54 protein-coding genes and 1 pseudogene (1 of these 55 cut by a window edge) are annotated in these 57379 nt (G+C 58.0%); 13 read left to right on the forward strand and 42 right to left on the reverse strand.

Annotated features, from left to right (window positions below):
* Nucleotides 1-141 precede the first annotated feature (141 nt).
* On the reverse strand, nucleotides 142-1221 hold the full coding sequence (locus DWX75_RS05815) for an AAA family ATPase (RefSeq protein ID WP_118015396.1): 1080 nt from the start codon (nucleotides 1219-1221) through the stop codon (nucleotides 142-144).
* Between the two features lie 20 nt (nucleotides 1222-1241).
* Nucleotides 1242-1652 (reverse strand): hypothetical protein, encoded by a 411-nt coding sequence (locus tag DWX75_RS05820; protein WP_118015397.1) that lies wholly within the window; start codon nucleotides 1650-1652, stop codon nucleotides 1242-1244.
* 149 nt (nucleotides 1653-1801) lie between these two features.
* Between DWX75_RS05820 and DWX75_RS05825 the strand changes: the two are divergent.
* Nucleotides 1802-2782: pseudogene (locus DWX75_RS05825) on the forward strand (transposase).
* Between the two features lie 123 nt (nucleotides 2783-2905).
* Nucleotides 2906-3145, forward strand: a complete 240-nt coding sequence (locus tag DWX75_RS05830; RefSeq protein WP_147671536.1) for a hypothetical protein — start codon at nucleotides 2906-2908, stop codon at nucleotides 3143-3145.
* A gap of 49 nt (nucleotides 3146-3194) precedes the next feature.
* Here the strand turns inward: DWX75_RS05830 and DWX75_RS12285 are convergent, their stop codons facing one another.
* Nucleotides 3195-3329, reverse strand: coding sequence for a hypothetical protein (locus DWX75_RS12285; protein WP_255424260.1), 135 nt, complete (start codon nucleotides 3327-3329; stop codon nucleotides 3195-3197).
* 286 nt (nucleotides 3330-3615) lie between these two features.
* Between DWX75_RS12285 and DWX75_RS12190 the strand changes: the two genes are divergently transcribed.
* Nucleotides 3616-4533, forward strand: a complete 918-nt coding sequence (locus tag DWX75_RS12190; protein WP_118015399.1) for a DUF134 domain-containing protein — start codon at nucleotides 3616-3618, stop codon at nucleotides 4531-4533.
* A 14-nt stretch (nucleotides 4534-4547) separates the two neighbouring features.
* On the forward strand, nucleotides 4548-5153 hold the full coding sequence (locus DWX75_RS05840; RefSeq protein ID WP_118015400.1) for a DUF1847 domain-containing protein: 606 nt from the start codon (nucleotides 4548-4550) through the stop codon (nucleotides 5151-5153).
* Nucleotides 5154-5238: 85 nt separating this feature from the next.
* Here DWX75_RS05840 and DWX75_RS05845 read toward each other — a convergent pair whose 3' ends face one another.
* From DWX75_RS05845 to DWX75_RS05895, 11 genes are all read right to left on the reverse strand, one after another.
* Nucleotides 5239-5934, reverse strand: coding sequence for a DUF542 domain-containing protein (locus DWX75_RS05845; protein ID WP_118015401.1), 696 nt, complete (start codon nucleotides 5932-5934; stop codon nucleotides 5239-5241).
* A 123-nt stretch (nucleotides 5935-6057) separates the two neighbouring features.
* Nucleotides 6058-6822 carry an HAD-IIB family hydrolase gene (locus DWX75_RS05850; RefSeq protein ID WP_118015455.1) on the reverse strand — a complete coding sequence of 255 codons (765 nt, stop codon included), beginning with the start codon at nucleotides 6820-6822 and terminating at the stop codon, nucleotides 6058-6060.
* A gap of 89 nt (nucleotides 6823-6911) precedes the next feature.
* Nucleotides 6912-8717, reverse strand: coding sequence for a B12-binding domain-containing radical SAM protein (locus DWX75_RS05855; RefSeq protein WP_118015402.1), 1806 nt, complete (start codon nucleotides 8715-8717; stop codon nucleotides 6912-6914).
* 80 nt (nucleotides 8718-8797) lie between these two features.
* Nucleotides 8798-9895, reverse strand: coding sequence for a UDP-galactopyranose mutase (gene glf / locus DWX75_RS05860; protein ID WP_118015403.1), 1098 nt, complete (start codon nucleotides 9893-9895; stop codon nucleotides 8798-8800).
* A gap of 152 nt (nucleotides 9896-10047) precedes the next feature.
* Complete coding sequence (locus DWX75_RS05865) at nucleotides 10048-11043, reverse strand: polysaccharide deacetylase family protein (protein ID WP_233519488.1); 996 nt, start codon at nucleotides 11041-11043, stop codon at nucleotides 10048-10050.
* 67 nt (nucleotides 11044-11110) lie between these two features.
* Nucleotides 11111-12043, reverse strand: a complete 933-nt coding sequence (locus tag DWX75_RS05870) for a hypothetical protein (protein ID WP_118015404.1) — start codon at nucleotides 12041-12043, stop codon at nucleotides 11111-11113.
* 22 nt (nucleotides 12044-12065) lie between these two features.
* Complete coding sequence (nudC, locus tag DWX75_RS05875; protein ID WP_118015405.1) at nucleotides 12066-12902, reverse strand: NAD(+) diphosphatase; 837 nt, start codon at nucleotides 12900-12902, stop codon at nucleotides 12066-12068.
* A gap of 28 nt (nucleotides 12903-12930) precedes the next feature.
* Complete coding sequence (locus DWX75_RS05880; protein WP_118015406.1) at nucleotides 12931-13563, reverse strand: MBL fold metallo-hydrolase; 633 nt, start codon at nucleotides 13561-13563, stop codon at nucleotides 12931-12933.
* A gap of 1 nt (nucleotide 13564) precedes the next feature.
* The gene (locus DWX75_RS05885) at nucleotides 13565-14122 is read right to left on the reverse strand and encodes an HD domain-containing protein (protein ID WP_369974335.1); all 558 of its coding nucleotides are present in this window, start codon (nucleotides 14120-14122) and stop codon (nucleotides 13565-13567) included.
* A gap of 50 nt (nucleotides 14123-14172) precedes the next feature.
* The gene (locus DWX75_RS05890) at nucleotides 14173-15018 is read right to left on the reverse strand and encodes an aminotransferase class IV (RefSeq protein WP_118015407.1); all 846 of its coding nucleotides are present in this window, start codon (nucleotides 15016-15018) and stop codon (nucleotides 14173-14175) included.
* A gap of 152 nt (nucleotides 15019-15170) precedes the next feature.
* On the reverse strand, nucleotides 15171-16028 hold the full coding sequence (locus DWX75_RS05895) for a D-alanyl-D-alanine carboxypeptidase family protein (protein ID WP_118015408.1): 858 nt from the start codon (nucleotides 16026-16028) through the stop codon (nucleotides 15171-15173).
* A 282-nt stretch (nucleotides 16029-16310) separates the two neighbouring features.
* Between DWX75_RS05895 and lexA the strand changes: the two genes are divergently transcribed.
* On the forward strand, nucleotides 16311-16922 hold the full coding sequence (gene lexA, locus DWX75_RS05900) for a transcriptional repressor LexA (protein ID WP_118015409.1): 612 nt from the start codon (nucleotides 16311-16313) through the stop codon (nucleotides 16920-16922).
* Between the two features lie 233 nt (nucleotides 16923-17155).
* Here the strand turns inward: lexA and DWX75_RS05905 are convergent, their stop codons facing one another.
* The 4 genes from DWX75_RS05905 to DWX75_RS05920 form a co-directional block, all read right to left on the reverse strand.
* Complete coding sequence (locus tag DWX75_RS05905; RefSeq protein WP_118015410.1) at nucleotides 17156-18409, reverse strand: methionine gamma-lyase family protein; 1254 nt, start codon at nucleotides 18407-18409, stop codon at nucleotides 17156-17158.
* Nucleotides 18410-18471: 62 nt separating this feature from the next.
* A complete protein-coding gene (gene hflX / locus DWX75_RS05910) occupies nucleotides 18472-20280 on the reverse strand; it encodes a GTPase HflX (protein WP_118015411.1) in 1809 nt (602 codons plus the stop codon).
* 67 nt (nucleotides 20281-20347) lie between these two features.
* Nucleotides 20348-21349: a nucleoid-associated protein gene (locus tag DWX75_RS05915; RefSeq protein ID WP_118015412.1), complete on the reverse strand. Its 1002-nt coding sequence runs from the start codon at nucleotides 21347-21349 to the stop codon at nucleotides 20348-20350.
* Nucleotides 21346-22095 carry a hypothetical protein gene (locus DWX75_RS05920; RefSeq protein ID WP_118015413.1) on the reverse strand — a complete coding sequence of 250 codons (750 nt, stop codon included), beginning with the start codon at nucleotides 22093-22095 and terminating at the stop codon, nucleotides 21346-21348. Before DWX75_RS05920 ends, DWX75_RS05915 begins: the two co-directional genes overlap by 4 nt.
* A gap of 284 nt (nucleotides 22096-22379) precedes the next feature.
* Between DWX75_RS05920 and DWX75_RS05925 the strand changes: the two genes are divergently transcribed.
* Nucleotides 22380-23780: an anion permease gene (locus tag DWX75_RS05925; RefSeq protein ID WP_118015414.1), complete on the forward strand. Its 1401-nt coding sequence runs from the start codon at nucleotides 22380-22382 to the stop codon at nucleotides 23778-23780.
* Between the two features lie 97 nt (nucleotides 23781-23877).
* Here the strand turns inward: DWX75_RS05925 and DWX75_RS05930 are convergent, their stop codons facing one another.
* Entirely contained in the window at nucleotides 23878-25242 is a 1365-nt protein-coding gene (locus tag DWX75_RS05930; RefSeq protein WP_233519489.1) for a metallophosphoesterase, read from the reverse strand.
* Nucleotides 25243-25508: 266 nt separating this feature from the next.
* On the opposite strand from DWX75_RS05930, the gene dcuC reads away from it, so the two are divergent.
* Complete coding sequence (dcuC, locus tag DWX75_RS05935) at nucleotides 25509-26891, forward strand: C4-dicarboxylate transporter DcuC (protein WP_118015415.1); 1383 nt, start codon at nucleotides 25509-25511, stop codon at nucleotides 26889-26891.
* 138 nt (nucleotides 26892-27029) lie between these two features.
* Here the strand turns inward: dcuC and DWX75_RS11985 are convergent, their stop codons facing one another.
* Nucleotides 27030-27407 (reverse strand): hypothetical protein, encoded by a 378-nt coding sequence (locus tag DWX75_RS11985; protein ID WP_147671538.1) that lies wholly within the window; start codon nucleotides 27405-27407, stop codon nucleotides 27030-27032.
* Nucleotides 27408-27606: 199 nt separating this feature from the next.
* Nucleotides 27607-27960, reverse strand: a complete 354-nt coding sequence (locus tag DWX75_RS05945; RefSeq protein ID WP_199497530.1) for an ASCH domain-containing protein — start codon at nucleotides 27958-27960, stop codon at nucleotides 27607-27609.
* Between the two features lie 270 nt (nucleotides 27961-28230).
* On the opposite strand from DWX75_RS05945, the gene DWX75_RS05950 reads away from it, so the two are divergent.
* Nucleotides 28231-28950 carry an SIMPL domain-containing protein gene (locus tag DWX75_RS05950; protein ID WP_118015418.1) on the forward strand — a complete coding sequence of 240 codons (720 nt, stop codon included), beginning with the start codon at nucleotides 28231-28233 and terminating at the stop codon, nucleotides 28948-28950.
* A gap of 77 nt (nucleotides 28951-29027) precedes the next feature.
* Nucleotides 29028-30194: an acyltransferase gene (locus DWX75_RS05955; protein ID WP_118015419.1), complete on the forward strand. Its 1167-nt coding sequence runs from the start codon at nucleotides 29028-29030 to the stop codon at nucleotides 30192-30194.
* Nucleotides 30195-30376: 182 nt separating this feature from the next.
* Here the strand turns inward: DWX75_RS05955 and DWX75_RS05960 are convergent, their stop codons facing one another.
* The 4 genes from DWX75_RS05960 to DWX75_RS05975 form a co-directional block, all read right to left on the reverse strand.
* Complete coding sequence (locus tag DWX75_RS05960) at nucleotides 30377-30937, reverse strand: hypothetical protein (protein WP_118015420.1); 561 nt, start codon at nucleotides 30935-30937, stop codon at nucleotides 30377-30379.
* 26 nt (nucleotides 30938-30963) lie between these two features.
* A complete protein-coding gene (gene ftsY / locus DWX75_RS05965; protein ID WP_233519490.1) occupies nucleotides 30964-31884 on the reverse strand; it encodes a signal recognition particle-docking protein FtsY in 921 nt (306 codons plus the stop codon).
* Between the two features lie 124 nt (nucleotides 31885-32008).
* Nucleotides 32009-35569, reverse strand: coding sequence for a chromosome segregation protein SMC (gene smc, locus DWX75_RS05970; RefSeq protein WP_233519491.1), 3561 nt, complete (start codon nucleotides 35567-35569; stop codon nucleotides 32009-32011).
* Nucleotides 35570-35621: 52 nt separating this feature from the next.
* Entirely contained in the window at nucleotides 35622-36524 is a 903-nt protein-coding gene (locus tag DWX75_RS05975; protein WP_118015423.1) for a LysR family transcriptional regulator, read from the reverse strand.
* Between the two features lie 427 nt (nucleotides 36525-36951).
* Here DWX75_RS05975 and DWX75_RS05980 point away from each other — a divergent pair, with 427 nt between their 5' ends.
* On the forward strand, nucleotides 36952-37416 hold the full coding sequence (locus tag DWX75_RS05980; RefSeq protein WP_233519492.1) for a DUF441 domain-containing protein: 465 nt from the start codon (nucleotides 36952-36954) through the stop codon (nucleotides 37414-37416).
* Between the two features lie 69 nt (nucleotides 37417-37485).
* Here DWX75_RS05980 and DWX75_RS05985 read toward each other — a convergent pair whose 3' ends face one another.
* From DWX75_RS05985 to DWX75_RS06045, 13 genes are all read right to left on the reverse strand, one after another.
* Nucleotides 37486-37689: a protein kinase gene (locus tag DWX75_RS05985; protein WP_118015424.1), complete on the reverse strand. Its 204-nt coding sequence runs from the start codon at nucleotides 37687-37689 to the stop codon at nucleotides 37486-37488.
* An 87-nt stretch (nucleotides 37690-37776) separates the two neighbouring features.
* A complete protein-coding gene (locus DWX75_RS05990) occupies nucleotides 37777-38412 on the reverse strand; it encodes a DUF2284 domain-containing protein (protein WP_158558767.1) in 636 nt (211 codons plus the stop codon).
* Between the two features lie 81 nt (nucleotides 38413-38493).
* Nucleotides 38494-39585: an ABC transporter substrate-binding protein gene (locus tag DWX75_RS05995; protein ID WP_233519493.1), complete on the reverse strand. Its 1092-nt coding sequence runs from the start codon at nucleotides 39583-39585 to the stop codon at nucleotides 38494-38496.
* A complete protein-coding gene (locus tag DWX75_RS06000) occupies nucleotides 39582-40373 on the reverse strand; it encodes an ABC transporter permease (protein WP_233519494.1) in 792 nt (263 codons plus the stop codon). The genes DWX75_RS05995 and DWX75_RS06000 overlap by 4 nt, the downstream gene beginning before the upstream one ends.
* Nucleotides 40370-41215, reverse strand: coding sequence for an ABC transporter permease (locus DWX75_RS06005; protein ID WP_199497531.1), 846 nt, complete (start codon nucleotides 41213-41215; stop codon nucleotides 40370-40372). Before DWX75_RS06005 ends, DWX75_RS06000 begins: the two co-directional genes overlap by 4 nt.
* Complete coding sequence (locus tag DWX75_RS06010) at nucleotides 41205-42275, reverse strand: ABC transporter ATP-binding protein (RefSeq protein WP_118015426.1); 1071 nt, start codon at nucleotides 42273-42275, stop codon at nucleotides 41205-41207. Before DWX75_RS06010 ends, DWX75_RS06005 begins: the two co-directional genes overlap by 11 nt.
* A gap of 174 nt (nucleotides 42276-42449) precedes the next feature.
* Complete coding sequence (locus DWX75_RS06015; protein WP_118015427.1) at nucleotides 42450-42851, reverse strand: methylglyoxal synthase; 402 nt, start codon at nucleotides 42849-42851, stop codon at nucleotides 42450-42452.
* 205 nt (nucleotides 42852-43056) lie between these two features.
* Nucleotides 43057-44265 carry an OFA family MFS transporter gene (locus DWX75_RS06020; RefSeq protein WP_118015428.1) on the reverse strand — a complete coding sequence of 403 codons (1209 nt, stop codon included), beginning with the start codon at nucleotides 44263-44265 and terminating at the stop codon, nucleotides 43057-43059.
* 251 nt (nucleotides 44266-44516) lie between these two features.
* A complete protein-coding gene (locus DWX75_RS06025; protein WP_369974336.1) occupies nucleotides 44517-46199 on the reverse strand; it encodes a nucleoside kinase in 1683 nt (560 codons plus the stop codon).
* A 194-nt stretch (nucleotides 46200-46393) separates the two neighbouring features.
* Complete coding sequence (locus DWX75_RS06030) at nucleotides 46394-47392, reverse strand: inorganic phosphate transporter (protein ID WP_118015430.1); 999 nt, start codon at nucleotides 47390-47392, stop codon at nucleotides 46394-46396.
* Nucleotides 47385-48011 (reverse strand): DUF47 domain-containing protein, encoded by a 627-nt coding sequence (locus tag DWX75_RS06035; protein ID WP_118015431.1) that lies wholly within the window; start codon nucleotides 48009-48011, stop codon nucleotides 47385-47387. The genes DWX75_RS06030 and DWX75_RS06035 overlap by 8 nt, the downstream gene beginning before the upstream one ends.
* A 183-nt stretch (nucleotides 48012-48194) precedes the next feature.
* Nucleotides 48195-49439: a pyridoxal phosphate-dependent aminotransferase gene (locus tag DWX75_RS06040; protein ID WP_118015432.1), complete on the reverse strand. Its 1245-nt coding sequence runs from the start codon at nucleotides 49437-49439 to the stop codon at nucleotides 48195-48197.
* A 261-nt stretch (nucleotides 49440-49700) separates the two neighbouring features.
* A complete protein-coding gene (locus DWX75_RS06045) occupies nucleotides 49701-50930 on the reverse strand; it encodes an aspartate kinase (RefSeq protein WP_118015433.1) in 1230 nt (409 codons plus the stop codon).
* A gap of 347 nt (nucleotides 50931-51277) precedes the next feature.
* Here DWX75_RS06045 and uraA point away from each other — a divergent pair, with 347 nt between their 5' ends.
* From uraA to fba, 3 genes are all read left to right on the forward strand, one after another.
* Nucleotides 51278-52582, forward strand: coding sequence for a uracil permease (uraA, locus tag DWX75_RS06050; RefSeq protein ID WP_118015434.1), 1305 nt, complete (start codon nucleotides 51278-51280; stop codon nucleotides 52580-52582).
* The gene (locus DWX75_RS06055) at nucleotides 52579-53466 is read left to right on the forward strand and encodes an RluA family pseudouridine synthase (protein ID WP_118015435.1); all 888 of its coding nucleotides are present in this window, start codon (nucleotides 52579-52581) and stop codon (nucleotides 53464-53466) included. The genes uraA and DWX75_RS06055 overlap by 4 nt, the downstream gene beginning before the upstream one ends.
* A gap of 155 nt (nucleotides 53467-53621) precedes the next feature.
* Nucleotides 53622-54620 (forward strand): class II fructose-1,6-bisphosphate aldolase, encoded by a 999-nt coding sequence (gene fba / locus DWX75_RS06060; RefSeq protein WP_118015436.1) that lies wholly within the window; start codon nucleotides 53622-53624, stop codon nucleotides 54618-54620.
* A 161-nt stretch (nucleotides 54621-54781) separates the two neighbouring features.
* Here the strand turns inward: fba and pyrE are convergent, their stop codons facing one another.
* The 4 genes in view from pyrE to DWX75_RS06080 are tightly spaced (at most 2 nt apart) and all read right to left on the reverse strand, a layout consistent with a single transcriptional unit that may run on beyond the window.
* Complete coding sequence (pyrE, locus tag DWX75_RS06065) at nucleotides 54782-55360, reverse strand: orotate phosphoribosyltransferase (RefSeq protein ID WP_118015463.1); 579 nt, start codon at nucleotides 55358-55360, stop codon at nucleotides 54782-54784.
* Nucleotides 55361-55362: 2 nt separating this feature from the next.
* A complete protein-coding gene (pyrF, locus tag DWX75_RS06070; protein ID WP_118015437.1) occupies nucleotides 55363-56088 on the reverse strand; it encodes an orotidine-5'-phosphate decarboxylase in 726 nt (241 codons plus the stop codon).
* The gene (locus DWX75_RS06075) at nucleotides 56089-57021 is read right to left on the reverse strand and encodes a dihydroorotate dehydrogenase (RefSeq protein ID WP_118015438.1); all 933 of its coding nucleotides are present in this window, start codon (nucleotides 57019-57021) and stop codon (nucleotides 56089-56091) included.
* Nucleotides 57021-57379, reverse strand: the final stretch of a protein-coding gene (locus tag DWX75_RS06080) for a dihydroorotate dehydrogenase electron transfer subunit (protein ID WP_118015439.1). Its footprint extends 409 nt past the window's final position; the window shows 359 of its 768 coding nt (coding positions 410-768); its start codon lies beyond the right edge, outside the window — the gene reads right to left on this strand; its stop codon occupies nucleotides 57021-57023. The genes DWX75_RS06075 and DWX75_RS06080 overlap by 1 nt, the downstream gene beginning before the upstream one ends.

The raw sequence follows: 57379 nt of genomic DNA on the forward strand, positions 1-57379 counted from the left end.
TGCGATTTTATTGTGCTTCAAAAAGCTGTAAACTGCTGTAACAGAACATACAACAACAGACAAAAAATAAGCTATCGCACAAAAATTTCTTAATACGACAGCTTATTTTTCGAGAAGATAACGGTATAAAGATTGTCGAATTCAATGAGCTTGAAAACACCTTTTCATATCTACTTCCGTAAGCGTAGACAAATCCTGTGGAAGTGTTTCTAATCCCATCAAGCGGTTGGCCTGCAAAGCCACTGCTTTTTCAAAAATATTGCGGATAGTTCGGGCATTACCAAATGTATCATCTTTATTTTCTATCAGTTTAGCAATGTGCTCCTTCAACAAGGTTTTGCCTTTATCCGTAATATGATAAGCATATTGTTTGCAAATGAATTCAAAAATATCAATGAGTTCATCGACAGAATAGTCTTTAAAGGGGATATATTTACTAAATCGAGAAGACAACCCCGGGTTCGTATCAATGAACTGTTTCATCAATTCAGGATATCCTGCCACGATGACAACTAGATTCCCGCGATTATCTTCCATTAATTTGAGCAACGTATCAATGGCTTCTTGTCCATAGCTATCGTCAGTCGCCAATGAATAAGCTTCATCGACAAAAAGGACGCCGCCAATAGCCTGTTTGACAACTTTTTCCGTTTTCAATGCCGTTTGCCCGACATATCCGGCCACTAATCCCGCCCGATTGGTTTCGACAAGATGCCCTTTTGACAAAAAGCCAAGCTCAAACAAAATCTTTCCCATCAATCGGGCTACCGTCGTTTTCCCTGTTCCGGGATTCCCTGTAAATACCATGTGCAATGAAATATTAGGAACTTCCAATCCTTGCCGGCTTCGTAAGCCTTGAATTTTCACAAAATTAATCAAACTATTCAGTTCTTTTTTGACATCCAGCAATCCGATTAACGAATTCAATTCATCCATGTATTGCCGCAGTTTAGGCGATTCTGATTCAGTCGTATAAGAAGTTTTAAAAACGGCTTTTTCTGGTTTGCCATTAGCCCATCGGCCTTTATAAATTTCCCGTCCAGCTTCGTCGTATAAAACGCCTTCCCCGTCGTATAATCCATTCACCCAGTATCCATCGTACTGTAAATTGCCATTTTCATAATAGGATTTGCCACGGCCGTTTAATTTTCCATCTGTAAAAAAACCTTCATACTTAGGATATCCATTAGGATACAAAACTTCTTTGTATTTTGAAAACATAGGAGCCCCTTACATATTAATTAGTCTTCTGATTCTTCTGAGTCAGAAAAGAAAGAATCTTTTACATCTTCTACAAAGCGTCGGACTTTTTCCGTAAAATAACCTGCATATCCAGCATGGATAGTAAATCTCTTACAATCATCCAAAATCCAATCAATACTAGATTTCCCCCTTTTCGTAGCAATATAATGAACCCTGGCGACCTCAAATTTTTCGTTATCAGATATGGCCCGAGATATAAGCTGTTCAATGAAATCTAAGTTCATTTCATATATGACTAAATCGCGCAACCACATTAAATCTCTTTTGATTAGTACCATTTTATGCCAATCATTAATATCATCCAAATCATCATCATCACTCAATTTAAGTACTAAATTGTTCGCTTCATCCACCAATGCATTCCATTCGTCAAAAAAATCTCTGGCCATAAATTACACCTCTCAACATCACTCATTCTGTAAACTTGCTTTTTCCCACTCTTTATGTATTTTCTTGTCTAAAGCAGATGAAAACCGTACAAAAGCTGGCTTTTTATTATTTGTCTTCCACTTTTCATTTTTTCTAAATTATATCATATATGTCCCCTCCCCTACAATACATTCATAAAACTCCACCAACTACCCCAGGCGAACAGATTGCTCAGCAGATTCTCGACAACTACGACATCAAGAGCGCGGAAGACGTCCAGGACGTCCTGAAGCAGATCTTTGCCACAATCTTTGAGTCCATGCTCAAAGGTGAGATGGAAAATCATCTCGGCCATAAGAATCATGAGCGGTCTGAAGATGGCGGCAATGTACGGAATGGCTACTCATCCAAGAGGCTCAAGACATCTCTGGGCGAAGTCCCTATCCGTGTCCCCAGAGACCGCCAGAGCACGTTTGAGCCGCAGATCATCAAGAAGCACCAACGCGATGTCTCGTCCATCGAGGGCAAGGTGCTGGCGATGTATGCCCGTGGCATGAGCCAGCGTGACATTGCAGCGACCATCGAAGATATCTACGGTTTCCAGATGTCGCATGAGCAGATCTCTACCATCACGGACTGCGTCACAGAAGAGGTCGAAGCGTAGCGGAACCGGCCGCTCCAGCGCTGCATCGTACACCTCATCCGCAATTCCATCCGCTACATCCCACGCAAGCAGTGGAGTGCCTTCACGAAGCAGCTGAAGCTCATCTACGGCGCAATCAATGTCAAGCAGGCCCGTCAGGAGTTCGAGAAATTCAAGACTGACTGGCAGGCTTATCCAGGCGCAGTCAGCGTATGGGAGAACAATTTCTCACACGTCGAGCAGCTCTACAACTACGGCAGTGCCGTACGCAAGATCATGTACACGACCAATGCCATTGAGAGCGTCAACTCGAGCTTCCGTAAGGTGACGAAGAAAGGTGCATTCCCCAATGAGGATGCCGCCTTCAAGATTTTCTACCTGCGCATCCTGGAACTCTATAAAAAATGGGAGGGGCGTCACGTTGCGAACTGGGCGATGGTCCGGAACCAGTTGCTCATGGATGATAGGATGTCACAGCTCATGCAACAATATGATGTTGCTTATTAAATCGATTTACACAAAACTCTTGACACACCCGCATTCCTCGACTACATCGAGGGCAAGGCCCCGCAGGGAAAGTTTGCAGAAAGCATTGCAGAAGCCGTGGAAACGGCCAAGGAAAACAAGGAAATGAAGGTGGAATACATGACGTATTATATGGAATTGCGCCGCCGCGAAGAAAAGGGCCGTGAGGAAGGCCGTGCTGAAGGTCGTGCCGAAGGACTTGCGGAAGGGGAAGCAAAAGGTACGGTAAAGGGCCGCTGGATGATACTGATGGAACTCGTTCATGACGGTGTCATCACGATGAAAGAAGCCGCCAAGCGGGCCGGCATGACGGAAGAAGCATTCCGCAAGCTGACCACACACTGATGAAGAATAAAAATGCAGCCATTCATTCGGGTGGCTGCATTTTTTGATGTCACGCGATGCCCGGCCAGTGCTCGACGAACTGGATCTTGATGTCGGGGAAGCTGTCGACGTACTGGATCGTGAAATCCTCGCCGTAGTCCACAAACTGCCATTCGCCGATGTCGTCGGGGGATACAGTCGTCAAAATCCTGCCGCGGCATCCCCGGAGAAGGTGCCCCGAAGGGGCGAAAGAGGTCTTTGAGCTGGCGGGCACGCGGTACGGGCTCGATTTTCATGGAGCAGCGAAGCGAATACATGCAGTTTCCCCTATCGGCCCTGCGGGCCACTTCCCCCAAAGGGGGAAGCTTCGATTCAGGCAAGACTTCCCAATAAAATCGTATCAGGAAATAATTGTTGACATATGCCATAAAAGGGATTATGATGCTTATAGATGACATATGTCAGTAATTTGTGAAGTTGAGGTGATATGAATGGGGAGATTGGCCAAGGCGCGGCGCGTTTGCGGACTGCCGGTGTATGCGCAGTTTACGCCGCAGCCGGATGACGCGAAGGCGCCCGTGCGCATGGAGGTCGAGGATTTTGAATGCATCCGCCTCATGGATTACCTCGGCATGACGCAGGAGGAATGTGCCGTGCAGATGGGCGTGGCCCGCACGACGGTACAGGCCATCTATACGCGGGCGCGACGGCGCCTGGCGGGGGCGCTCGTCGAAGGCCGGCCGCTGGTGATTGCGGGCGGGAATTTCGAAATCTGCCCGCAGGCGGAATCCGCAGGCTGCAGGTCCTGCTGCGCACCGCTCCCCTACACCTCGGCAAATTCAGCAGCAGAGTCGGCAGTTTTTCCAGCCAGGGCGGAGGCAAATCCGGCGGATGCCCCGATGGATTCGGATGCGACAGACTCCCATATAAGGAAAGGAAGGATTTTCATGCGAGTAGCGATCCCTTACGATGAAGGACAGGTTTTCCAGCATTTTGGCAGAAGCGAGCGGTTCAAGCTCTATGAGGTGACGGACGGGGCCATCACGGGCTCTGAAATCCTGGAAGCCAACGGGGCCGGCCACGGCGCGCTCGTCACGCTTCTCAAGCAGGAGGACGTCGAGGTGCTGATCTGCGGCGGCATCGGCGCTGGCGCACAGAACGCATTGAAGGAAGCGGGCATCCGTTTTTACGGCGGCGTGCAGGGAAGCGCAGACGAAGCAGCCGCCGATTTCCTCGCGGACCGTCTCGCCTATGACCCGGCCGTTCACTGCGAACATCATCATGGCGCGGACGAAGGACATGGCCATGGCTGCCACCACCATCACGGCGAAGGCGAGGGTCACGGCTGCCATCATCATCATGACGGCGCAGGCCATGGTCACAGCCACGGCAGTCATCACGAAGCTTGAAAGGAGTGGCGGTCATGAAAGCGGATTGTACCAATTGCCCGACGCATGCCTGCTACACCAGGGGCGTCAACTGCACGGGCGTCGATAAAGATACCATCCTCGCGGCGTATTCGGAGGAAGAGCGCCGGATCATGAAAGCGGCGGCTTACGTCGAGGGCACGTTTTACAGCAACATCACGCGGCTCGAGGAAACGGCGGAGTTCGCCAAGGCGATGGGCTACCACAAACTCGGCATGGCGTTCTGCATCGGGCTGAACGCCGAGGCCCGCTACATCGCCCGGTTCTATGAAAAACAGGGCTTTGCCTTTTACAGCGTCTGCTGCAAGAACTGCAGCTTTGCCAAGAAGGAACTCGGCCTCAAGCAGGTCAAGCCGGAACTTGAACACGAGGCCATGTGCAACCCGAAGTTCCAGGCGCGTTTCCTCGCCGAAGCCGGCACGGAGCTCTTCATCTCGTGCGGGCTCTGCGTCGGCCACGACGCGCTCTTCAACGCCGCCTGCCCCGGTCCCGTCACGACGCTCGTCGTCAAGGACCGCCTGCTCGCCCACAACCCGCTCGGTGCCATCTATTCGCGCTATTGGAAGCGCAAACTCGGCATCATGGACGAAGGCGAAGTTTGACCAATCTCAGGCAAATACGTCAAAACGCCCGCCCCTGTGTCTTTGAAACACGGGGCGGGCGTTTTTCTATGCTTGTCCGGCCTTCTTATGCCTGTTCGGCGTACTCGGGGAAGGCGATGGAGTTTTCCTTGAAGATGTGGATGAAGACATCATCAAAGAGCTGTTCCATAGTGGCGTACGTATGACGGAACGTCGGGCAGGCGTCTGCGGGCGGCGTGAAGTTGTCCGTGAGTTCCTGGATTTCCTTGATGATGTCGCCGGCGCCGCTGTGCTCCTGCTCCAGCTCCTCGACGAGTGCGAGCGTCTTGGCGTCGGGATGCGGATGCTGACGCATCAGCGGGAAAACGAGCTGCTCTTCCTTGGCAAAATGCTCTTCGAGCTCGGCTTTGAGGCCGGCATAGAGGTGATGGAGGCGCGTGAGCATCTCGCCGTGATGCGGGTAATGGACGATGAGGATCTTGTTGAGATATGCTTCCGTCTCGGCCATGAGTTTGCGGTCCGTGACGTGGTGCGTGGCTTCGAGATCGTCGAGCATGTCCGTGACCTTGAGTTCCTTGAAGGATTCGATGTCTTCGTGTACGTCGCGCTGCTGCGTCTTGCGCGCCGCCACTTCATTGAGCTCCGCAAGGAATTTGTCCACGTCGAGCCCTTTCTCGCGGACCGCGATGGAAATGGCTTCGTGCCCGCCGCAGCAGTAGTCAAGATGCAGGCCGTTGAGGAACCCGATCGTGTTCGGGTGCTCTTTGACGACATCGGCAAGTGTCATATCTTTCGTGATCATAGTATCGCTTCCTTTACAGATAGTACCAGTGTTGATGCTTCTTGTTGTTTTGCTGTTGTTCTTTAAGCATCTTCAGTATATCGGATGGAAGCGATGGGTTCTGTAACATTTGCTACGGAGTCCTTACAGATTGGCGAGGAGCATATCGCCGACCGTCGGATAGACGGCGCTGGCGGCCTCTTTCATGAAATCAGCGGCTGTTGCGACGGTGCAGCCCTTGAAATATTCGACGGCCGGCAGATCGTTGCGGTCGTCGCCGATGAAGAGGACCTGTTCCGGCTGCCAGCCCGTCGCCTGCAGCAGATGGCGCACGCCGTCACGCTTGTTGGCCTCGCGGCGGTTGAAGTCGATGTAATTGCGGTTGATGTTGCCGACGATGCCGGGAAAGGCTTTTTTGACCTCGTGCGTCGTCGCCAGAGCTTCCTCGATTGAATCACAGCGCAGGCTGATCTGCACGACATCGGGGAGTTTCTGCGCTTCCTCAAACGAGATCAGCGGCATCTCAATAGGCAGGCCGAACGGGATATCGGCGCCCGTGTCGAGCGTGAACATGCCGCGCTCCGTCAGGATGCGCAGCGGATGATGCGTCTCGCGGAGCACGGGCATGGCGAGCATGCCGTCGCGCACGTCCGCGGGCACGACGAAACTCTGGAGGATCCTGCCAGCGCCGTCGACGATCACGCCGCCGTTGTTGCAGACGAGGTAATCGGGCCTGAGCTCCGGGTACGGCGCGAGCGCATGACGGATGAGCCCGATCCCGCGTCCCGTGCAGATGCCGAATTTATGGCCGGCTTTCTGCCAGCGCTGCACGGCCTCTATATTTTCTGCGGGAATCGGCTCCCCGTGCGGGCAAAACGTCCCGTCAAAATCCGTTGCTGCTAATTTCATCTGTTCCGCGGGCAGCGCCAATGCGCGACGCCCCCGCACACCACCTTTCTTTTCCTAGCGATTCCTTATAGTATAGCACAATCTCTCTCTCAGAACACGACCTCCCGGCAGGTCACGTCGAGCCCCGTGAAGTCAAAGAGCAGTGCTGTCTGACGCCTTGGCAGCTCACCTTCGCCCTTCATCAGGGCGCACATATCGTATGGAAAAAACTCGATATGGTACTTGCCGCGCAGGTCGCGCCAGTTCCGGAACACGAACCCCGGCACATACGCCTGCGGCCGCTCACTGCGCCAGAACGGCGCCGTCACGTCCTGATGTTTCTCCATATCCCAGTGCAGGTACGCCGGCCGGATGCGCCCGCCATCGGCGAGCAGCGCGTCGAAGCGCAGAAGGCTGTCCATAAGCTCCGCCTCCGCGCCGTATGCCTCCTCACAGAAATCGCGCAGATACGCGTAAAGATTCTTCGTCGCATGGCCGACGCGGTGGAAGCCGCGTGCCTCCCACCAGTCCGTGAATTTCTGCCAGAACGCGAAGGCGTCGCCGTGCTCGCCTGTCTGCACGAAATACGCGGCCGTATGGCGGCAGCGCCCCGCGTTGTAGTAGTACTCAAAAACCTGTTCGAAGCTGTGGAACCAGCGAATCTCGCCGTATGTCAGGGCGTCGGACGCCAGGACCTCGTACGGTGCCATCGGCATATACCGGTAGCGGTAGGGCTCGACGAGCTCCATCATCGCGGCCCCCTTGAGGAATTTGAGGAAGCCCAGCTGCAGCATGTCGGCGCCGAGCGCATAAACGTCGTTGAACGACCGGTGGAACGACGCCATCCCCTCGCCCGGCAGCCCGATGATGAGGTCGACGTGCAAATGCATATTGTGGAACGAAAGGATGCGCCGGATGTGTGCGGCGATCTCCTGCCAGTGGTTGACGCGCGAAACTGCCGCAAGCGTCGCCTCATTCGTCGACTGGATGCCGATCTCGAGCTGCACGCGACCACGCGGCATCTGCGCGAGTGTCTGCAGCACCTCCTCGTCGAGGTAATCGATGGCCACCTCGAAATGGAAATTCGTCCGCACCGAGGCAGGCAGCGCGAGGATGTACTGCAGGATGGGCAGGAAATGCGACTTTTTCGCGTTGAACGTGCGGTCGACGAACTTCACCTGACGCACGTCATGGCGCACGAAAACCTCGAGCTCGCGGAACACGCGCGCAAGCGGCAGGAAGCGCACGCCTGCCGTCGCACACGACAGGCAGTACGCGCACGCAAACGGGCAGCCGCGCGACGTCTCATAGTAGAGGATGCGTTCCCTGAGGTCCGCGAGCTCCTGCTCCTCGTAGGCAAACGGCACCTGCGCAAAATCCGCGACCGTCACGGCCCGGCTCTCGTCAATCGAGCCGTCTGCGCGCCGCATCGCCACGCCCGGCAGCGGTCCCTTGAGGCTGACCTCCCGCACCCGCGCTTTGGCAAAATCCACGGCCCGCAGCCTGTCGATAAGCGCCGGCACGGCCTCCTCGCCCTCGCCGCGCACGACAAAATCCACCATCGGGAACTCGCGCAAAAACGATGCCGTCTCATACGAAACCTCCGGCCCGCCGCAGATCACGACCGTATCCGGCAGCGCCGCCGGCAGGAGCCGCAGGAGTTTCTTCACCATCTCGATGTTCCAGATATAGCATGAAATTCCCAGCACGCGCGGCTGCCGCTCATAGATCTCCCCGAGCGCGTCAAGCAGCAGATGGTTGATCGTGAGCTCCATCACCTCGGACCCCGGCACGCAGGCCCGCAAATACCGCACCGCCAGCGATGTATGCGAATACTTCGCATTGACCGCCAGCCAGAGGATGTTCTGCCGCGATTGGCCCTGTTCCCGTCTCTCAAATTCCTGTCGTCCCTGCAATGCTCCGCTCCTTCCTCAAAAAAAGCCCGGGCATCCCCGGGCCACTTCTTTTTATCAAACGCCTCGCACACACGGCTGCATCAGCCATGGAGGTGTGCTTTCGCGCACTCCAGCGCACTCTTGATGACATCGTCCATATCGTAATACTTGTACTCCGCCAGACGACCGCCGAAAACAACATGGTTCTCCGCTTGCGCAAGAGCTGCATACTGCGCATAAAGCTCCTGGTTGCGCGCATTATTGACCGGATAGTACGCCTCCTCGCCGCGTTTCCAGTCTGCCGGATACTCGCGCGTGATGTACGTGACCGGCTGCGTGCCGAATTCAAAATGCTTATGTTCGATGATGCGCGTATACGGCACCTCACGTTCCGTATAATTGACCACGGCCACGCCCTGATGGTTCTCCTCCTCAAGTCGCTCCGTCTCAAAACGCAGGCCACGGTACTCGAGCTGCCCGAGCTTGTAATCAAAATACTTGTCAATCGAGCCCGTATACACCACCGTCTTCGCAGTGTCCCGGTAAGCCGCACGCTCCCTGAGATAATCCACGCCCGTGCGCACCTCAATCCCTTCAAGCAGCGCCTCAATGAGCTTGTTGTAGCCGCCGACCGGGATGCCCTGATACCGGTCATTGAAATAATTGTTGTCAAACGTATAGCGGACCGGCAGCCGTTTGATGATGAACGACGGCAGTTCCGTGCAGCTCCGGCCCCACTGCTTTTCCGTGTACCCCTTGATGAGCTTCGTATAAATATCCGTGCCGACGAGCGAAATCGCCTGCTCCTCCAGATTCCGCGGCTCTCCCGTAATGACCTTGCGCTGCTCCGCAATGATTGCCTTGGCCTGCGCCGGCGTCACGATGTCCCAGAGTTCGCGGAAGGTGTTCATATTGAACGGCAGATTGTAGAGATGTCCCTGATAATTCGCGACCGGCGAATTGATGAAATTATTGAATGTCACAAACTGATTCACATACTGCCAGACATCCTCATAGCTCGTGTGGAAAATATGCGCACCGTATTTATGGATGTTGATGCCATCCTTCTGCTCACAATACACATTGCCGCCTGCATGCGCCCGGCGCTCCAGCACCAGCACCGACTTTCCCGCCTGCTTTGCCTCATGTGCAAAAACCGCCCCAAAAAGACCGCTGCCAACCACCAGATAATCGTACATCGTCCTGCCTCCTCGACACAAAACACATTCTTGCCAAACTCCGAACATTATTTTTTCATTATACCATACTTCTCCGGAAAATTGGCCGCCTGCTTTCTCTGCATGTTCACAGCCCTCATCGCTGCGGTGCGAATTCCCGTTCCGGGACTTTGTCACCAGGGCTGCGGGGTCATCGGGGTGATGACGCCAAAGGTATATCCCTTGGCTTTGAGGATGCGGATGATTTCCGGCAGGGCCTTGACGGTTTCCTCGTGGCCCTCGGAGGAGTGCATGAGGATGATGGCCGTGTGCTGTACGGCTGCGCCGTTCGTCTGGTTATCGATGTTGTCGATGAAATCCTGAGCGACCGGGTGATTCGGGGCGGCGTCGGCTGAGCTGATATTCCAATCGTGCTCGACGTAGCCATTGGCCTTGAGCGCCGGGGCGTAGGCGGATGTGAAATTGCCGATGACGCCGCCCGGTGCGCGCAGGATGAGCGGGCGCACGCCGAGGATGCCGTAGATGATGTCGTCGGTCTTTTCCATCTCGGCGAGGAAGCCCTGCACCGAGGGGTAAAGCTTCTCGTATTTGTGGTCGTAGCTGTGATTGCCGATGGCATGGTGCTCGGCGAAGATGCGCTTGAGCACGTCGGGGTGAAGCTCGGCATGCTGGCCCGTCACATAGAAGGTCGCGGTCACGCCGTTTTCCTTGAGGATGTCGAGGATGGCCGGCGTGTTCTTGTCGTCCGGGCCATCGTCAAAGGTCAGGTAGGCCACGCGTCCCTCACGGTACGGCTTGAGCTCGGGCAGCGTGGTCGGCAGGCCCTGCTGACGCCGCATGGCGAGCGTCTTGTTGTCGTAGATTGGCGTGCGGGGATCCGATTGCTGCAGGTTGGAGAAATTGTCACTGGCCAGCGCACAGGAGAAAGCCGGCTCCTCTTCTGCCGCCCCGGAAGAACTGGAAGAACTGGAGGAAGCCGCCTGGTCTCCGCCGTTTGACGCGCAGCCGCCAAACAGCAGGAGGCCCATAAGAGCCAGGCCACCGAGCAGGGCACGCAGCCCGCCGGCCGTCTGCCTCAGCGGCAGTTTTTTGCCGCCCTGTCCGGTCCGCTCGTTTCGCGCGCTCTCTTCCGGAAATGATGCTTCTTCTGTCCTGTCCAAATGCTTCATGCTTTTCCTTCCTTTTTCTGTCTTTTCCTGTCGATTCCTATCGTGTGCCGGCTGCACGGCCGCAGCTTCACAGCTCGGCCTTGGCCTCCGCCTCTTTGCTGCCTGCCGTCTGATTATCGGGAGCCTGTGTGGCAGGCAGGTGCATCGCCCCGTAGACGCGGGCGAGCTCGGCTGCGTACTGCTGATGCATCGCGTCGAGCTTCTGCACGAGTTCTTCGCGGGCCTGCAAAAGCGCCGACTGTTTCTCATTCTCGGCCCGAGCTCTCAGGAGAGCCAGCTCCTGTTCCTGCTGGGCTGACTGCGCTGCGAGGCGCTTCTCCATGGCCTGCCGGTCTTCTTCTGCACGCTGCAGCTGCTGTTTCGTCTCATGGTGTGCGGCCTTTTCCTGCTGCAGGGAGCTTGCGAGCTCCTGCAGCTGCGTCCGCGCGGCCTCCTCTTCTTTGGCGTGCTGCCGGCTGGCCGCGAGTTCCTGCTGCAGGCTCTCGACCCGCGCGGAGAGGAGCGCCTGCAGCTGTTCCTTATCGGCGAGGACGGCTTCGTGCTCCTGCCGTTCCTGCTGCAAAGCAGTCTGCAGCGCCGTCAGCTTTGCCTGAATTACATCATTCGCTTTTTGAAGCTTCTCCTGGGCAGATACGGCTTCCTGCCGGCTCTCTTCGGCCTGCCTGGCCTGCTCGCCGGCTTCCTTTGCCTTTTCCTGCGCCTGCTCGAGTGCGGCTTCCTGCGCGGCGAGGCGGCGCGCATACTCCTGGCGCACGCGCTCCTCGGTGTTCGCGTTGAGCTGCAGCGCATGCGTGAACGATGCCGACAGCTGATTGAGGAGTCCCTGGAATTCCTTGATCTCCGCACCGCGTTCGGGCAGCGTGCCGATGGCCTTCTGCTGCGCATAGAGGTTCGCCAGCGTCGTGAACGTCCCGTCCCAGGTCAGCTCAAGCTCCTCGCAAATCTTCTGGAGGTTCTGGATGGTTTCCGGCTCCAGCTTGTACGTCTTGACTACGGTCATGATTGCGATTCCCCTTCCGTGCTCAGCAGGGCTTGCCCTCCTTGAAGCGCTGCATCATCTCATTCGTCAGGCTCCAGTCGTCCGGCTGCAGGATGACCTCCTCGGGGCTGGCCCAGAGGGCGCGGCTGAGTTCCTGCTTGTCCATGTGGATCTCGGGCGAACCGTCGAGGTCGCAGTAGAAGCCGGCGAGGATGTCGGCCGCACTGCCCCAGGGCTGCGATTTATAGTAGCGGATGTTCTTGACGTGCAGGCCCGTTTCCTCCATGACCTCGCGCTCGACCGTCTCCTCAAGCGTCTCACCAATCTCGGTGAAGCCGGCGATCAGCGCGAAAAACGGCACGTCGTAGCTGCGCGCGTATTTCGTCACGAGAATCTTGCCGTCATGCAGCACGCCGACGATGACAGCCGGATTGATGCGCGGGTAGATGATGTTCCCGCAGTGCGGGCAGCGCAGGGCGCGTTCCTTCGTGTCGAGCTCGGTCGGCTGGCCGCAGGCCCCGCAGAAGCGGTTGGCACGGTACCAGCCCGAGAGATGCAGGGCCGTGTAGAAGGCGTAGAAGCTCGGCAACTTGGCTTCCTTGCTGCTGCGGATCGAGCGCACGGGCTCAAAGGCAAAGCCTGCCGGGATGAGCGGCTCTTCGTGGCCAAGCAGCAGGAAGAAGCTCTTCTTGCCGATGGTGAAGAGGTAGACGCAGTCGTGCGGGTGGCCGAGCTGCGCAAACGTCGGGAAGAGCTTGCCCTCGTCCTGGCGCACGAGCACGTCCTTGCCGCGGAAACAGAACATGACGCTGTCGTCTTTCGGGACCGCGTCCGGCTTGTACTGGTTATCGAGTTTTTTCGGTGCAATATCCTGGATCATGAAGAAGTTCCTTTCGTCAATTCCGTTGTCATGCCTGATAGAACGGGCGCGTTTTTTCCTCCCGCACGGTGGTCGGGCCCGAGTGGCCCGAGAGCAGGATTGTCTCATCCGGCAGCGTGAGGATCTTGTCGCGAATATTTTGGAGCAGCGTCGCTTCGTCGCCGCCGTACATGTCCGTGCGGCCATAGCTGCCCTCAAAGATGGAGTCGCCGACAAACGCGACGCCGTCCTTTGCCGTGTAGTACATGGCGCCGTCGGTCGTATGGCCCGGCACGGGGATGATTTTGAGGTCGCAGGCGGAAGAATCTGCGAGCGAGACGGTGCTGTAATCGGCAAGATACGTCACATCCGAGAGGGTAATGGGTGCTTCCGTCTGCACCGAAAGGTTCCAGACGGGATTTTCCGCATAGGCGCGGCCGTTTGCCTGCATGCAGACGGGGATATTCAAGGCCTTCCGGAGCTCCTCGACGGCGCCGATGTGGTCAAAATGGCCGTGCGTCAGAAGGATGCGCTCGATGATGAAGCCCTTTTCACGGATCATCTCGAGCAGCTTGCCCGCCTGCGCGCCCGGGTCGATGAGGAAGCCGTGCTTCGTTTCGTTATCGATGTAGAAGTAGGCATTCGTCGGAATGTACTTCATGACCGTTGCCTGTAAAATCATGTCACACCTCCCCTTCTTCCGGCGTCAAGCCGTAGATGACATCAAGCAGCTGTCTGCCGCTTTTCGTGCGGAAGACCTTCTCGCGGAAGGCGCGGATACCCTTTTCGGAAAGCTGGTCCTCGTAGGCATTGACGAGGAAGTCGGCTTCGAGCAGGATCTGGTAATCCGGGCCATCGACGCCCTGATACGTGTGATGGTGGCCGATGAGGAAGCAGACGCGGTCGATGAACGCAGGCGCAAAGCCGAGCTTTTGCAGGAGCTCGCGTGCCGGGGCCGGCCCTTCCTTTTCCTGATAGATGCCGGCCGAGCTGCCGTACTTTTCCTCGGCGGCATGGATGCCGATGTCGTGCAGGATGGCGGCAATCTCAAGCAGGCGCTGCGTATCATCAGGCAGCCCTTCCCGTTTGCCCAGCAGCGAGGCATAGGCGTATACCTTCAGGAAATGCTGGATTCTCCTGGCATCGCCATGGTCAAAGGCAATCATCGCCGCAAGAACATCCTCGACGGCCGCCCCCTGCGGCTTCTCGTTATCGATTTTATTTGATTCGTGTTCCATCATCTGTGGCCACTTCCTTTCCTGGCTTCCTGGCGTCCCCTCCCTGGGGGCAGTCAATTGTCACTGGTTGCGTGCAAGAATTCCGCTACGAGCGACTGGCGCAGACGCTCATAGAGCTCCGGGGCACGGCCGCCGACAGCCTGGCCGTCGATATGCGCGACGCGCAGGCAGAAATTGCTCGAGCTCGTCACGAGGACCTCGTCGGCCGTAAAGAGCGCTTCTTTATAATACGGTGTCTCGCTGACGCCGATGCCGAGTTCCTTGCATTTACGAATGAGATGCGCGCGCGCGATGCCCGGCAGGATCAGCTCGTCGGCCGGCGCCGTGATGAGCTTGCCGTCCTTGAGAATGTGGCAGTTGCTGTGCGCACACTCGGTAACGCGGCCATCATGGCGGTAGAAAATCGTCTCCTCGCAGCCCTGCCGCTTCGCATGCTCGGCAGCGAGCACCGACGGAATGAGGTTCAGCGTCTTGATGTTGCAGAAATAGAAGCGCTTGTCCTCCTCCGTGATCACGTCGATGGGCTTCTCACCTTCGTTCCAGCTGCTCGGGAACAGCATGACCCAGAGATTGCCGGGACCTGGTGTGAACGCATGGTTGCGCAGGCCCGTGCCGCGCGTCACCTGGAAGTAGACGAAGAGATCACCCGTATCGAGCTTGTGCACGAGCTTGTCGAGGAGCTGGCGGAGTTCCTCTTTCGTCACGGGCATCACGATGTCCAGGAGTGCCGCGCTGTTGAAGAAGCGGTCGATGTGCTCATCGAGGGCAAAGACATGGTAATTGCGGCTCGGCGCGGCATCGTAGACGCCATCGCCAAACCAGTGTGAACGGTCATTCATCGGGATCGACATCGCGTCGAGTTCCCCGATCTTGCCATTGTAATAGCCTAAGGTTTTCAAGAGACTCCCTCCTCAATCCCTGCATCAGCGGGAACCCCTCCTGATGCAAAACTTACTCAACATAATATAAATACGCGCCACAAGGCAATTTTCCTGCCTGCGGCGCGATTCTTTCTCATCATGCGTGCATGATAGGCCCATCCTGCCGAGGCTCAGGCGGCCTTTGATGCTGCCGGTGCCTGCTGTTTCTGCTGGAGCTCGGCAAAGCCGTAGTCGAGCAGGGCAGCCGCCTCGCTGAAGCGCGTGTCGTCGCTGTCGGAATGCATAACGACAACGAGAAGCTCCGTATCGCCGCGCTTTGCCGCCGCCGTCAGGCAGCCGCGTGCGGCCCGCGTCCAGCCCGTCTTGACGCCCGTGCAGCCGGGGTACGTATCGAGCAGCTCGTTGGTGTTCTCGCAGTAAGCCGTGTGGCCGGCCGGGCGGATGTAGTAAATGTTTTTCGCCTCAGTGCCGACGATCTTGCGGAAGGCCGGCATCTTCATGCCGTAGCTCGCGATTTTGGCCATGTCGCGCGCTGTCGAATAGTGATTGCTGTCCGGCATGCCATTGGCGTTCACGAAATGCGTGTCCGTGGCGCCGAGCGCAGCCGCCTTCTCATTCATGAGCGCGGCAAAGGAGTCGATATCGCCGGCAACAGCCTCACCGACGGCCGTGGCCGCGCCGTTGTCGGAAATCATCATCATCTGCTGCAGCATGTCGGCCATGCGCAGTTCATAGCCCGGATAAAGTCTCGTGCATTCCACATCGGCAGCATTGTCGCTGACTGTGACGATCTGGTCGGGACTCGTGCGCTCGAGCGCGAGGATGCAGGTCATCATCTTCGTCATGCTGGCCGGATACTCGCGTTTATCAGCGTTCTTCTCGTAGAGCACCTCGCCTGTCTGCTCATTGACGACGATGGCCGCATCGGCCGTGATGTCTGGCGCTGCAGCCAGTGCGCAGGCCGACCAGATGACGAGTATGGCTGCACTCAGCACGGCGGCAGCCAGCCGTTTTGTTAAATGTCTCACGTTTTTCCTTCTGTCAAAAACGTCCGGATGAAATCCTGTTCATTCCGTTGCCTCTACTATGATAGCATAGATGCTACCGGCCTTCAAATCCAAGACAAACCCATAAAAATGCCATTTTCCTCACCGAAAAATACCACTCATATGGACAATATACTAATAACTTTCGGATATTTATACAGTTGAAACGCATTTCAACCGGCTTCTCTTTATGATATAATAAAAAACATGGGTAATTCAATCAATACTACCATATAAAAAAATTGCAGAAAAGGAGGCTGTCATATGCGAAAAACCAGGACCTCAAGTGAGCGTCAAAAAGAGATTTTCCAATTCATCAAAGCATTCTTGCTCGAAAAGGGATACCCGCCGTCCGTGCGGGAAATCGGCAAGGCTGTGGGACTGAAGTCCAGCTCGACGGTGCATGGATATCTGGCACGCCTTGAGGCCAATGGACTCATCAAGCGTGACCCGACGAAACCGAGAGCCATCGACATCCTCGATGAACGGCCGTGGGGCAAGAACATCCCGGTGCCGCTCATCAATTCGGAGGCGGCGGACAAGTCCATCCTCTCGGAGCAGAATGTGCAGGAAATCTTTTCGTTCCCGCAGAATCTGCTCGGAACGCAGGATAAGCCATTCATGATGCGCATGCCGGATGGCAGCATGAAGGATGCGGGCATCGCCCAGGGCGATCTCGTCATCATCAAGAAACAGGAGTTTGCCGACGACGGCGACCTCGTGGCGGCCATCGTGAACAAACAGGCGACGGTGCGTCGTCTCGTGCAGGATGAGGAAAGCATCCATCTGGAGGCCGCGGGGGAAGAACCTGCCATGACGAAGGGGAAACGCATCACGATCCTGGGCCGTGTCATCGGTCTTTACCGCAGATTCTGAAGCAAGCACTCATACCTAGGCACAAGGAACCAGAAGGGTTCTGCCGCATCTCGCAGCCCAGCCGGAAGTTGACTCGTTTTTATTGATTCCCTTGTGCCATCAGCAGGCCCTGCCTTATCCCTCTTGCAACCCGTCACGACCGAAAAAAGGAGAGAAGCACCTTTGCGCGCTTCTCTCCTTTTTGTGTACACGTTTTATGTGCATGACATGGGCAACAGGCAAGACCCATGGATTTATTTGCGGCTGGCGTCGCAGTCGAGCACGGCCTGAGCGGCGCCGAGGATGCCGATGACGGCGTGCTCAAAGGTCAGGCCGCCCTGCAGGTAGACGTTGTACGGCGCCCGCAGCGGCCCGTCGGCGCTGAACTCGATGGATGCGCCCTGCACGAAGGTGCCGGCTGCCATGATGATCTTGTCAGCGTAGCCCGGCATGTCCCAGGGCTCCGGCGCCGCGAACGAATCGACCGGCGAATACTTCTGGATGCCGCCGCAGAACGCGATGAGCTTTTCGGCCGAGCCGAGCTCGATGGCCTGGATGATGTCGCCGCGCACATCAGTCGGCAGCGGCAGCGTCTTGTAGCCGAGCTTGGCGAACATGCCGGCCGCGAAGAGCGCACCCTTGATGGCCTGCGAGACGACGTGCGGCGCGAGGAAGAAGCCCTGGAACAGCAGGCGGTTGTTCGCGAGGCTCGCACCGAGTTCGTCGCCCATGCCCGGAGCCGTCAGGCGGTAGGAGGCGAGCTCCACGAGGTCGCTGCGGCCAACGATGTAGCCACCCGTCGGCGCAATGCCGCCGCCCGGATTCTTTATGAGGGAGCCCGCCATGATGTCGGCGCCCACCTGCGTCGGTTCCTGGCAGTCGACGAACTCACCGTAGCAGTTGTCGACGAAGCAGATGCAGTCCGGCTTGATGCGGTGCACTTCGGCCGTGATGGCCTCGATATCCGCAATGGAGAGCGGATTGCGCATGCTGTAGCCGCGCGAACGCTGGATCTCGACCATCTTCGTCTTCGGCGTGATGACGTTCTTGATGCCCGCCATGTCGACCCTGCCGTCGATCATCGGCAGTTCGTTGTAGAGTACGCCGAATTCCTTGAGCGAGCCAGGGCTCGGATTGTCGTAGCCGATAACCGTCTGCATTGTGTCGTACGGCTTGCCCGTCAGCGAGACGAGCTCATCGCCGGGGCGCAGGATGCCCAGGAGCACCGTGGCCAGCGCATGCGTGCCCGAGACAAACTGCGTGCGCACGAGCGCACGCTCGGCGCCAAAGACCTTGGCATAGAGTTCCTCGAGCTTGCCGCGGCCGATATCGTCATAGGCATAGCCCGTCGTCGTGTTGAAATGGGCGTCGGAGACGCGGCATTCGCGCATGGCGTCCAGGACTTTCAGCGTGTTCTGTTCCGCCACATCCTCGATATGCGCGAAGAGCGGCTTGGCTTCCTGCAGGACCTCCTGCTTGAGGTCCAGGATCTGTTTTGAAAATGTCAATGAAATTCCCTCGAATCTGTTTATTTATTTATTTATTTTGATTTTCTGCCCGCCTGCATGCTTCATGCGGACGGTGCCGGCACCAGGTACGGCTGGTAGCGGTCCTTCATGGACACGGGTACCTTGACCGTAAGCAGTGTCCCCTCGCCCGTGTACTCCGTCTGCTCCACGGCCTTGAGCTCATGGAGCTCCGTGATGACCTCGCCCGCCGCATACGGGATGAGCAGCGTCATGCGGGCCAGACGTTCCGCAAAGAAGCTCTCGATCTTCGCGAGCAGTTGTGCGAGGTTCTCGCCAGTCTGCGCCGAGACACAGACGCCGTCGCGGTCATGGAGCATCGCGCGGCGCTGCGGGGCGTCCGGAGGCAGCGCGTCCACCTTGTTGAAGACGTAGAGCGTGGGCTTGCCTTCCGCCTCGAGCTCCTTGAGCACGGTGACGACGGCCTCGATCTGCTCCTCGTAATGCTCGTTGCTGCAGTCGACGACATGCAGCAGCAAATCAGCTTCCTGCACCTCCTCAAGCGTTGCGCGGAAGGCCTTGACAAGCGTGTGCGGCAGCTTCTGGATGAAGCCGACCGTATCCGTCAGCAGGATCTCCTGCTTCTCGGGCAGCACGAGATGGCGCGTCGTCGGGTCGAGCGTCGCGAAGAGCTTGTCCTCGGCAAACGCGTTCGCGCCGGTCAGCTTGTTGAGGAGCGTCGATTTGCCGGCATTCGTGTAGCCGACGAGGGCCACGAGCGGGATGCGCGCGGCCTTGCGGCGCCGGCGGTGCAGGTCACGGTTCTTCTTGATGGCCTCGATCTGATGCTCGAGGTCGTGGATGCGGCCGTAGATGCGGCGGCGGTCCACCTCGAGCTTCGTCTCGCCGGGGCCGCGCGTGCCGATGCCGCCGCCCTGGCGCGAGAGCACGAGGCCCTGGCCGCCGAGGCGCGGCAGATTGTACTTGAGCTGCGCGAGCTCAACCTGCAGCTTGCCTTCCTTCGTGCGGGCGCGCTGCGCAAAGATATCGAGGATCAGGGCCGTGCGGTCGATGACCTTGATGCCGAGGACCTGCTCGAGATTGTGCTGCTGCGACGGCGTCAGCTCATCGTCGAGGATGAGGAGCGTTGCATCGAGGTTCTGCACCTCCATGGCGATTTCCGTCACCTTGCCCTTGCCGAGGAAGAAGGCCGCATCGGGCCGCTCCTTGCGCTGGACGAACGAGCCAACGACGACGGCACCGGCCGTGTCGGCAAGGCGCCGCAGCTCCGCCATCGACGTCTCGCTGTCAAAGACATTGCCGGGCCGCTCGACGCCGGCGAGGATCGCGCGCTCCTCCTCATCCGCCGTCGCCTTCGTGCGCGCAGCGCTGAGTTTCTTGTTGATCGTCGTGATGAGATACGTCAGATTGACGCGGTGCAGCAGCTGCTCCTTCATGGGCCCGGCCTGCGTGATGGCCTCCGTCCCGGCTTCATCCTGCTCACCCGAGAAGAAGCCCAGCGACGCGACGATCTCGCCGCGGCAGCGGCCAATGGCGGCCATGCAGTCGAAGCGCAGCCGCCGCAGCGAGGAAAGGTCAGGATCACTCAGGCGCGTATCGCCGCTCGGATGCGTGTGGATGCAGCGGACACCTGCCAGCCGGCGCTCCGAGCGCACGTCAAAGGACGGCAGATCGACCGTATTCGTATCGCCGACAGACACCTTCTCGACGCGGCCCTGGCGCGTGAGGTAGACGGCGACTTCGCGCCCGAGGATATCCGTGATCTCGAGCATCGCCTCGTTGAGCTCATGCGTGGAAATCTGCCCCATCGGCACCGTCAGCTCATAGAGATGCTGCAGTTTCTCACGGACAAACGCCTTGAGATTGCCGGTATTGCCATGGATGATTGTCATCGTACACCTCCATCCGTTGCGGAATGACAACATTTGCTTTCTTGCCGTTCATTGCGGTTCATTACAGTTAATTGCGGTTGACGATATTCGAGATATGCTTGAGCGTAATGGAGAGCGTGCCGTCCTCATTGTTGTGGAACTCCACGAACTCCGTGTTGTCGAAGTAATCCGTCGGGATTGAGAGATCGATGCCCGTATCCGTCCGCAGCTTGTGGCGGCTGACCTTCTTGAGCGTCGCCTCCTGATCCATCTTGACGGGCTCCGTGAAGCCGGCGTCGCGGATGGCATCATCAAAATCCTTCTGCATGGCCGGATTCTCGGGGAAAATCTCCCCGCCTGCGGCCGCGAGGTCGAGCTCGTCGCTTGCCTGCATGTTCTCCGTCACGTAATTCTTGACGGCAGCCTCGACGGCGACGGCGTCCTGCCCGTAGGCCTCGGCCACTTTGGCCGCCGTCTTGCTGAGGTTCTTCATCGCTTCCTTCGGCGAGGGCGTCAGCGTGCATTCGAGCAGGATCTCGGGCAGCACGAAAATGGCATTGCCGTCGATCGTGTACTTCTTGGCCTGCACGAGGAGAGCCCCCGTCTCGGGCTGGATGAAGGCGAATTCGTCGATCTTCTGCGTCAGATTCGGCATGATGGAATAATGGTTGATGATCTCATTGCGGATGCCGCCCTCTGTCTGCGTCACCTGATGCGTGTAGCCGATATGGCTGTTGCTCTTGAAGACGACGAGCTGGCGAACATCGTCGATGCGCACATCGGCCACGATGACATCAGCCGACACCATCTCCTCCGCATGGACGTAGGCATCCTCGAGCGTCTTGCCGATCTGTTTGGAGAAATCGACGAATGAAAGCTCCCCGCCGACGTATGCAGCGAGCTGCTTCTTGAACGCACTGTCCTCATAAAAGGTACCGGGCTTGGCATCCTGGCTGCCCCACGATCGCTCGAGATGCTTGAGCAGGAAAGTCTGGATGCTGTCCGTCGGCTCAAGCTCGACATCGGAATACACCGTCATGCCCGAATTGAAATCGAGGATGTGCAAAATGGCTTTTTCAATCACAATCACGATGGATGTTCCTCCGCTTCTTCATTCTGCTGCTTCGCTTCTGCCTTCTTCCTGCGCGCGGCGACTTCTTCTTCCGCGCGCGTGCGCACTTCCTTCAGGCGCGGCACGAGATACGTCTGCAGGCGTTCTTCAAGCTCCGACAACGTCCCCGAATCGAAGTCGTAGTTGACGTCGGGGATGTTCCAGATGCGCGCCTCGCTGAAGAACTCGTCGCGGTAGATGTTGTAGTAGACCGTGACGCTGCTCTCGAGCGCGAAGTCGACGTAATCGATGACGATGTAGGAGCCGTTGTTGATCTTGACGGGCTCCGCCGGACGGATGTAGAGCGTGAAGCCCTCGAGCGTCTCCGGCAGTTCCTTCGCGGCCTCCCAGGTCATGATCTTCTTGTCGCGGACGATGCTTCCGATGCTCGCGGGATCGAACTGCGCGAGACCTGCCAGCACCGTTTCGAACTGTGCGCGCAGCAGCGCTTCGAACACGTCGAATTTCGCCGTGATGAATTCGATGCGGCAGAATTCGATGAGGCCAATCTTGACGCGCAGCTTGTACTCGTGCGTTTCCTCGTGGAAATACGCCGTCACGCTCTTGTGCAGGTCCTGGTTCTCATAGCGATAGATGTCGTAGCAGTCGCCCGCGACGAGCGCGAGCCGCTGCAGCGCGAAGCCATGCCAGGTATCCGGCAGTTCCCTGAGATAGGCCCAGTCCTTGATATCCGCTTCGACACGATCCCTCGTCTCATCCTTCATGGCATTTCACCATCCTCTTTTTTCAATCCTACGGCCATCTGCATCCGCCTGTATCGGTTCACATCGTCCATAGATGAATATTATATCACTAAGACCAAACTGCTTTCAACCGCTTCATGCAGCCGCTCAGTATAGGATAACAGCTATGAATATCATAATATATTAAGTATTCGACTTATGATGCAAAGCCTTTTATAATGCTAATTGAGCAAAGCGTCAATATTGTGACGATTCATCCTGTATATATTGGTATGCTTCGATTTGATTTTAGGGAGGAAACGAATATGAGCCGATTACAACGCGGATTCTTGACGTTCGGAGTGCTGATCCTGCTCTGGCTGCTGCCGGTGCCGGAAGGACTCAGCGCGGCGGCCTGGCACCTCTTTGCCATTTTTGCCGCCGTCATCCTCGGTTTCATCCTGCAGCCCATGCCGCTTGGTGCTGTGGCACTGGCCGGCATCACGCTGGCAGCACTGACCAACACCATCAAGCCTGCAGAGGCACTGGCCGGCTACAGCAATACGACCATCTGGCTGATTGTCAGCGCCTTCCTGTTCGCCAAGGGCTTCATCAAGACGGGGCTCGGCCGCCGCATCGCCTATCAGCTCATCCGCCTGTTCGGCAGCAGCAGCCTGAAGCTCAGTTATACGCTGGTGCTCAGCGACTTCATCATCAGCCCGGCAACGCCGTCCAACACGGCCCGTTCCGGCGGCATCCTCTTCCCCATCGTGCGGAGCCTGGCCTCGGCCTTTGGCTCGGAGCCCGGTGCAACGGCCCGCAAGATCGGCGCCTTCCTCATGGTCGTCTCGTTCCAGGCCGATGCGCCGATTGCCGCAGCCTTCCTGACGAGCTGTGCGCCGAATCCCCTTATGGCACAGCTCGCGCAGGACACGGCCGGTATCACGCTTAGCTGGAGCTTCTGGGCAACAGCCTGCATCGTGCCCGTCATCCTCTCGATGATCGTGATTCCCCTGTTCCTCTATCATTTCTATCCGCCGGAAATCAAGGCAACACCGCAGGCACAGTCACTGGCCCGCCAAAAATTGCAGGCCATGGGGCCGATGTCACGCGATGAGAAAATCATCACCTGTATCTTTCTCGGTGCCCTTGCGCTCTGGAGCACTTCGCAGTATACGCATATCAATGCGACGATCGCCGCGCTGCTGGGCGTCACGGTCATGCTGATGACGAACGTCCTGAACTGGCAGGATGTCCTGACTGAGAAAGGCGCCTGGGACGGCATGATGTGGATGGGCGGCATTGTCGGCCTCGCCAGTGCATTGAATAAAATCGGCTTCATTCCCTGGTTTGCCGAATCCGTCACGGGCGCACTCGACGGCGTTTCCTGGTCGCTGACGCTCGCGATTCTCTTCCTCGTCTACCTCTACAGCCACTATGCCTTCGCCAGCCTGTCCGGTCACGTGACGGGCATGTATGCGGCCTTTCTCGCCGTGGCCGTGGCTGCCGGTGCGCCCGTTTACCTGGCCGCCATCGGCCTTGCGGTACTCTCCAATCTCATGGCCGGGCTCACCCATTACGCGACAGGAGCCGCGCCAATCTACTTCGGCGCCGGCTTCGTGACGCAGCGAGACTGGTGGCGCATTGGCTTTCTCTGCTCAGTCATCAACTTCACCATCTGGATTGGCCTCGGAAGCATCTGGTGGAAATTCCTGGGCATCTGGTAAAAGAAATGAATAAAAAAGAAGCAGGACGTTCTGGCAGCAAGGCATGCTTGCGGCAAGGCGTCCTGTTTTTTTATTGAAAATATGGATTAGAAGCGGTTCACGCTTTGCGGATGGAGGTGCGGTCGATCTCCGTGCCGTCTGGCAGGTAGCAGCAGACGGTGAGTTCCGCAGGCGTCACGGCCAGCGTCAGATAATTGTCCGTTTCCGGCTGCGGCGCGACAACCTTGTCGAAGGCGTGATCGACCCAGAGATCCGGGTAGCGCACGTTGCCCGCCACGCCCGTCAGGATGTAGAGCGGCCCCTTGTCCGCCGGCCGCATGTGGTAGAGACGTCCGCGGTCGCGATATGTGTGCAGGTGAGCCGTGAAAACGGCGTCAATGCCGAGCTCGTCGAAAAGCGGCATGAAGGCTTCGCCGACATCGCTGATGCCCTCCTGACGCTCGGGACGGTTCTTGATGCGGTACTGCAGCACATCCTTGTGCAGCAGCGCAATCTTCCATGGCTTCTGCGAAGCGGCGGCATCGCGGCGCAGCCATGCCAGCTGTTCGTCCAGGAGGCCGGGGCGAAACTCTTCTGTCTCGTCCCACTGCGTGTTGATGACCATGAAATGCGCGAGACCGTAATCGAACGAGTAATAGTATTTCTCGAACTGTGCGCTGCCGTTTGCCGGCACATCGAAATAATGGAGATAGGCCTCGGGCAGGCGCACCTGCCACTTGAGGTCGTACGTCTCGTGGTTGCCCATGAGCGGTGCAAGCGGCACGCGCTCGCTGAGTTCCTGCACGGCGTCGAACCAGGCTTCCCACTGCGTATGGTCCTCACCGTTGTCGACGAGGTCGCCCATATTGATGAAGAAATCGGCCGACTTGTTGCGCTCGGCCGCGCCGCTGACGAGGTGGTGCCAGTCGCTGTAGCCGTTGGACTGAGAGTCCGGGAAGATCAGCGCGAGAAACGAGCCATCTTCTTTCGGCGTCTGCAGGGGCTGCCAGCTGCCGGCGCGGTCACCGCTTACCACGCGGTATTCGTAGGAGGTGCCGGGCGTCAGTCCCTCGATGGCCGCCGCGTACTGATGGCGCGTGACCTCGTCATCGGTGAACGATTCATCCACGGCTGCCTGCTTTTCGCCTGCGGCGGCCCCCTTCTGCCGGTACTCAACGGCAGGCGAGGCGAGCACCTCGGCCGACTCCCACATGATGCGGCGGCTCGTCGCCGGGTCCTTCGTCATCATCTGGCGCAGCGCGCTGACATCGAGCCCGCCCGATACGGCCTGCGCCTTGTGCATCACCGAATGCCACCAGCTCTGCCTCGTCAGGAACGCACCGCCGGCCAGCAGCACGCCGGCGGCTGCCGTCCCCTGCAGGAAGCGACGGCGGTTCATGCGCATGAGGCCCCCTTCCGGTTCATTCTTTTTTCTATTCTCGTTATATATTTTTTTATCGTCTTTGTCCTTTATTTTCTTCATGATACATATTCCTCACACGTCTGTTTCTTTATCATGTATTTATTGTAACAAAAGAAGATGAAAAATAGAAAGGCTTCTTCGTTATCGCTCATGATACGCAAAACGTATGAAATTTCCCTTTTCGGTGTGTGCAAGCATCCTCAAGTTGCGCATATCGTATCAAAAATATTTATCTAATTTTGTAACGATGTAAACAGGATTTATGATTTCATGCACAGAATTAATCAAAGCAGAAAAACTTAATCTTACTTTAAGGAGGTCCTCATATGTTAGGTTTACTGATCGCAATCGTGGTCGTCGTCTGGGTCGCACGGTACGTACTCAAAAAGTACCCGGCCCAGCCAATCCTCTTCACGGCCGGCATCGTCATGATGGTGCTGACGCTCGTCTTCGGGCTCGGTGAGATCCTGCCGGCCAAGAGCAGCACGGGTTCGCCGTGGCTCGACATCATCCAGTCCATCAGCATGGCCTTCAGCAGCCGCGCCGCCAAGCTCGGCATGATCATCATGCTGATTGGCGGCTTCTCCAAGTACATGGATAAGATTGGCGCGAGTACGGCCCTCGTACGCATCGCCATCAAGCCGCTGCAGAAGCTCGGTCACCCCTACATCGTGCTCGCGCTGACGTCCATCCTCAGCAACGTCCTCGCGATGTTCATCAGCTCGGCTTCGGGCTTCGGCCTCTTGCTCATGGTCACCATGTATCCGGTGCTCGTGCGCCTCGGTGTCAGCCGTATCGCGGCCTGCGCCGTCATCGCCACGGCGTCGGCTCCGGGCTGGGGTCCGGCTGGTGCCGACAGCATCTTCGCCGCGGAACTCTGCGGCATGGAAATCGTTCCTTACTTCGTACAGTATCAGGTGCCGGTCGGCATCGCCACGGTCCTGACGCTGGCCATCGCCCACTTCTTCGTACAGCGCTGGTTTGATGCCAAGAATCCAGATGAGATGGCCGGCAAGGACGTATCCGCCAAGATGACGGACGACCAGCTCGCCGCTCAGGAATCCCCGAAGGTCCCGGCCTTCTACGCACTGCTGCCGACGCTGCCACTGATTTTCGTCCTGTTCTTCGGCCTCGTTGACCTCGGCATCAAGATGGATATCAGCCTCGCCACGCTCGTCTCGATCTTCCTGACGATGCTCATCGAATTCATCCGCCATCGCGATGGCAAGAAAACCTGCATCGACATCGGCTCCTTCTGGAACGGCATGGGCCTGCAAATGGCCACGGTCGTCACGCTGATCGTCGCTGCTGAAACGTTCTCGAAAGGCCTCATCTCTCTCGGCGCCATCGATACGCTCATCAAGGGCGCACAGGACGCCGGCTTCGGCGGCATCGGCATGATGTTCGTCTTCGTTTCCATCATCATCGCCGCCACGCTCATCACGGGTTCCGGCAACGCGACGTTCTTCGCCTTCGTACCGCTGGCACCAAAAGTCGCCGCCCTCTCGGGCATCTCGCCAGTCCTCCTGATCCTGCCGATGAACTTCGTCTCGAACCTCGCGCGTTCGCTCTCGCCAATCGCCGCTGTCGTCATCGTCGTCGCCGGCGCTGCCAGCCTCTCGCCGATGGACCTTGCCAAGCGCACGTTCATCCCGATCCTGGCTGCCACGGTCGTCAACATCGCCGTGACGCTCATCCTGTTCTTCTGAGCCTTCGCGCTTTCGTAGCCAAGATAAAAGACCTGCCAACCGGCAGGTCTTTTTTTGCTGTCATCCACCGCTGCGCGGTCCTCCTTCCGCTTCGCCTTCTGTGAGAAGAGTGCCTGGGCGTCCCCTTTGGGGAAGCTGTCAGCGCAGCTGACTGAAGGGGGTGCCTGTCTGCAGCCGCGTGCCGGCTCGATGTAAATCGTCCCCGCGGATTTCAGGCGGTGCGTTCCAGCAAGTGAATGCCGTTATCCTGATACGCCTGATAGATGGCCTTGATGAACTGATGCTTGAGCACGGCCTCATCGACGACATGCCCGTCATGAACGGCATGAAGCGCACGACATGCCGGAGGATATGGACAGGGATCTTCGTGTAGCGGCTCAGGATATGGACGAGCCCGCGGAATACATAGTGCAGCACAACAATGCCGAGCACCAGTGCGACAAAAAAGATGGCGGCTGTCAGCCGCGGCCCGCCGTGCTGGATGGTCGCGACAACATCAGCCAAAGACATGGACATAAGCTTCACACTCCTTGCAAGATCAAGCGATGCAGTCAAACAGCCGTACCGCAGCCAAACAGAGAATTGAAGAATATTGTAGAAGCTCAAGATTAGAAAAACGCTATAAAAAAGAGAGCCCCGCATAAAAATGCAAGGCTCTCCAAAATCACAAAACAATGGTCAAAACTGCTCAAGGCAATCCATCGTTTTTCCTGTCTTAAAGATCGTCATGTACCTCACTGAAGTAGATGACCGTGACCGTATCCTCCATGAGGATGCGGCGCTTGTAGATGCGTTCGAAGTCAGCAATGAGCTCCTCGCGCGAATTGATCTCGGGGTTCTGGTGGCCGAGGTCGGCGCTCGTCAGCGTGCCCATCGTCTTGACGCGCACCTTGTCGAGGAATGCCGTGTAGAGCTTGTGCTTGGGCTCGCCCTTGGCACCCGTCGTAATCCATACGATGGAATTCTCGGGGAACTGAGAGCTGACGTCGCCGAGGCGGACCGTGCAGTTCTTCGTGCGCTCCATGAGCATCTTCTTGTGTTTTGCTGCCTGGAAATTCAAAGCCATCATGATGAAGCATCTCCCATCTAGTTTCTACTCTGTCACTCGTATCTCTATTGGCATGACCCGCGGCACCATGACCACACGTCTTTGCAATGTTGACATCTTGACATTATGAAGTTTGCTTTATTATTTCTCCCCTGCCCTGCCGGAATCCTGCTAATTTTTGAAAAAACTCAAAAGCCCGGGATGCATCGCTTCCCGGATAAATTCATGCACGGCCCTGCGAATTGTGTTAGAATGAAATCGTCTCAAATTTATTTGGATGGAGGTCATACTATGAAAATGACAAAACGTTTCTTCTTCGTGTTCCTGGCGGTCTTCCTGCTGAGCATCTCGACGGCCTTTGCCGCCCAGAAGGATGCGCCGGCAGCTCCGACGCTCTCGGTCGAAGGCCAAGGCCAGGGCACGGCGACGCCGGATATGGCAACGGTCACGATTGGCGTGACGACGCGCGCGGATGATGCGGCCAAAGCTCAGAACGACAATGCCTGGGTAGCGGCGCAGATCCAGAATGCCGTCGAAGGCCTCGGCATCGCCGAGAAGGACATCCAGACGCGCAATTACTCGTTCTATCCGAACTACAGCACGGAAAAGAACCATCAGAATGAGATCACGGGCTACACGGTCAACAACTCCGTCGTTGTCGTCGTCCGCGACATCAAGCTGACGGGCAAGGTCATCGACGCCGCACTGAACCACGGTGCCAATGAGATCAGCTCGCTCGATTTCTCCGCCAGCGATACGCGCGCCGTGCGCAAGGAAGCCCTGCTGAATGCCGTGCAGGATGCCCGCGACAAGGCTGACGTCATCGCCAAGGGCCTCGGCAAGCGCATTGTCGGCATCCAGAGCGTTTCGGAAAACACCGGTTACCTTGAGACGCGCCGCTTCAACGGCAACATGCTGCTCGCAGCCGCCAAGGACAGCGCCACGCCGATCGCACCGGGCAGCCTCTCGATGACGGCGACGGTCCACGTCGATTTCATCCTCAGCGACTGAATCAGCGAAGCAGACAAAATCCACCTCCACCTTCTGCCCTTTCCCTATCCCAATGAAGTAAGGAGTCCTCGTTTTTCATGCAAGAGCAAGCATCCACGCAGCCCGTCCCTCACAAGCGCAAGCCGCGCCTCGCGGCCATCGAGTACATCCGCGGCATCTCCATGATGGGCGTCATCGCTATCCACGTCGGGTCGCAGTACATCATGAACACATCCGCGAATATCCACCTGATCGCCCTTTTTGAGGTAGCCTCGCGCTTCAGCGTGCCGATCTTTTTCTTCATCTCGGCCTTCGGCCTCTTTTACAACCTTGACACGACGGTGCCGTTTGACTACCGGTCCTTCCTGAAACGGCGGTTCAAGACCGTGCTCGTCCCCTATCTCGTCTGGTCGCTCTTTTACCTGCTCCACGACGGGATCCTCTACAAGGTGGGCTTTCCGGACCCGCTGCACCTCCTGACCATCCTGTTCTTCGGCAATGCGAAATACCAGCTCTACTTCCTGGTCATCCTGATCTGGTTCTACCTGGCCATGCCGATCTGGATCTACATGGTCCGCCGCGCGGGCAAAATCAGCCTGCTCCTGCTGCTGGCCGTGCAGATTGCCTTTGACTACTGGTCGAGCTTCTCGGTGTCCTTCAACGTCTTCGTCTACGGGCTGCCGGACCACTCCGTACTCAAGCCGTTCCTCATGTACCGGCTGAATTACTGGGTGTTCCACTACGTCTTCATCTTCGTGCTCGGCGGGTATCTGGCCGTGCACATCAAGGAGTTCCAGGTGTTCATGCAGAAGCATCGGACGGGCATCACGCTCTTCTTCTGGGCGTCGCTTGCCTGGCTGCTGGCCTTCTATTACAAGCTGCTCTACGTGGACGGCTACACGGCTCTCGAGGCCATCAACACGGCCCATCAGCTGAGCCCGGCCGGCATCTTCTACACGATTGCCGCGTCGCTGTTCTTCTTCACGATCTTCACGTACCAGCGGTATCCTGAGTGGCTGAACTCCATGCTGCATCAGCTCGGACGCCATTCCTACTTCGCGTACCTCGTGCATCCGTTCTTCATCACGTATGCGGCGCTCGCGCTGCAGCATGCCGGCCGCATCATGACAGCGCCCGTTTCCCTCGCGTTCTATTGCGTGATTCTCGGGCTCTCGATGACAGCCGCCGTCCTCTGCCGCCACCTTGGCGAGAGGCTGCCGCTCCTGAACGAATGGACGATCGGTGTCTATCCGAAAAAGAAATAAGCAAGGTTTTCTGCCAACTGGCAACAAACACCAAACGAGCCATTTCCTCCCGTCCGGGTTGGAAATGGCTCGTTTTCTTATCGGCTGCCTCCCCTATCGGCCCTGCGGGCCACTTCCCCCAAAGGGGAAGCTTACGCTACTGATGGAAAAGGGGTTGATGATCGTTGTATGGCGTTTGAGAATCACTTGTTGTCCACGACAGCTTCGATCAGGATGGTCGTGACCTGCTTCTCGGGGTTCACAGCCTTGAGGAAGGTCCAGGTGCGCTGTGTTTCTTCGCGCGGCAGACGGGCTGCGAGCAGGGTGTCGTTCATGACGCTCAGGCGGTCGAAGGCCTGATTGGCAAAAAACAGATTGTTTTCATCGGCTTTCAGGCCGAGGGCCGTCAGCGTCGAATCGAAGATGACGCGGAGCTTTTCCTGTTCGGCGCTGTCGATGGCGCCGTGATGCGCGATGACGAGATTGGAGAGTTTCCCGGCCTGATTGGCGTTGATGATGAGGACCGTGCTGTCATCGATGCCGCCGAAGTAGGAAACGTAATTCCCCTGCAGGCGCTTCGTGATTTCGCCGGCCAGCGGATAAGCACAGATCTTGTTGTAGGCCGCGGCAAAATCGTCCACCGTGAGATTGTCCTCCAGCTGCACCTTCGTCTCGGTGAGTTCGTTGAGTCCCGCAGCCTGCGTCACGGGTGCGGCACCGAGCAGGAACACGGCTGCCATCAGCAGCACAAACAATTTTTTCATGATAAATTCCTCCCCACTTCCGTGAATCAGGACTGGAACAGGGCTTTGGCGAAGTCTTCGGCGTTGAAGGGGCGCAGGTCCTCGACGCCTTCACCGACGCCGATCCATTTGACGGGCATCTGGAGCTGGCTCTTGATGCCGATGACGACGCCGCCCTTGGCCGTGCCGTCGAGCTTTGTGAGCACGACGCCCGTGATGGGCGCGGCTTTCGTGAAAAGTTCGGCCTGGCTGATGGCGTTCTGGCCGGTCGTCGCGTCGAGCACGAGCAGCGTCTCATGCGGCGCACCGGGGATTTCGCGGCCGATGACGCGGTTGATCTTCTCGAGCTCCTGCATGAGGTTCGATTTCGTCTGCAGGCGGCCGGCCGTGTCGATGATGAGGATGTCGACATTGCGCGCGACGGCGGCCTTGACGGCGTCAAAGGCCACGGCCGCGGGGTCGGAACCTTCCTCATGCTTGATGACCGGCACCCCTGTGCGCTCGCCCCAGACTTCGAGCTGATCGATGGCGGCGGCGCGGAAGGTGTCGGCCGCGGCGAGCAGCACGGATTTGCCCTGGCCCTTGTAGTAGGCGGCGAGCTTGCCGATGGTCGTCGTCTTGCCCGCACCATTGACGCCGATGACGAGCAGGACTGTCGGGCCATTCTCGGCCACGCGCGTCGTGTCCATCTCCTCGCCCTTTGTCAGGATCTCGACGATCTGTTTCTGCAGGAAGGGCTTGAGGTCTTCCGGCGTGTTGATTTCCTTCTTCTTGATGCCCTTGCGGACGGCCGTCATGAGCTTGTCGGTCGTCTGGACGCCGACGTCGGCCATGATGAGCGTTTCCTCGAGCTCGTCGAGGAGGTCATCGTCGATATCGGCATAGCCGATGATGATTTTCTCAATCTTATTCGTCAGGTTTTCGCGGGTCTTGTTGAGGCCCTTCTTGAGTTTGTCAAAAAATCCCATTTCGTCACTTCTCTCTATCGATTTATCGGGCATGCGGCTGATTGCCGCAAGATTATTCTTTCATTATAGAATGAGTGCCCGCCTTTTGTCAAAACGGCGGGCACAGCCTGTGCGGCAAGATGGATCAGGCGTCGAGCTGGCCTTCAATCTCGTCAAGCTTGACGGAGAGCAGGCGCGAGACGCCGGCGTCCTCCACGGTCACGCCGTACATCGTGTCGACGGCTTCCATCGTGCCCTTGCGGTGCGTGACGACGATGAACTGCGTCTTGGCCGCGAATTCGCGCAGGAAGCGGCCGAAGCGCACGACATTGGCTTCGTCGAGCGGCGCGTCTATCTCGTCGAGCACCGAGAAGGGCGAAGGCCGGTAGCGCAGGAAGGCAAAGAGCAGGGCGATGACCGTGAGGGCACGTTCGCCGCCCGATAGAGCCGCGAGGCTCTGGCGTTTCTTCTGTGGCAGCGTCACGAGGATGTCGATGCCCGTGTTCAGCACATCGTGCTCGTCGAGCATGCGCAGCTCCGCCTGGCCGCCGCCGAAGAGCCGCACGAAGATTTCCCCGAAGTACGACTGGATGGCGGCAAAAGCCTCGCGGAACTGCTGCGTCATCGCTTCGTCCATCTCCGCGATGATGTGCATGAGGTTGTCCTTGGCTTCCACGAGGTCGCCGGCCTGCTTCTGCATGAAGTCATGCCGCTTCTGCAGGGCTTCGTATTCCTCGAGTGCGTTCGGGTTGACGGGGCCAAGTGCCTCGATCTTCGCGGCGAGTTCCTTCATCGTCTGGCGCAGCCGCGCGGGCTCCCAGTCGTAGGCCTCCTCGGCCGCGCGCTCGGGGGTAAGGCCGAAGTTCTTCAGGATGGCCTGCTGCGTTTCCTCGATGGCCATCTCGGCCTTGGCGCCCGTCAGTTCGAGCTGATGCAGCTCGTTCTGGACCTTGCCAAGCTGCTGATTGGCCGCGCGCGTCTTCCGGTCGGCTTCCTGCGCGACGGCCATCTTCTCCATGCGCTGCTCGTAGAAGCTCCGCTGCTCCTCCTGTCCGGCATCGAAGTGATCCTGCCACGAGGCGGCTTCCTGCTGGAGCTGATTGAGGCGCTTGAGGCTCGCGGCGAGTCCCTCGAGCAGATCGCGTTCTTCCTGTTCACTTTCCTTCAGGGCCTGCTCGCCGCGCTGCTTTTCCTGGCGGCAGAGGGCGATGTGCTCGCGGCGGCGCATGAGCTCCTGTTCGAGCACCGTCCGCTTGAGCTCCTGATCCTGCAGCACGGCAGCGAGGTCGTCGGCGTCCTGCATGGCATCCTCGAGGTCGAGACGGGCTTCGTCCGCAATCCTGCACGCCGTCTCCAGGGCCTGCTGGAGCTCCTTGACCTTGCGCAGCTGCAGCACGCGCCGGTTTGCATTGGCCGCAAACGACGCCTCGTATTCCTGCGCGGCTTTCGCGCGCGCGGCGACCTCCTGGGCCTTGGCTTCCTGTGCTTCCCGGAGGCGGCGGTCCTCCGCCCGCAGTTCGGCGCGCTGCTCGCTCGCCTGCTGTACGCGCTCCATGGCCGCCTGCTGTGCAGCGGCCGCTTCCTTGGCCTTCTGCGCGGCTTCTTCTGACGCCTGCTGCTCAGTTCCTTCCTGTTCCTGCCATGCGGCGATGGAGGCACGCAGGGCCTCGATCTCGCCGCCGCGGTTCAGGAAGCTCGCTTCCCTGCCCTGACGGCCGCCGCCTGAAAGTGAGCCGCCCGGCGCGAGGAATTCGCCCGTGAGCGTCACGATGCGCAGCCGGTATTTGAATTCCTTCGCCAGCGCGAGCGCATGGTCGAGCGTATCGACGACGAGGATGCGCGCGAGCAGGAAATCCACGGCCTTCCGGCAGTGTGCGTCGACCGTGACGAGCTCATGGGCCCAGCCGATGACGCCTTCCCTGCCCTCGGCCCTGCGCTCGTGCTCATTCGGATACGGCACGATGAGCGTCGAGAGCGGCAGGAACGTCACGCGTCCGAGATGCCTGCGCTTAAGGTAGGCAATGGCCTCTTTTGCGGTGTCCGTATCCTCCGTGACGATGTTCTGCTGGTTGCCGCCAAGCGCCACCTCGATGGCCGTCACGTAGTCCTGCGGGATCTCGATGAGCTCGGCCACGGCGCCATTCACTCCCTGATGCCACGGCTCCCTGGCGCGCAGCACGGCCTTCGGGCCCTTGCCGAAGCCTTCGTATTCCTCCTGCATGTGCTTCAGGAAATCGACTTTTTCCCGAGCCGTCGCAAGCTTCTGCCGCAGGTCCGCGAGTGCATCGCGGCGCCTGGCGAGCGCTTCCTGCGCATCCTGCTGCTCATGGCGCGCCTGCTGCTGGGCCCGGACGGCCTGCTGCAGTTCTTCATTTGCCTGCTGCTGACGCGCGCTGAGCATTTCCTGCTGGGCGCTCAGTGCCATCTGCTGGGCCTTTGCCTGCTTGAGGGCCTCCTGCCGCTCGGCCTGCCCGTTCTCGCCATTCTCGATGTCGCGCTCGAGCACGGCGAGGGCCTGCGTCTCTTTCGCAAGCTCCTGTTGGCAGGCTTCCTTGCGCGCGAGGGTCTTGGCCGCCGCTTCCTTGTACGTTTTCAGGAGTGCCCCGAGCTCGCCCTGCTGCGCCTTGCGCTCGCCGAGAGCCGCCTCGGCCGCCTTCAGGGCCTGCTCCTGGTCCGAGGCTTCGGCCGTCAGGCGGCCGATCTCACCGACCGAAGACGCGAGTGCCCGCGTGAGCTCCTCGCGCCGTTTGGCGAGTCGTTCCTTCGCGGCACCGCTCTGCTCCTGGCGTTCTTCAAGCGCCGCCATCTCACGGCGCGCCGTCTCGAGCCGCTGGCGCAGGGCCTCATTCTTCTCGGCGCTCGTCTTCATCGCCTGCTCGAGGTCGAGGATGGCCTTGCCTACGGCCTCCTGCCGGGCCTCTGCCTGCTGGATGGCCGTCTTGGCCGCCACGGCCTCGTCGCGCGCCTTTTGGAGCTTCTGCTCATTGTCTGCCCGATGCGCCGCCTCCTTGGCATAGCGGCGCGAGAGCTGCGTGAGCTGACAGCGCTTGTAATCAGCCGAGAGCGCATTGTAGGCGCGCGTCTTTTCCGCATGGCGCGCCATGGGCTCGAGCTGATTCTCGATCTCATGGACGATATCCTGTACGCGCACGAGATTGCCCTCCGTGTCGGTGAGCTTGCGCAATGTCTCGCGCTTGCGGTTGCGGTATTTCGTGATGCCTGCAGCCTCCTCAAAATACGCACGCCGCTCCTCGGGGCGGCTGTTCAGGATATCCTCCATGCGGTTCTGCCCGATGATGCTCATGCCGTCATGGCCAATACCCGTATCGGCGAAAAGTTCATAGATATCCTTGAGGCGGCAGCGGCTCCTGTTGATGAAGTATTCGCTCTCGCCGCTGCGGTAGAGCCGGCGCGTCACGACGACCTCGCGGAAATCCACCGGCAAGGTGCCGTCATTGTCAAAGACGAGCGAAACCTCCGCGATGTTGAGTGGTCTCCTGGAGGCCGAGCCAGCGAAGATGATGTCTTCCGATCTTGTGCCGCGCAGATTGCGGATATTCTGCTCGCCGAGCACCCAGCGGATGGCATCGGTGATATTGCTCTTGCCGCTGCCGTTTGGCCCGACGATGGCCGTGATGCCCTGGTCAAATTCGATGGAAATCTTATCGGCAAAGGACTTGAACCCATATGCCTCAAGACGTTTCAACTGCAATCCTTCTACACCTGCCTGTCTGCTTCTCGTTCAATTGTATCGGCTCTCATGCATGAGCGGCCTGCACATAGGGGTTCTCACGATACGACTCCATGAAATCCCGGAACCGCTTGTCGATGATGGAAAAGACCTTGTGCCCGCTCCAGTACAGGGACACGCGTGCATGGATCGGCGGATTCAGCGGCTTGCGCAGGAAATTCACGTCGCTGCGCGTGACGAAATCCGGCAGGATCGAGATGCCCATGTTGTTCGCGACGAGCTGCTTGATGGTCTTGAGCTGCGACGTGCAGAGCACGACGTCCGGCGTGAACCCCGCCTGATTGCAGCGCGCCGTCACCTCGCGGTTCTGATACGTGCGTGGCTGCTGCAGGATGAAGTGCTCGTCGCGCAGCTCGTGGAAATCCACCGTATCACAGGCGGCCAGCCGATGATGCGGATGCAGGCAAAGGCTCATGTTGTCCTCGAGGATCAAAAGCTCATTCGTGCCGTGCTCCTCCTCGCCGCCGAGCACGATGCCGAAGTCGAGTTCCCCGAGCTCTGCGCGCTCGCGGATCTCATCGGAATCGCTGTACTCCTGCACGTCGAGATTGATGTCGGGGAACGCCTGATGGAATTTCGTGAAGAAATCCGGGAAAAGATACGCCTCGACCATCGGCGGCACGCCAAAATGCACCGTCCCGCGGGTATCGGTGCGAAAGCGCAGCATATCCTGTTTGGCCGCTTCGGCATCCTGCATGATGCGCTGGGCGTGGATGAGGAAGGCCCTTCCCTCTGCCGTCAGCGTCACGTGCTTCTGACTCCTGTCGATGAGCGTGAGCCCGAGCTCCGCCTCGAGCGCCTTGATGGCCTTCGTGACCGAGGGCTGCGAGACGTGCAGGACTTCCGCCGTGCGCGTAAAGTTCTCCAGCTCACTAATGGTACAAAAATATTCCAGTTGTCTAAACTCCATCGAGCGTTACCTCCATACAGTTTCATGATCGCATTACCGTTCTGTTTCTTGCGTGCTCCCCTCTCTATTATATGGTTACGGGGGATGCTCCGCCGCATGTTCGCGCTGCCCGCACAAGATGCTCGTGCCGCGGAATCATGCCACTATCCCTATCTTATCATAGCCTTAGGTTATAATCCACAAAAAGAATCATGTATACACGATTTTTCTGCGAAAAATTGTCTGTAATAACTGGAAATGATAAAAATTCGGTGGGAGTAGCCGGAGAATCCTCAAGGGATGCATGGCAAAAAGTCATCATTTCTGATAAAATAGGGCGTATATTGTCCGCCGTGCCGGTCGCGCTGCCTTACCGCAGCAGTGGCCGGACTGTTACGTTGTTCCATAATCGAAACGATCAAAACGATCGAGAAAGAAGGTTCCTCATTTGGCTTCCACGGAATACATTACACTCGGCTTTGTGCTCATCCTGAGTCTCATCGGCCACAACATGACGGTTGTCTACGCGACCGCCATCGTGCTCATCCTCAAGGTGCTCGGCCTGACCACGATGCTGGAGGCCCTCGGCACACAGGGCCTCAACTGGGGCATCATCATCCTGACGGCCGCCATTCTCGTGCCGATTGCCAACGGCACGGTCACGCTGCAGACGATGATCGATTCGTTCAAGTCGCCGCTCGGCATCACCGCCGTCATCGCCGGCGTACTCGCGGCTGTCGCAGGCGGCGGCGGGCTGACGCTCCTCAAAAGCACGCCCGATGTCGTCTCGGCCCTCATCATCGGCACGATGGCCGGCGTCTTCTTCTTCAAGGGCATCGCCGTCGGGCCGCTGATTGCCGGCGGCCTGACGTATTTCGTCATGTCCCTCGCCACGCGCTTCCACTGGTTCTGAAATCAAAACAAAAAGCCGGTACAAGATACGGTTGGTGTCTTGTACCGGCTTTTTGCATGCGGTAAATGCTCAGTTCTTGATGACGGCGAGGACTTCGGCGGCCGTCAGGTTATTCTCTTCCATGTACGCCGTCAGTTCCTGATAATCCTCTTTGGCCTTCTTTTCCTTTACTTCGGCCAGCTGTGCCTTGAGCTTCTTGACCTCGTCCTGTTTCTTGGCAATCTTCTCTTCAAGTGCCTGGATTTTGCTGTCGTAATCTGCTTTTCTCGCCATAATCGATTCCTACTTTCTGTTAAATAAAATAAAAATAAAATATGAATGATTCGATGCCCCCGACGTTCCATCGTTTTCATCGTTTTTTTACATTCTCGCTTTCCTCGAAAAATCCTGCTGATTCCCCAAAAAATTTAACGATCCTGCCGGCAGCAGCAGGGCGTGAATCAATGTGAAATGGGCGGGCAGGCGGTCCCGGCACCACTCGATGTCATAACCGAATAAATCCTTCGCGATGGACGTCAAATCAAAGCCAAAGGCATCGAGCGAATAACGCATGATGGCAGGCTTGCGGCAGGGATCGCCCTTGGCGCGGGCACAGCGGCAGCAGCGATTGCAGCCGCCCGAGGAAAGGCTGTGGCTATGCGGGAATTCTTCTTCCATTTTGCGCAAATGATCCTCGAGCTGTTTCTTCACACGGATGACGATTTCATAGCCTTTTTTCTTGACGAGTTCCGGCGTATCGGCGCGCTCGATCACCAACGGATTGAGCGTAATGCGCGCACAGAACACGAGGATTTCACGGTATGGCCGGAAATATTCTCCGCTGTCAAAAGGAAGCGGCGGGCAGCTCCAGACCGTGCCGTAATTCGGACATTCTCGGCAGTATGGCAGGAAGCGTTCGCGATCCTGATACAGCCTGCAGAACGCGGCAAAATCCATCTTTTTTGTCGCAATCTCCACCGTGCCATCTTCCAATTCAATTGGCAAATCCAGCTTCATGAAAATCCCCTCTCTCCTGAAAATATGACAAAAATGGGAAACGCGATTCCAGAGAATCCGTCCCCCATTTTCCATGACGATTCATTCGACTTTGACCTGCAGCCAGAGCTTCGTATAGAGCTTGTCGAGCGTTTCGCCAAGGTACTGATACGTCTCCTGGCCCTGATAGACCGATGGCTCGGGGAAGGCGATCTCAATCTCATCCTCGTCCATATCGTCCTCGACGAGTTCCCGGACGCCGGTGTTTGGCGTGGAGTAGCCGAGCGCCTCAAAATTCTTCGCGGCGATGTCCGGGCGGCAGAGGAAGTCGATGAATTTATGAGCGTTCTCGACGTGCTTGGCCTGCTTTGGGATGACCCAGCCGTCCATCCAGAGATTCGTGCCTTCCTTCGGTGCCGGGCAGAACGCGAGGTCCGGATTGGCCTTCAAGAGGTTGATGGCCTCGCCCGAATAGATGACGCCGAGCGCGGCTTCCCCGGACGCCAGTTTATCGCGGATATCGTCGACGCCGTAGGCCTGGACGAGCGGCTTCTGCGCGATGAGCATGTCGCGCGCCTTCTCAAGCTCAGCAGCATCCTTCGTGTTCATCGAGTCCCCCATCATGCGCAGCGGGATCATGAAGGCGTCGCGCGCCGAGTCCTGCATGAGGATCTCGTCCTTGTAGCGCGGATCAAAGAGCACCGACCAGCTGTCGACATCGTCCGCCACGAGCTTCTTGTTGTACATGAGGCCGACCGTACCCCAGCAATATGGGATGGAATAGCGGTTGCCGGGGTCATACGACTCGGCCTGCTTGAAGAAATCCTTGCCGATGTACTTCTTTGCATTCGGCAGCTGGCTGTAGTCGAGCGGCTGCAGGAGATCGTTCTCGGCCATCTTCTGGATCATGTAGTCCGACGGACAGATGAGGTCGTAATTCGTGGCCCCTTCCTTGACGCGCGGGTACATGCTCTCGTTCGTGTCGAATTCGTCGAGCACGACATGGATGCCCGTTTCCTCCTCGAACTGCGTGATGACCTCAGGGTCGAGGTAATCGCCCCAGCTGTAGATGTAGAGGGCGTCGTCGCCGCCCTCCTCGTCCTCGGCCAGGCTGTCGCAGCCCGCCGTGGAAAAGACGAGCAAGAGGCCAAGCAGCAGCATGAGCAGCGGGAAACGCATGCGTTTCTTCATCATTCCCACTCCTTTCCCGGACGGCGCTTCAGGAGGCGCCAGTTGATCATGAGCAGCGCGACGAACGCGATGACGCCGAGGAAGAACAGCGTCGAGAGCGCGTACATCTCCGGATGGATGCCGAGTTTGAGCTGTGAGTAGATGGCCGTCGTCAGCGTGTCGATGCCCGCGCCCTTCGTGAAGTACGTCACGATGAAGTCGTCGGCCGACATCGCGAAGGACAGCAGGAAGGCCGCCGCGATACCGGGCCAGAGTTCGGGCAGTATGACCTTGCGGAAGGCCTGGAAGGGTGTCGCGCCGAGGTCAAGCGCCGCCTCATAGCAGACGGAGTCGAGCCCTAAGACCTGCGGCAGGATGCAGAGCATCGCATACGGCAGATTGATGACGATGTGCGCCATGAGGATCGTGTCATAGCCGAGCCGCAGCCCGAGCCCGAGGAAGAGCAGCATGAGCGCGATGCCCGTAACGATATCGGCATTGAGGAGCGGCACATTCGCAAGGCCGCGGAACGCGAGCTGCCCCTTCTTCGAGAAGTTGCGAATGGCAAGCGCCGTGATGAGGCCGAGGAGCGTTGCGAAGAACGCCGCCGTCAGGCCGATGGTCACGGTGTTGAGGAACGCCTCGATGATGTCCTCGCTCGTGAAGAGCTTCTCGTACCACTCCAGCGTGAAGCCCGTCCAATGGCCGCGGTAACGGCTCGCATTGAAGGACTGCGCAAAGAGCACGAAAATCGGCGCGTAGAGGAAGACGATGATGATGCCGAGATAGAGTTTCTTGAGTTTTGCCATCATAGCTTCACCTCCTGCACGGCGTCCTTTTTCGCCTCGCGGCCCGAAAAGGCCTCGAGCACGATGTTGAGGATGATGAAGACCATGAGGATCATCGAGAGTGCACTGCCGAGCTGCCAGTCATAGGCCGCCGTGAATTCCTGCTCGATGATGTTGCCGATCAGGAGAATCTTGTTGCCGCCGAGCAGCGCGCTGATGACGAAGGTCGTGAGCGCCGGGATGAAGACCATCGTGCAGCCGCTGATGACGCCGGGCAGCGACAGCGGGAAGACGATGCGGCGGAAGGTCTGGACGTGTCCCGCGCCGAGGTCATGCGCGGCCTCGATGACGCTCTTGTCGATGTGCGAGAGCGCGACGTAGAGCGGCAGCACCATGTACGGCAGGAAATTGTAGACCATGCCGATGACGATGGCAAATGGCGTGTTGATGAGCGTGACCGTGGGCAGTGCGAGGGCCTGCAGGACCATGTTGATGATGCCGTTCTTCTCGAGGATAGTCTGCCAGGCCATCGTCGTCAGGAGCGAATTCATCCAGAGCGGCAGCAGGAACAGCAGGAAGATCAGCACCATGCGGCCGCGCTTGATGGCAAGCAGGATCATGCAGAGCGGGTACGCGAGTACGAGGCAGATGACGGTGCTGATGAGCGCGAGCTCCACCGAGAGACCGAGTGCCTGAAGGTATTCGATCTGCACGGCCTCCCGAAGGTTCGCGAGCGTGAAGGCTCCCTCCGCATCCGTCAGGCCGTGATAGAAGACGAAGAAAAGCGGCAGCACGATGAAGATTGCCGCCCAGATCGAGAACGGTGCGGCAAACAGGCGCGCCACTGCCTTGCTGTTATGCATCATGCGCCGCCTCCTCATCTTCCGAGGCGGGCTTCGCCATGATCTGGATGTTCGCCGGTGCCAGGCGGATGCCGACCTCCTTGCCCTGCTCGTGTCCCGTGATCGTCTGCACGAGCCACGAGAAGCCGCCGGCCTCAATCGTGATATCGTAGACCGTACCCTTGAAGACGACGGAGCGGATGACACCGCGATACTGGCCGTCCTCCGGCGCACAGATCTGGATATCTTCCGGGCGGATCTGCACATCGACGGGCACATTCTCGCCGAAGCCCGTGTTGATGCACGGGATATCCTTGCCGAGGAGATGCACGAGCTTGTCACGCACCATGATGCCGTCGATGATGTTGCTGTCGCCGATGAAGTCCGCGACAAAGGCGTTCTCAGGCTCATTGTAGACGCTCTCAGGCGTGCCGATCTGCTGGATCCAGCCCTGGTTCATGACGACGACCGTATCGGACATCGAGAGGGCTTCCTCCTGGTCGTGCGTGACGAAAACGAACGTGATGCCGAGCTCGCGCTTGATCTTGACGAGCTCGCGCTGCATGCTCTGGCGCAGCTTGAGGTCGAGTGCCGAGAGCGGCTCGTCGAGGAGCAGCACCTTCGGCTCGTTGACGACGGCGCGTGCAATCGCGATGCGCTGCTGCTGGCCGCCCGAGAGCGCCGTGACATCGGCCTCTCCATACCCATCGAGGTTCACGAGCTTCAGCGCGTACTTGATCTTGTCGCGGATATACGACTTCGATTTGCCCTTGATCCTGAGGCCGAATGCGATGTTTTCCGCCACATTCATGTTCGAGAACAGCGAATACTTCTGGAAAACCGTGTTGACCTGCCGCTTCTCCGGCGGCAGCTTCGTGATGTCCTGCCCGTCAAACAGGATGCGCCCCTTGTCCGGCAGCTCAAACCCGCCGATCAGGCGCAGCGTCGTCGTCTTGCCGCAGCCCGACGGTCCCAGGAGCGTCAGGAATTCATTTTCGTGAATGGTCAGGTTCAGGTCCTCGAGGATCTGGCGGCTGCCATAAAATTTGTCGATATGCTCGAGTCTCAGCAGTTCTTTCTCCAATTGTCACCCTTCTCTTTGTCTTTACTCGCAAACACAGGTTCTAGTCCCTATTCCCCGTGCCTGCTGTCTTGTGATCTTGCAAAAAAATATACCCTCCTATTCTATCATAGAAGGGTCATGCATTCAATTTGCAAGGATACAACTCATCGAGATTTTATCTGGATTTCAGGCGCATCACTTTGCGTCTGCGGCTTCGTCCGCCGAGAGCTTGCCGGCTGCGTAGCTCAAGAGGATATGCGCGCTCTTGCGGTTCGTCGCGAGCGGCACATCGTGCACATCACAGAGGCGCAGCAAGGCGTTGATATCCGGCTCGTGCGGCTGAGACGTCAGCGGGTCGCGCAGGAACACGACGTAGTCGACATCGCCGACGGCCACGCGCGCGCCGATCTGCTGGTCGCCGCCCATCGGGCCCGACAGCATCGTCTCGACATGCAAATCAAACGTATCGTTGATGAGCGTGCCCGTTGTCCGCGTCGCGATCAGATGGAACTTAGACAGGAGCTCCTTGTGGTGACCGACAAACTCGAGCATCTCGCTCTTTTTCTTATCATGGGCAATCAGCGCAATGGTTTTCATCAGGGAATCCTTCCTTTCTCACGTCTCAAGCAACCATTTCATCCGCCTAAAAAAGGCTCTATTTGTCCATTTCGCGGGAAAACAAAAAAATCCTGCCAGCTCCAAAGATACCGGCAGGTTTTTTCGGACTCTGATGAACGCCAACCACTTTTAAGTCAGAGCCCAAAGGGTTAAAAAGTTTAAAAGTGGCAACTGTCAAAAGGAATTATGATACAGAATGGGACGCCATGTCCTTGCGCAATCCGTACTGCTTGAGTACGGCTGCGATGATGAAATTCAGCACGAAGCAGCAGGCGAAGAAATAGAGCGAAGCCGTATAGCCGCCCGTCTGCGCGTGGAAATAGGAGACAATCGAGGGACCGGCGACACCCGCGAGGCCCCAGGCCGTCAGGATGCGGCCGTGGATGGCGCTTAATTGGCGCGTGCCGAAGATATCGGAAAGATAGGCCGGCATGCACGAGAAACCGCCGCCATAGCAGCTGATGATGAGCAGCACAAGCATCTCGAAGACAAAGACCTCGCGCGTCCCGGCGAGCTGCCAGAACGCGATGACCTCGAGCAGGAAGAACAGCATGTAGACGCGTCCGCGGCCAAGGTAATCCGAGATGGTCGACCAGACAATGCGGCCGCCGCCATTGAAGACGCCGATGATGCCGACCATCGAGGCGGCAGCTGCGGCATCCATGCCGATGACTTCCTGTGCCATTGGCGAAGCCACGGCCAGAAGGCCAATGCCGCATGTGATGTTGACGAAGAAGCCCCACCAGAGCGAAGCGAACTGCCACGTCTTGAGTGCCTCATTCGCCGTCACGCCGCGCTGTACATGCGTGACATTCCCCTTGCTGTCCTTCAGGACCGGCGGCTTCAGGTAGAGTGCCGAAGCCCCCATGACGACCATGTAGACACAGCCGAGGATCAGGAAATTATTGACGAGCCCGACCGTCGCCGTCAGATACTGCATGACGGGTCCCGCGATCAGCGCCGCAAAACCGAAGCCCATGATGGCGAGCCCTGTCGCGAAGCCGCGGTGATCTGGGAAATACTTGACGAGCGTCGAGACCGGCGTGATGTAGCCGACGCCGAGGCCGATGCCGCCGATGACGCCGTAAAAGAGATACAGCAGCGTGAGGCTCTGGACCGACAGCGCGTAGGCCGTGCCAAGCATGCCCATACCGAAGAACGTCATGGCGATGAGTCCGCTCTTCTTCGGCCCCATCTTCTCGACAAAGCTGCCGAGAAGACCTGCCGAAAAGCCCAGGAACAGGATGGCCAGCGAGAACGTCCAAGTCGTCTGCCCCAGCGAGAATCCCATCTCACTCATGATGGGCCGGGTCAGGACACTCCAGGCATAAACACTGCCGATGGAAATGTGGATGCCGACGGCACTCAATGCGATAAGCCAACGATTTCTCATGAAATCTACCTCCCAGAAGGATACCGGGGCATCCTTCCAGGCTTATGAAAAAAGACCGCCCGAACAGAATGCCCTGCCCAGACGGTCGGCTATTTCTCACAACACAAGACATGTGGTCAATTCCACTCACCCGTCAGCCTTGCACTGCTCTTTACTTTTCATGCTTTCATTATATGTGTCCGGCTCCCATCCGTCAAGCCCCCCAAAGCATTAAATTTCAGGATCTCCTATCTTTTATATATTAAGGAAGCTTACACCTGATCTTCGCCCTTGAAGAAGACGGATTTGCCGATGAATTCGCGCAGGAGGGAGTTGTTCGGGACATCGTCTTCGTCGGGAAGGTCCTGGAAGTACTGGCAGAAATCGAGCAGGCGGCGGGCCTTCGTGTATTCGGGGACATCGGGCGTGACGGCCTCGAGCACGGGCACGGCATAACGGCGCAGCGCGGCGAGCTCGTAGATGAGCGCCGAGTTGAACATGACATCGGCTTCTTCCTGGAATGGGAAGATGTATTTCTCCTCGCCCTGGCGCACGTCGGGCCACTGCTTGAGCGTCTTGAGGGCGCTTGAACCTCGGAACTGGTAGTCGCGCACGAGCCGGCGGATGAGCCGCGCGGCCGTCGTCGGGATGCGGTTGTGCGCGTCGATGTTGAGCTGCGTCAGCGCGCTGACGTAGATCTTGAATTTGTTCCTGCGCGGAATCTTCGCTGTGAGCTTCTCGTTGAGGCCGTGGATGCCCTCGACGATGATGGGCTGGTCGGCCTGCAGCGACATCGTGATGCCCGAGTCCTCGCGCTCGCCCGAGATGAAATTGTAGCGCGGCAGCGTGATCGTCTCGCCTTTCAGCAGCGCGAGCATGTCCTTGTTGAACTCAGGCACGTCGAGGGCTTCGAGGCATTCGTAGTCGTACTCGCCGGCCGGCGTCTTCGGCGTGTCCTCACGGTTGACGAAGTAATTGTCAAGCGAGATGGAGACAGGCTGAAGCCCCATGACCTGCAGCTGAACCTTGAGTCGCTGCGCGAACGAGGTCTTGCCCGAAGACGACGGCCCCGCGATAAGGATCAGACGCAGGTCTTTCCTGCGCGCCGCGATGTGGTCGGCAATGCCCGCGATGCGTTTTTCCTGCAGGGCCTCCGAGACGCGAACGACCTCGCCGATACGGCCTGACTGGATTGCGCGGTTGAGATCCGTGACATAGCGGCAGTGCAGGATGTTGGCCCAGTCCTTCGACTCGGCGAGCACACTCGAGAGCTTCGGCTGGCGCATGGAGGGCGGCACCTCGCCGCGGCTCCTGAGGTCCGGCGTGCGCAGCAGCACGCCCGCTTCAAAGGCTTCGAGCGCAAAGCGGCCGAGACGGCCCGTCGAGCCCATCATGGCACCGTAGAGGTAGTCGTAGTAGCCGCCGCAGCGGTAGATGCTGACGAATTCGAGCTCGAGCGAGGCGATGAGATTGGCCTTCTCGATCTGCTTGGCATCCTTGAAGAGGCGCACGGCATCCTCGCGCTTCATGACCTCCTTGACAATCGGCCGATCCTCGGCGACGATGCGGCGCATCTCCTCCTCGACCTTCGGCACGAGCTCCGCAGGCAGCGTGCGCACCTCCTCCCCTTCGCCGCCTGCGAGCTGCACCTCGCAGTAAAGTCCGTTGTTCGCGCGGAACTTCGCGATGACCTCGGCCCCCGGGAAGAGCTCGTGGACAGCCATGATCAGCAGGAACTCAACGGAGCGCCGGTAGACGATCCAGCCGGCCTCACTGTCGAGCTCGACGAATTCGAGGCTGCGCGTCTTGCCGACAGGCGTCTGGAGGTCGTGTATCGTATTGTCGAGCTTGACGGCGACAATCTTCGAGGCGTATTCCTGCTGGTAATCCGCCACGAGGTCGCGGGGCAGGACATCCGGCAGGACGGTTCTGTTTTTGCGAATGGTGATGAACAAGAGAATCTCCTCCTTGCTGAAACTTGCTGCGTTGCCGTCTTTCCCTCTCATTTCTCTCTTTTGTGCATCCCTGTCCAGCAAAAAAACAGGAACGCGTCACACCTCTATTGTAACACGTTCCTGTCAAAATGTCAGAAAAATCAATATGTACAGCCCTACAATACGGGCCGCGCGTGTTCAAGATATACAGCGGTTTACTGGAAAATCTTGAGCACGAGGCTGTAGGCGACGGCGCCCATGACGGCCGTGCACGGGATCGTGAGAACCCAGGCCAGCACCATCTGCTGCGCGACACCCCAGCGCACGGCATTGACGCGCTTGGCCGTGCCGACACCCATGATGGAGCCCGAGACGACATGCGTCGTCGAGACGGGCAGGTGCAGCAGCGTGGCCGAGAAGATGACGAGCGACGAGTTGAGGTCGGCCGCGAAGCCCGAGATTGGCTCGAGCTTGAAGATCTTGCCGCCGATGGTCTTGATGATGCGCCAGCCGCCGACGGCCGTGCCGCAGGCCATCGCCGTCGCCGCGAGCACCTTGACGTACGTCGGCACTTCGAAGACGTCAATGTAGCCGCCCGAGAGCAGCGCGAGCGTAATGATACCCATGGATTTCTGGGCATCGTTCGAGCCGTGAGAGAAAGCCATCATGGCAGCCGAGAGAATCTGCATCTTCTTGAACTTGCCGTTGACCGAGGACGGACTGAAGCGTCCGAACAGCCGGAACAGGATGGTCATGACGATACAGCCCGTGACGATGGCAATGAGCGGCGACGCGATGAGCGACGCGACGATCTTGCCGATGCCGTAGAAATTGAGGCCGTCGCTGCCGACCGAGACGAGCACGGCGCCGATGACGCCGCCGACGAGGGCATGTGACGAACTTGACGGGATGGCAAACCACCAAGTGATGAGGTTCCAGACCACAGCGCCGACGAGTGCGGCAATGATGATGCGTTCATCGACATGCTGGGCCGATTTGACGATATCGGCGCCGATTGTCTTCGCGACGCCTGTGCTGTACATGGCGCCGAGGAAATTCAGGCACGCAGCCATGAGGATGGCATGGCTCGGATGCAGCGCGCGCGTCGAGACGGATGTCGCGATGGCGTTGGCCGTATCGTGGAAACCATTGATGAAGTCGAAGATCAGCGCCAGAGCAATAACGGTAAAAATCAGATACTGTAACTCAGGCATACTTCATTACCACTCCTCGAATCATGTCGGAAAGCTTCTCGCAGTGGTCGAGCGTATTCTCGAGGTTCTCGAGAATGTCCTTCCACTTGATGAGCTCAATCGGATCCTTTTCCTTGTCGAAGAGGTACGCGACCTCGTGACGGTACACGCGGTCGCCCTCGCTCTCAAGGCGGGCAATCTTGTGCGTTGCCTCCAGGATCTGGGCCTGATTCTTGCGGATGTTCTTCAAGAGGGAGAAGGCACGGATGATCTCCTCGGTGCTCTCGATCAGTAGCTTCGTGAGCGTCACGGCGCCGCTCATGGCCTTGCCCGTGCGATACATGACGATGCGCTGCAGCGTGCCCTGCAGGTAGTCGACGCCATCATCGAGCCCGTTGGCGAGGGCATAGATGTCCTCCCGGTCGATCGGAGTGATGAAGGTCAGATTCAGTTTGTCGATGATCTTGTCATTCACTGCATCTGCTTCATGCTCGAGGTCAATGATTTCTTTTACTTTGTCAGCGGCTTTGCTGTAATCCAGCATAACTTCGTCCATCATGAGCGCACCCTTATAGAAATAGCGGGCGCTGTCAACGAACAAGTCAAAGAACTCGCTGTCCTTCTGCTTGAACTTAAACATCTTCTTTTGTGTCCTCCCTCGAACGAAACTTACACATTATCACAGTTTTACTATATCATCATTTTTCATGCACATCAACCGCTAATTTTTGCCAAAACCATAAAAAAAGACCAGATTCGTACGCACAAAAACGGACAAATCTGGTCAAATATGACGGTTTTACGTAATCAAGACCGCAAAGAATCAGCCTTCTACGGCCTGCTGAGCCTTGAGGACTTTTGCGGCGACGCCCTTCATCTTCTCGGCCGATACCGAGCAGGCGGCGATGCGGATGCCGAGCTTCAGCGGCACGGCGAAGATGAGATCGTCATGCAGCTTGTCGCAGACGGCCTGCGGATCCTTGGCCGGCACGGCGAGGAAGAAACCGCCCTTGTACGGCAGCGCGTTAAGCCCGCAGGCCCTGGCCTCCTCCATGAAGAGGTTGCCGCGGCTCTGGATCATCTGGTAGAAGGCATCGCGTTCCTTCTCAAACTGCGCGAGCGTGCTCTTGTCCTGCTGGATGCGTGCGAGCAGCGTCATCGCGCCGCGGTTGATGTTCGACCAGGTCGCACGGCTCGTGTACTTGTTGATTTCCTTGAATTCCGTGATGACCTCCTGGCTCGAGGAAACGGCGACGAGTGCGCCCGTGCGCTGGCCGTAAGCCGTGTAGCCCTTCGACATCGAGAAGGCGAACATCACGAGGATGTTGTCGGGCAGGCTGCCGAACTTCTTCATGAAACGGCGCGTCTCGTTCTTCTCGCCCGCGTAATCGATGTAGGCGATATCGACGAGGATGCTGATCTTCTTGCCCTTGGCCGCATACTTCTTCGCGAGATCCAGCACGCAGTCCCAGTCCTCCTCTGTGAGGCTGAAGCCCGTCGGGTTGTGTGCCGGCGTGTTGATGATCGTCAGCAGGCTCTCCTGCTTCTCGAGGATGCCCTCGAATTTGTCGGCGAAGTCCTTGCGGTTGAAATTCTGCTGTTCATCGAAGAGCTTGTAGTTCGTCAGATGCGAGCCGCATTCGTTGCAGATGACGTTGTACGTACCCCAGAACCAGTCAGCCGTCAGCACCTCATCGCCGCGCTCCGCGTAGTTGGCGACGGCGTGATGAATGGCGCCCGTGCCGCCCGAGGTGGCGATGGCACCGAAGTAACCCTCCGGCTTCTGGTCGGCGAAGGTCAGGTCGATGACGGCGTCGAGGTACTCGGGCAGGCCCGGGATCGGCGCATAGCGCATGTAATCCTCAATCGTAAGAGAACGAAAGACGCGCTCCATCGTCGGGATGCTGGCCAGTTTGCCCTCATCGTCCATCATGACGCCCATCGTGGCGTTCGTCACTTTATCGGCGCCGTATTTGGCGGCAGCCTCACGGCAAGCCGCGCTTGCACCAAAAATCGCGTCCTTCAGTCTCTTGCTTGCAGCATGCGTTGCTGCCATACTCGTCGTCATAACGAATGACCTCCTTCATTGCGCCGATGCCCATGACGGCTTGTACCCGCACACGGTGCACCAGACGTCCATCTATCCATTGGACGAATCCTATGATATACGGTTTCTCGCCCGTTGTCTACTATTATAACAGGCTTTTGGTATAAGTATACAATATTTTTATGGAAGAATTGATGAAACTTCTGGTAACCGGTAAAGAAAGACCGCCCCCGCTGAGGGAGCGGCCAATTCCTCACAGATTGCCCTCAGGGCAGCTGTGCCTTATTTTGCCGGGAAGAATTCCTCGTGGATGGCATTGACGGCCTCTTTGAGCTGGGAGCCCTTGACGAGGCACGAAATGCTGATCTCGGACGTGCTGATGATGTCGATGTTGATCTCAGCCTTCGAGAGTGCACCGAACATGCGGGCAGCGATGCCCGGGTTGCCGAGCATGCCGGCGCCAACGATGGAGACTTTCGCGACGTCCTCCTCGATGAGCACGGCGATGGCGTTGAGCTTGTCGGCAACCTTGTCGACGACTTTCTTGGCCTGGCCGAGGTCATCGCTGGCGACCGTGAAGACCATATCCGTCACGTTCTTCTCGATGTTGCGGATGCTCTGCACGATCATGTCGACGTCGATGTTGGCTTCCGCGAGCGCCGAGAAGATCTCATGGGCAATGCCCGGCGTGTTCGGGATGCCGAGTACGGCAATCTTTGCTACCTTCTCATCGTGTGCGACACCGCGAATGACAAAATCCTTATCTTCCATCGTATAGTCCTCCCTAATGATTGTGCCTGGTTTGTTCGTGAACGTCGAGCGTACATGGATTGGGATGTTGAAGAACTTGCCCATCTCCACGGAACGCGGCTGCATGACGCCGGCGCCGAGGCGAGCCATCTCGAGCATCTCGTAGTAGGTGATCTCCTTCATCTTGCGGGCATCCTTGACGATGCGCGGATCGGCGGAGTAGACGCCGTCGACATCGGTGTAGATTTCGCAGGAATCGGCCTTGAGCGCACCGGCGAGTGCGACGGCCGACGTATCGGAACCGCCGCGGCCGAGCGTCACGGGGTCACCGAATTCATCGGAGCCCTGGAAGCCCGCGACGACGACGATGTTGCCCTTGTCGAGTTCCTCGTGTACGCGCTTCGGCGTGATGTCGACGATGCGGCCCTTCGTGTGCACGGAATTCGTCTTCATGCCTGCCATCGGGCCCGTCAGCGAGATTGCCGGCTGACCGAGCGTCTTGAAGGCCATTGCGAGAAGGGCAATCGAAACCTGCTCGCCCGTCGTGAGCAGCATATCCATCTCACGCGTGTACTGGTACGGATCTTTCGTGATGCCCTCCGCGAGCGTTATGAGCTCATCCGTCGTATCGCCCATCGCGGATACGACCATGACAATCTGGTCGCCGGGCTGTTTCTCGCTCAGCACCCTCTTTGCCACATTCATGATTTTCTCTGTGGTAGCCACAGAACTGCCACCGAATTTCTTAACAATAAGCGCCATGATTCTCCCCCTAAACATCATACCGGCACATCCGCCACAAACGGACAACGACGGTGTTTTGTCTGTTAAAGTGTTTAATCGAAACATATTATACAAGAATTTCCGCAGCCTGTCTACCAAAATCGGCAAATTTATGTAAAAATGTTTTCCGCAGAAAAACAAGCCGAAATATCAGCATTACATTTTCAAGAATTCTATACAGGAATACAAGTTAAAATGATAACATTTTCCACGATTTGCGCCACTATCGGACAAAAGTGGACATCCGTCCCATCCTATGGTAAATTGAAGGATGTGATCATCGTATCTCATTTCGTTTGTTTCTTATTTGAAAGGAGTGTCTCATCTTGCAGAAACGTCCCATCGGTGTCACGGAAAAGCTTCCGCTCATGGAAACCGTCCCGCTTTCGCTGCAGCATCTCTTCGCCATGTTCGGCTCGACCGTACTCGTGCCGATCCTCTTCAAGGTCAATCCGGCCACGGTGCTCTTGTTCAACGGCATCGGCACAATCCTCTACCTCGTGCTCTGCAAAGGCAAGATCCCGGCCTACCTCGGCTCGAGCTTCGCGTTTCTCTCGCCGGTCTTCCTCGTGCTCGCGCAGTACAGCTACGAAGCGGCGCTCGGCGGCTTCATCTGCGTCGGCGTCGTCTTCTGTCTCGTAGGCCTGCTCATTCGTGCGGTCGGCACGGGCTGGATCGATGTGATCTTCCCGCCGGCCTCGATGGGCGCGATTGTCGCGGTCATCGGCCTCGAGCTCATGCCGACGGCCGCCGGCATGGCGGGCCTTACGGGCGACAAGGCCGACACGACGACGATTTTCGTCTCCCTCATGACACTGGCCATCACGATCTTCGCGTCGGTGGCCTTCAAGGGCTTCCTCTCCATCATCCCGATCCTCATCGGCGTCGTCAGCGGCTACATCATCGCAGCCGTCTGCGGCCTCGTCAACTGGGAAATGGTCGAGAGCGCCCCATGGTTTGCACTGCCGACGTTCTACACGCCGACCTTTGATATGGGCGCCATCCTCATCATCCTGCCGGCCTCGCTCGTCGTCATCGTCGAGCACATCGGCCATCTCATCGTCACGGGCAACATCGTCGGCAGCGACCTCACGAAAGACCCGGGCCTCGACCGCTCCATTTTCGGCAACGGCCTCTCGACGATCATCTCGGGCTTCTTCGGCTCGACGCCGAACACGACGTACGGTGAGAACATCGGCGTGCTCGCCATCACGAAGGTCTTCTCGACCTGGGTCATCGGCGGCGCGGCTGTCTTTGCCATCATCCTCTCCTGCTTCGGCAAGCTCGCGGCTCTCATCCAGAGCATCCCGACGCCCGTCATGGGCGGCGTGTCGATGCTGCTCTTCGGCGTCATCGCGGCCTCGGGCATCCGCATCCTCGTCGAGGCCAAGGTCGACTACAACGATCCGATGAACCTCTTGCTGACTTCCATCGTCATGGGCATCGGCGTCTCAACGGCCAGCCTGACGATCGGCACGGTCAGCCTCAAGGGCATGTCGCTCGCGACGATCGTCGCCATCGTGCTGTCGCTCGCCTTCCGCCTCATCTCGTTCCTGCGCGGCGACGAAAAGCGCGTGCTGCCGGGCACGGAAGACGAGGCTGCGGGCATCTCGCAGGAGCCGAAGGCATGACCAGCTGGCAGGTGAAGCTTCCCGAAGGCGAAATCTGGCCGGCCAGACAGTACCTCCGCCAGGTGCTCGGCATCTCGGGGACGATCTGGAAGCGCATCAAGCATTCGGGGACGTTCACGCACAACGGCGTGCCCGCCAACGCCACGCGCACGCAGGTCAGGAATGGCGATACGATCGCCTACGACATCCTGCGGCCGAGTGACATCGAGCCAGAGGACCTGCCGCTTGATATCCGCTACGAGGATGATTTCCTCGTCATCGTCAACAAACCCGCGGGACAGCTCGTGCATCCGACGACGAAGGAAGCGCACGGCACGCTCGGCAACGCCCTGCTCGCCTGGTATGCGCGCCATGGCGAGCATCATGCCTTCCACCCCGTACACCGCCTTGACCGCGATACTTCAGGCCTCGTGCTCATCGCGAAAGAACCGCAGGTGCAGTATCAGCTCACGACGGGCCGCGACGGCAAAAAAGCCTTCACGCGCGAATACCTCGCCCTGATTGAAGGCACGCTGACGCCTGCATCCGGCCTCATCGACGCGCCGATTGCGCGCGCGCTGCCGAGCATCATCCTGCGCAAGGTCGCACCGCCGCCAGAGGGCAAGGAAGCGCGCACGCATTATGAGACGGTCAGGACGAACGGGAAACTCTCGCTCCTGCATCTCGTACTCGACACGGGCCGCACGCATCAGATCCGCGTGCACCTCGCGCACCTCGGGCATCCGCTCCTCGGCGACGACCTCTACGGAGGCTCATGCACGCTGCTTTCCCGGCAGGCCCTTCATGCCTGGCGATTGTCCTTCCGGCACCCCATGACACACGAATTTGTCGTTGTCACCGCACCGCTGCCATCCGATATGCAGCGGATTGCCGCGGATTTTTGACCAAGCACGCGATAGTTTCTATTATTTGCGCGCGAATGAGAAGATTTTCCGAAAAAATGGCGTTTCGCTATACACCGGCCGTCTTTTCTATGCTATAATGAAGTCAGTTCATAGTGTGTTTGTGAACATACACAACTTTTAGGGGGTAATGAAAAATGCCATTAGTTGGAACGAAAGAAATGTTCAAGAAGGCTTATGAGGGCGGTTTCGCCATCGGTGCTTTCAACATCAACAACATGGAGATTGTACAGGGTATCACGGAAGCAGCTGCAGAGCTGAACTCCCCGGTTATCCTCCAGGCTTCCGCCGGCGCTCGCAAATATGCCAAGGGCCCGTATCTCCGTCACCTCGTACAGGCTGCCCTTGAGGTCAACGATATTCCTATCGCTCTGCACCTCGATCATGGTCCGGATTTCGAGACTTGCAAAGCCTGCATCGATGATGGCTTCACGTCCGTCATGTTCGATGGTTCCAAGTATGAATTCAAAGAGAACATCAAGCGCACGCAGGAAGTTGTCGCTTATGCTCATGAGCACAACGTCGTCGTCGAGGCTGAGCTCGGTAAGCTCGCCGGCATCGAGGATGATGTAAATGTTGCTGCTCACGAGGCAGCTTACACGCAGCCGGAAGAGGTTGAGGAATTCGTTCGTGAGACGGGCGTTGACTCCCTCGCCATCGCTATCGGCACGAGCCATGGCGCATTCAAGTTCAAACCGGAACAGTGCACGCGCAACGCTGACGGCGTTCTCGTACCGCCTGAGCTGCGTTTCGATATCCTCGCTGAGATCGAGAAGAAGATCCCTGAGTTCCCGATCGTTCTCCATGGCGCTTCCTCCGTTATTCCGAAGTACGTCAAGATCATCAACGAGAACGGCGGCAAGCTCGACGATGCTGTCGGCATCCCGGAGGATCAGCTCCGCAAGGCTGCTAAATCCGCTGTCTGCAAGATCAACATCGACTCCGATCTGCGCCTCGCTATGACGGCTGGTATCCGCCAGCACTTCTTCGCTCATCCGGAGCACTTTGATCCGCGTCAGTATTGCGCTGATGGCCGCAACTACATCAAAGAGCTCGTTGAGCACAAGATCAAGGACGTTCTCGGTTCCGACAACAGCGCTGCTGGCATCATGGAGCTTGTCAACGCCAACAAGTAATCTTCGGATTACCAAAGCTGCATAAGAGCAAAAAAGAGACTGTGTTTCGGCACAGTCTTTTTTTTGCGTGATCCTTTCATTATTATAAAAAGCGTCCCGCAAATTGGATTGCATCTCCAATCTGCGGGACGTTTCAATATATAATCCGCTTTCGCCTGGAATTACTTCTTGCCGGTGCTGCCTCTCTTGGTCATCGGGATGCCTTGCTTGCAGAGCGGGCACTCCTCGGGCTTGTACGTCTCGACCTCAAGATGCAGCAGAGCCGTGCACGGTACCTCACCGAAGTTGACCTTGCCGCCGCTGCGGTCGACGAGCATACTGACGGCTACGGGGATGCCGCCGTTCTCCTTGACGACGTCGATGACTTCCTTGATGGAACCGCCCGTCGTGACGATGTCCTCGACGATCAGGCAGCGCTCACCCGGATGCAGGTGGAAGCCGCGGCGGAACGTCATCTTGCCGTTGACGCGTTCCGTGAAGATGGCGCGCGTGCCAAGGGCCTTGCCCGTCTCATGGGCGAGCAGGATGCCGCCGGTCATCGGGCCAACGACCGTCTCGATATTGGCGTCCTTGAATTTCTCGGCCATGGCCTCGCAGAGCTGCTGCGTGTATTTGGGATGCTGCAGCACATTGAATTTCTCAACGTAATGCGGGCTGTGGAGTCCCGAGGTCAGCAGGAAATGGCCATCCATGATGGCATTCGTCTTGACCAGGAGATCCTTTACTTCTTGTTCCGTCATTGTCATGGTTTTACTGTCTCCATTTCTTTCAAGATTGCCTCTGCTGCCGCCCTGGGGTCTTCGGCGGCGCGAATCGGCCGGCCGATGACGAGGTGGCTCGCGCCATTTCGAAGTGCTGCCGCCGGCGTCGCAATGCGGCTCTGGTCATTCACGGCCGAGCCTGCAGGGCGCACGCCCGGCGTCACGATCAGGAAGTCCTCTCCGCAGGCCTCACGGATGAGTGCGGCTTCCTGCGGCGAGGCGACAACGCCGTCGAGGCCCGCCGCTTTCGCGAGCTTCGCGAGGCGCACGACCGCATCCTTGATGGGCAGCGTCTGGCCGACACCGTCCCAGTCTTCCTGATTGATGCTCGTGAGCACCGTGATGGCGATAAGCTTCGGGCAGGGAATCCCCTGCTCCGCCGCTGCCGCATGCAGGCGGTCGGCAGCCGTCTTCATCATCGTGTAGCCGCCGCTCGCATGGACATTGAGGATATCGGCACCGAGGTTCATGAGAGAGCAGAGCCCTCCGGCCACGGTATTCGGGATATCGTGGAGCTTGAGATCGAGGAAGACATGCTTGCCCTCTTCGCGCAGCCAGGTCACGACCTCGCCGCCGACGCTGTAGAAGAGCTCCATGCCGACTTTATAGTATGAAACGCTGTCGCCGAGTTTCGCTACGAGTGCCTTCACATCCTCCATGGTGTGAAAATCGAGCGCGACGATCAGGCGGTCATCTGCTGCTGCCATTCAGCGGCCCCCTTTCAAAAAGCCAGGATTGGCTTTGCCGATGAGCTCATCGATGCTCTTGAGCCCATGATTCTCCAAGTATGCGGCCAGACCGTCACAGATCTCCATCGTGATGGCAGGGTCCGTAAAATTGGCCGTGCCGACGGCTACGGCGCTGGCGCCGGCGAGGAAGAACTCGACGGCGTCCTCGGCACTCGCGATGCCGCCCATGCCGATGATTGGGATGCGTACGGCCTGCGCGACCTGCCAGACCATGCGCACGGCCACCGGCTTGACGCAGGGGCCAGAAAGGCCGCCCGTGACGTTGCCGAGCACCGGCTGGCAGCGCTCGATGTCGATCTGCATGCCGAGCAGCGTGTTGATGAGCGAGATGGCATCTGCCCCCGCCTTCTCAACGGCCCGGGCCATGGCGACGACATCCGTCACGTTCGGCGAGAGCTTGAGGATGACCGGCTTGCCGGTGCTGGCCTTGGCCGACCGCACGACGGCCGAAGCCGCCGCGGGATCCGTGCCGAAGACGATGCCGCCTTCCTTGACATTCGGGCAGGACACGTTGAGCTCAATCGCGGCCACGCCCGGCACATCGAGCAGGCGCGCAAGCTCCCCGTACTCCTCCACCGTGCTGCCCGAGATATTGACGATGACATTCATGCCATACGCGGCAATGCGCGGCAGGGTTTCGTTGAGGAAGGTCGCAACGCCCGGATTCTCGAGGCCGATGCAGTTGAGCATGCCCTGCGGCGTTTCCGTGATGCGCACGCCGTCGTTGCCGCGGCGCGGCTTCAGCGTCGTGCCCTTGACCATGACGCCGCCGAGGCGCGAGAGGTCGACGAAATCCGCGAATTCCTCGCCGAAGCCGAAGGTACCCGAGGCTGTCAGGACCGGGGTCTTCATCTCGATGCCCAAGAGGGTTGTATGCAGGCTTTCATCCATTACAGGAACACCTCCTCTGCCGGGAAGACCGGACCGTCCTTGCAGACCTTCTTGCGCTTGCCTTCCGTCGTGTCAATCGAGCAGGACAGGCAGGCGCCGAGGCCGCAGGCCATGCGCTTTTCGAGCGATACCTCACACGGGATGCCGTGCTCGCGGGCGATGCGCGCAATACCGCGCATCATGACGTCAGGCCCGCAGACGATGATGGCATCGTATTTATGGTCCTCGAGGATCTTGGGCAGGTACTCCGTCGTGAAGCCCTTGAAGCCCAGCGAGCCGTCGTCCGTGGAGATGAACACCTCGCCGCAGAGCTCGTCAAAGAGATCTTTCCAGAAGACTTCTTCCTCGGAGCGGCCGC

This window comes from Mitsuokella sp. AF21-1AC, assembly GCF_003458855.1.
Taxonomy (GTDB): Bacteria; Bacillota; Negativicutes; order Selenomonadales; family Selenomonadaceae; genus Mitsuokella.

Excerpts from the sequence above, each read along its gene's own strand:
- DWX75_RS05815 (WP_118015396.1), bottom strand. The coding sequence starts at position 1,221 with ATGTTTTCAAAATACAAAGAAGTTTTGTATCCTAATGGATATCCTAAG.
- DWX75_RS05820 (WP_118015397.1), bottom strand. The coding sequence starts at position 1,652 with ATGGCCAGAGATTTTTTTGACGAATGGAATGCATTGGTGGATGAAGCG.
- DWX75_RS05830 (WP_147671536.1), top strand. The coding sequence starts at position 2,906 with ATGAAGGTGGAATACATGACGTATTATATGGAATTGCGCCGCCGCGAA.
- DWX75_RS12190 (WP_118015399.1), top strand. The coding sequence starts at position 3,616 with ATGGGGAGATTGGCCAAGGCGCGGCGCGTTTGCGGACTGCCGGTGTAT.
- DWX75_RS05840 (WP_118015400.1), top strand. The coding sequence starts at position 4,548 with ATGAAAGCGGATTGTACCAATTGCCCGACGCATGCCTGCTACACCAGG.
- DWX75_RS05845 (WP_118015401.1), bottom strand. The coding sequence starts at position 5,934 with ATGATCACGAAAGATATGACACTTGCCGATGTCGTCAAAGAGCACCCG.
- DWX75_RS05850 (WP_118015455.1), bottom strand. The coding sequence starts at position 6,822 with ATGAAATTAGCAGCAACGGATTTTGACGGGACGTTTTGCCCGCACGGG.
- glf (WP_118015403.1), bottom strand. The coding sequence starts at position 9,895 with ATGTACGATTATCTGGTGGTTGGCAGCGGTCTTTTTGGGGCGGTTTTT.
- DWX75_RS05865 (WP_233519488.1), bottom strand. The coding sequence starts at position 11,043 with ATGAAGCATTTGGACAGGACAGAAGAAGCATCATTTCCGGAAGAGAGC.
- DWX75_RS05870 (WP_118015404.1), bottom strand. The coding sequence starts at position 12,043 with ATGACCGTAGTCAAGACGTACAAGCTGGAGCCGGAAACCATCCAGAAC.
- nudC (WP_118015405.1), bottom strand. The coding sequence starts at position 12,902 with ATGATCCAGGATATTGCACCGAAAAAACTCGATAACCAGTACAAGCCG.
- DWX75_RS05880 (WP_118015406.1), bottom strand. The coding sequence starts at position 13,563 with ATGATTTTACAGGCAACGGTCATGAAGTACATTCCGACGAATGCCTAC.
- DWX75_RS05885 (WP_369974335.1), bottom strand. The coding sequence starts at position 14,122 with ATGATGGAACACGAATCAAATAAAATCGATAACGAGAAGCCGCAGGGG.
- lexA (WP_118015409.1), top strand. The coding sequence starts at position 16,311 with ATGCGAAAAACCAGGACCTCAAGTGAGCGTCAAAAAGAGATTTTCCAA.
- hflX (WP_118015411.1), bottom strand. The coding sequence starts at position 20,280 with ATGACAATCATCCATGGCAATACCGGCAATCTCAAGGCGTTTGTCCGT.
- DWX75_RS05920 (WP_118015413.1), bottom strand. The coding sequence starts at position 22,095 with ATGAAGGATGAGACGAGGGATCGTGTCGAAGCGGATATCAAGGACTGG.
- DWX75_RS05925 (WP_118015414.1), top strand. The coding sequence starts at position 22,380 with ATGAGCCGATTACAACGCGGATTCTTGACGTTCGGAGTGCTGATCCTG.
- DWX75_RS05930 (WP_233519489.1), bottom strand. The coding sequence starts at position 25,242 with ATGAAGAAAATAAAGGACAAAGACGATAAAAAAATATATAACGAGAAT.
- dcuC (WP_118015415.1), top strand. The coding sequence starts at position 25,509 with ATGTTAGGTTTACTGATCGCAATCGTGGTCGTCGTCTGGGTCGCACGG.
- DWX75_RS11985 (WP_147671538.1), bottom strand. The coding sequence starts at position 27,407 with ATGTCCATGTCTTTGGCTGATGTTGTCGCGACCATCCAGCACGGCGGG.
- DWX75_RS05945 (WP_199497530.1), bottom strand. The coding sequence starts at position 27,960 with ATGATGGCTTTGAATTTCCAGGCAGCAAAACACAAGAAGATGCTCATG.
- DWX75_RS05950 (WP_118015418.1), top strand. The coding sequence starts at position 28,231 with ATGAAAATGACAAAACGTTTCTTCTTCGTGTTCCTGGCGGTCTTCCTG.
- DWX75_RS05955 (WP_118015419.1), top strand. The coding sequence starts at position 29,028 with ATGCAAGAGCAAGCATCCACGCAGCCCGTCCCTCACAAGCGCAAGCCG.
- DWX75_RS05960 (WP_118015420.1), bottom strand. The coding sequence starts at position 30,937 with ATGAAAAAATTGTTTGTGCTGCTGATGGCAGCCGTGTTCCTGCTCGGT.
- ftsY (WP_233519490.1), bottom strand. The coding sequence starts at position 31,884 with ATGGGATTTTTTGACAAACTCAAGAAGGGCCTCAACAAGACCCGCGAA.
- DWX75_RS05975 (WP_118015423.1), bottom strand. The coding sequence starts at position 36,524 with ATGGAGTTTAGACAACTGGAATATTTTTGTACCATTAGTGAGCTGGAG.
- DWX75_RS05985 (WP_118015424.1), bottom strand. The coding sequence starts at position 37,689 with ATGGCGAGAAAAGCAGATTACGACAGCAAAATCCAGGCACTTGAAGAG.
- DWX75_RS05990 (WP_158558767.1), bottom strand. The coding sequence starts at position 38,412 with ATGAAGCTGGATTTGCCAATTGAATTGGAAGATGGCACGGTGGAGATT.
- DWX75_RS05995 (WP_233519493.1), bottom strand. The coding sequence starts at position 39,585 with ATGATGAAGAAACGCATGCGTTTCCCGCTGCTCATGCTGCTGCTTGGC.
- DWX75_RS06000 (WP_233519494.1), bottom strand. The coding sequence starts at position 40,373 with ATGATGGCAAAACTCAAGAAACTCTATCTCGGCATCATCATCGTCTTC.
- DWX75_RS06005 (WP_199497531.1), bottom strand. The coding sequence starts at position 41,215 with ATGATGCATAACAGCAAGGCAGTGGCGCGCCTGTTTGCCGCACCGTTC.
- DWX75_RS06015 (WP_118015427.1), bottom strand. The coding sequence starts at position 42,851 with ATGAAAACCATTGCGCTGATTGCCCATGATAAGAAAAAGAGCGAGATG.
- DWX75_RS06020 (WP_118015428.1), bottom strand. The coding sequence starts at position 44,265 with ATGAGAAATCGTTGGCTTATCGCATTGAGTGCCGTCGGCATCCACATT.
- DWX75_RS06030 (WP_118015430.1), bottom strand. The coding sequence starts at position 47,392 with ATGCCTGAGTTACAGTATCTGATTTTTACCGTTATTGCTCTGGCGCTG.
- DWX75_RS06035 (WP_118015431.1), bottom strand. The coding sequence starts at position 48,011 with ATGTTTAAGTTCAAGCAGAAGGACAGCGAGTTCTTTGACTTGTTCGTT.
- DWX75_RS06040 (WP_118015432.1), bottom strand. The coding sequence starts at position 49,439 with ATGACGACGAGTATGGCAGCAACGCATGCTGCAAGCAAGAGACTGAAG.
- DWX75_RS06045 (WP_118015433.1), bottom strand. The coding sequence starts at position 50,930 with ATGGCGCTTATTGTTAAGAAATTCGGTGGCAGTTCTGTGGCTACCACA.
- DWX75_RS06055 (WP_118015435.1), top strand. The coding sequence starts at position 52,579 with ATGACCAGCTGGCAGGTGAAGCTTCCCGAAGGCGAAATCTGGCCGGCC.
- fba (WP_118015436.1), top strand. The coding sequence starts at position 53,622 with ATGCCATTAGTTGGAACGAAAGAAATGTTCAAGAAGGCTTATGAGGGC.
- pyrE (WP_118015463.1), bottom strand. The coding sequence starts at position 55,360 with ATGACGGAACAAGAAGTAAAGGATCTCCTGGTCAAGACGAATGCCATC.
- pyrF (WP_118015437.1), bottom strand. The coding sequence starts at position 56,088 with ATGGCAGCAGCAGATGACCGCCTGATCGTCGCGCTCGATTTTCACACC.
- DWX75_RS06075 (WP_118015438.1), bottom strand. The coding sequence starts at position 57,021 with ATGGATGAAAGCCTGCATACAACCCTCTTGGGCATCGAGATGAAGACC.